The following is a 54,450-nucleotide window of genomic DNA, read 5'->3' on the forward strand; positions in this document are numbered from 1 at the left end:
GGATGAAGGAAGCTTCCGGCGCCACCTGGTAGGTGATCGGCAAAAGCAGCGCGATGGTCAGCGCCGGCCCGAGGCCGGGCAGCACGCCGATCGCGGTTCCGAGCGTCGTGCCGAGCAGGCACCACAAGAGATTGGTCGGCGTGAAGGCGACCGCAAATCCGTGCGCGAGATAACCGAGCGTGTCCATCGTCCTCAGCCCCTTCCCATGCCGACGAGGGCGCTGATCAACGCGTTGAGCTGGTTCTCGATCAGGCCGGCCCCGATATTGACGCCGAGCGCTCTGGCGAATCCGAAATAGGCAGCCAGCGCCAACATCAGGCCGAGCAGCGCATCGCGCAGCGAATGCCGGCTGCCGAAGCCGAAGCAGACCAGCACGAACATGATCACCGAGGCGGCTGTGAAGCCGAGCGGCTGGATCAGCACGAGATTGGCAACGAGCCCCGCGACCACGAAACCCATCGCCTTCCAATCGGTCGGCGTCTCCTTTTCCTCGTCCGGCTGCCAGCCGCCACGCAGGGCGGCAACGATGAGCAGCAGCGACAGGATCACCATGCCGGCCATGGTCATGTAGGGGAAGACCTTCGGGCCGACCTTGGAATAGAGCGGCGAAACCGGGATCGCCAGGGTCTGCCAGGCAACGGCCCCGGCGCAGGCAAGAAGCCCGACGCCGATCAGCAATTCGGGTATGGCAAGGCGCGGCGGTGACGCCTGCTGGTCGCTGGTGCTCATGATCTCCTCCCCGGAAGCCGGCCTTACACTGCCGGCTTCGCCGCAGTTTCATTGAACCGTCGCATGTCCGCTGTCTCGAAGAAGGCGATGCAGCCTCCTTCGAGATCAGGCAGGAGGCGATCAGGCGAGGCCGAGATCCTTGAGGATCGCGCCGATGCGTGTCGTGTCCTCGGCGACGAACTTGGCATAATCGTCGCCGGTCAGCAGAATCGGCGTCCAGTTGCGGTTCTTGCACTCGGTCGCCCAGGCCTCGCTCTTGGCCATGGTCTCGACCATCTTGATCATCGCCGCCTTGTCTTCGTCGGAAACGCCGGGGGGTGCAAAGACGCCGCGCCAGTTGAACAATTCGACGTCGATGCCGGCCTCTTTCAATGTCGGCGCGTCGATGCCTTCCTGGCGCTTGTCCGACGAGATCGCCAGCAGCCGGAGCGCGCCCGCCTTGACCTGCTCGGAGAATTCGCCATAGCCGGAAATGCCGGCCGCGACCTGGTTGCCGAGCAGCGCCGACAGCGCCTCGCCGCCGCCGGCGAACGGCACATAGGACAGGTTGGCGGCAGGCACGCCGGCCGTCTTGGCGATCAGGCCGAAAAGGATGTGGTCGGAACCGCCGGCCGAACCGCCGGCCACCGGAACCTTCGTCGGATCCGCCTTCAGCGCCGCGACGAAATCATTGGCCGTCTTGAACGGCGAGGCTGCCGGCACCACCAGCGCCTCGAACTCGCCGGTGAGGCGCGCGATCGGCGTCACTTCGGTGAGATTGTTGGCGGCCTTGTTGGCGATGATGGCGCCAACCATGACCATGCCGGCAACCATCAGCGCGTTGCCCTTGCCCTTCCACTGGTTGACGAATTGCGGCAGGCCGACCGTGCCGCCGGCGCCGCCGACATTGGTGATCTGCGAGCCGGAGATCAGCTTTTCGGAGCGCAGCACCTGATCGATCGTGCGCGCGGTCTGGTCCCAGCCGCCGCCGGGGGCCGCCGGCACGAAAATTTGGATTTGCGGGGCGTCCTGCGCAAAGGCGGGTCCGAAATGCAAAGCCGCGAAGCCGGCGGCGGTGGTCGACAAGAATCTGCGTCTGTTCAGCATGGGATTCCTCCAAATCACGACACCTCCTCCGGTGCCTGCCAAGACGTGGCCTGAATTAAGACCCGCATTCGAGTTCAAGCATTTGTTACCGCGTTCTGTCAACGGGAATGCCATTCTGCTGGACAGAACGCATAGGATCGGACTAAATCCGCATGTCCAGGGTCATTCCCGGATGGGCGACCACGATGAAATCGTCACCGCAATGACAGACCTCCCTCCAAGCCAGGCTCCGGCCGACGGCGTTGCCGCGCTCGACCGGGCAATCGCCATCCTCGACGCGTTCACCATTGCCGACCGGTCGCTCGGCCTCGCCGAAATCGCGGCCCGAACCGGTCTCTACAAGAGCACGATCCTCAGATTGGCCAACTCGCTGATGCGCGGGCAATTGCTGGAGCGCCTGGAGGACGGACGCTATCGCATCGGACCGGCGACCTTCAGGCTTGGCGCGCTTTACCAGCGCTCGCTCGTGGCGATGGATATCCTGTTGCCGATCATGCGCGATCTCTCCGAGCGGAGCTGGGAAAGCGTCGCCTTCTATGTCCGCTCGGGCGACGTGCGCACCTGTCTCTACCGAGTCGAGTCCAAGCACCCGATCCGTTACACGATACGGGAAGGTGACGTGCTGCCCTTGCTGGTTGGTTCCGGCGGCCGGGTGCTGGCCGCTTTCTCGGGAGAGCAGGGCGAGCCTTACGAGACGATCCGGAAAACCTATAGTTACATTTCAATCGGTGACCGCGATCCGCAGACTGCCGGCATCTCCGCCCCTGTCTTCGGGCCGGGACGGACACTGCTCGGCGTGCTCACGCTCGCCGGTCCGAACACGCGGGTCGACGCGGCCTTCCTCACCCGCATGAAGCGGCCGCTGCTCGAAGCTGCCGCCCGCGCCACCCGCGCTTTTGGCGAAGATGCATCCATGCTGGATGCGGCAAGCCTCGACACGCCGCCGGAGCCCACAACGGATCCGGGTTTTGGCGAGCATCAAATTCGAGTTTCCGGCACGCAGCAGGCCAATGTCGCCGAGCTTCGGGCAGGTGGACGCTCAAGCGACGGTTAGCTCTTGCCAATCGCGTCCCTTGGCACCAATCTCGGCTCGAAGGGCCGCTCATCGGGTGGATGGCGGCGCGATAGGTTTTGCCATGACCCGCGATCAGATGCTCGCCCATCTCCGATCCGCCGACGCCGCGGCGCGCGAGGCGGCGGCGCACGGTCATCATCCATTCGGTGCGGTGCTGGTCGGCCCCGACGACGCCATCCTCATGCGCCAAGGCAATATCGACACCGTCCATCACGCCGAAACCGAACTTGCGCGACGCGCGGCGACTGCCTATTCGCCGGAGTTTCTCTGGACCTGCACGCTCGTCTCAACCGGCGAGCCCTGCGCGATGTGCACCGGAACGCTCTACTGGGCCAATATCGGCCGGCTGGTTTACGGCTTCGAGGAGACCCAGCTTCTGGCGCTCACCGGCGATCACGCGGAGAATCCGACGATGAGCCTTTCTTCGCGCGCCGTGCTCGACTCCGGGCAGAAAAAGATCGAGGTGTTTGGCCCCTTCCCCGAAGTCGCGGACGAGCTGCTCGCACCACACCGCGAGTTCTGGAAGCGCTGACGCGGAAGCGGATGTTGGGGACGGGTCCGCAAGGATAGGGTGACCCAGTCCGCCCTAAGCTTCCGCCCTCTAGGCTCTGCTTGACTCACACATATCTCACTGGTTATACGTCAATCAATAGCCATTGAGTTATCGATCCAGATGACGAACGCACACGATATGCTGTTCCGGACGCTTGCCGATCCGACAAGGCGCGCCATCTTCGAGCGTCTGTGCCGGCAAGGCGAGCAGACGGTCGGCGCGCTGACGGCTGAGGCCGGTGTCTCGCAGCCGGCGGTGTCGAAACATCTCGGCCTGCTCAAGCAAGCCGGACTGGTGCGCGACCGCCACGAGGGTCGCCAGACCCATTACAGCGCACAGCTTGGCGCGCTGGCGCCGCTAATGGATTGGACTCGCGATATGGCCGGGTTCTGGGAGAGCCGGTTCGACGATCTCGAGGATCTGCTGCAGAGGATGGATCAATGAACGATATGCCGGCCGGAACGCGCTCCGTTGTCGTCGAGCGCGAGATTCCCTATCCGCCGGAAAAGATCTGGCGGGCACTGACCCAGCCGCATCTCATCGAGGAGTGGCTGATGAAGAACAACTTCAAGCCGGTCGTAGACCACCGTTTCGAACTGAGCGCGGACTGGGGCGGTGTCGAGTGCCAGGTCCAGACAGTCGAGCCAAACAAGACGCTTTGCTACACATGGGACACCAAGGATCTAGAGAGCGTCGTCACATGGACGCTGACCCGGACCGGCGCCGGCACTCGCCTGCGCATGGAGCAGACGGGCTTCCGAACTGACCAGGAGCCGTATTTCCGGGGCGCCACCGTTGGCTGGCCGAGGTTCTTTGCGGCCTTGGAGCAGGTGCTTTCGCGGATCGAGTGAGGACCTGCGGCAACCTCATCCAGATGGCGCAGCTGGCACGCTGGTAGGCCCAGCGTTCATTGGTTCTTTCAGAGGAGGAAGCATTGGACTGGAGCAAGTGGATCAGGCAGTTGCATCGCTGGCTGTCGATCATCTTTACCGTGACCGTCATCGCCAACTTCGTCGCCATGGCATTGGGCGAGGCGCCGGCCTGGGTGGTCTATTCGCCGCTCCTGCCGCTTTTCCTGCTGTTGTTCAGCGGCCTCTACATGTTCGTGCTGCCCTATGCCGCAAGGTGGCGCGGTGGGCCGGCGCGCGAGCGCGCCGGACCGGCCTGATGGCAAAAGCGAAATCGGCAAAGGTTGCAGCCAGGCCGTCGGGGGAAAAACCCGTCCTGCTTTCGGGCGGCAACCCGCAGATCGCCAAGGGGTATGGTGACGCTCCCGTGCAGGCCTATATCGCGGCGATGCCGGGCTGGAAGAGCGAGGTAGGCCGCCGGCTCGACCAACTTATCATGCAGGCCGTCCCCGACGTGCAGAAGGCCGTCAAATGGAACTCGCCGTTTTACGGCATGGACGGCGAAGGCTGGTTTCTCGGCATTCACTGTTTCACCAGATACGTCAAAGTGGCCTTCTTTCGCGGCATGTCGCTGAAGCCGGTGCCGCCCGGCGAATCCAAGAGCAAGGACACGCGCTATTTTCACATCCATGAGGACGACCAGCTCGACGAAGCGCAATTCGTCTCCTGGGTGAAACAGGCAAGTCAATTGCCTGGCGAACGAATGTAAGCGCATTATCGGTCACTCACGGTCCGCCCGACGAGGCATCATGGCGATCCGTCTAGCGGGTGTTGAAGGAGGACACATATGGAGAAAATCGGCGTGCAGGAAAGCAAGTCTCCTTCCGAGCTGATCGATGGCCGTATCGCGGAATTGGGCGATTGGCGGGGCGAGATGCTCGGCCGGCTGCGCGCCCTGATTAGGGATGCCGATCCGGACGTCACCGAGGAATGGAAGTGGCGCGGCGTGCCGGTCTGGGAGGACGCCGGAATGATCTGCACCGGCGAGACCTACAAGGCCGTCGTCAAGCTGACCTTCGCCAAGGGCGCGGCGCTGCCGGATCCCTCACGTCTCTTCAACTCCAGCCTCGAAGGCAACACAAGGCGCGCCATCGATTTTCGCGAAGGCGAGGAGATCGACCAGGAAGCGTTCAAGGCTCTCGTGCGAGCAGCGGTGGCCCTGAACAGGTCCAAGGCCAACGCTGATCCCAGAAGCGCGTCAGCACCGGAGGCGGACGAACCCGGCATTGCCCTCTAGGCTGTTGCCTCTCCGGCCCACCGCTCCAGCAGGATCGTCGGCTTGTCGTGATAGGTGGTCCGCAGGATTTCGCGATAGCCGTTCTTATCTGCGACCTTGAGCGAGGCGCCATTTTCGGGATCGATGATGCAGACGGTTCTGGCTCGCCCGAACGCCTCGTCACCCCAGGCGACGATGCGCCCGACGACTTCGCTTGCAAGCCCCTGGCCATGCGCACCCGAAGCTAAAGCCCAGCCGGCTTCCGGCACGCCTTCGATCGAGGGCTCGATCTCGCGCTTCAGATCATGGAAGCCGGCCTCGCCGAGGAAGCGGCCAGTCGCCTTGTCCTCGATCGCCCAGAACCCATAGCCAAGCAGCGACCACAGCCCGGCATGGCGCAGGAAACGCATCCAGCTTTCCTCGCGGGTGCGCGGCTTGCCGCCGATGAAGCGGGTGACCCCCGGGTCCGCCCACATCGCGACATAGGTCTCGAAATCGTCGAGCCGGTGCGGCCGCAGGATGGTCCGCGCCGTCTCGAGGATCGGCACCCCGGCTTCCCTTGCAACGCTCATCGCAGTCCTCTCCTTTGAGCGGCAGCGCTTAGCAAACCTGCACGTTCGAACAAGGGCCAGGATCGCCCGGGGCATCCTCCAGCGACGCAAGTAGATGAGCGCGGTCATTGACCGGCTGACCTTTCGGCGTGTGGGATTCTCGACAGGCGATGCTAGTCTTGGGACGAAGCTGATTCAGCGATATCGCGGCGCCGTCTGAAAACGAGGAAAGATAATGGACACCACCGACCTTCTGCTGGCGATCGCCCATCATCTTCTGGTGTTCTCGCTGGCCGGCATCATTGGCGCCGAGTTCGTGCTGGTGCGCGGCGAGTTGGGGGTGACGACCCTCAAGCGCCTTGTCGGCATCGACCGCCACTACGGCATCATCGCCGCGCTGATCGTCATCATCGGCGTCTGCCGGGTGTTCTTCGGCCTGAAAGGCTGGGAGTTCTACGTCTTCAACTGGGTGTTCTGGGCAAAGATGATGGCCTTCATCATCGTCGGCCTGCTGTCGATCATCCCGACCGTGCGCTTCATCTCCTGGAGCAGGCAGGCGAGCGGCAATCCTTCTTTCTCGGTTCCGGCGGCGGAGCTCGCCTCGGTGAAGAACTATGTCCGCACCGAGGGCTTCATGTTCCTGCTCATCCCGGTCTTTGCGGCGGCGATGGCGCGCGGCTACGGTTATTAGAATAGAACCGAGGAAGAGCAGGGATCGGGCAGCAACCGGCATCCGCCAAACGTACCGTCGTCAGATGTCGACATCCTGCGATCCATCATCCGACCCAGATCTTTTCCATCCATCTTGCGGGTGATTTGTAGATAATTGCGGTTTGCCGTTTGAGTCCGATTGCAATCTGCTAGCCTGCACTAGTTGCTATTGCATCCACAGCCGTCGCCGAGAGGAATTTCGCGCGGTGGCTGAAGATTCATACTCTGGGAGGAAGTCACAATGAGAAAATTTGTTGCCGCTCTGGCTGCCGCAGCGGCCATCACGCTTTATCCGTTCGCCGCGGGCGCGCAGACCTATCCGGAACGCACCATCACCGTGGTGGTGCCGTTTGCGGCCGGCGGCCCGACCGACACGGTCACACGCCTCATCGCCGAAGCCATGTCGAAGGATCTCGGCCAGCAGGTCATCGTCGAGAATGTCGGCGGGGCCGGCGGCACGCTGGGCGCGGGCCGCGTCGCGAAGGCTGACCCGGACGGTTATACGCTGCTCCTCCACCACATCGGCATGGCGACCAGCGCGACGCTGTACAGAAAGCTCGCATACGACACGCTCAACGCCTTCGAATATGTCGGCCTCGTCACCGAGGTCCCAATGACCGTCGTCGGCCGCAAGGACCTTGAGCCGACCGATCTGAAGGGACTGGTCGAGTACGCCAAGGCCAACAAGGACACTGTCACCGTCGCCAATGCCGGGATCGGTGCGGCCTCGCATTTGTGCGGCATGCTGTTCATGAGCGCCATCGGTACGCCGCTGGTCACCGTGCCCTACAAGGGCACCGGCCCGGCCATGACCGATCTTCTTGGCGGCCAGGTCGACATGATGTGCGACCAGACGACCAACACCACCAAGCAGATCCAGGGCGGCACGATCAAGGCCTATGCCGTCACCTCGCCGGAACGCCTCGATGTGCTGCCGGACGTCCCGACGACGACGGAAGGCGGCCTTCCCGAGGTGCAGGTCAGCATCTGGCACGGCCTCTACGCACCAAAGGGTACGCCGGCCGAGATCACCGGACGCCTGTCGAAATCGCTGCAGGTCGCGCTGAAGGATCAGAACGTCGCCGCCCGCTTCGCCGAACTCGGCACCAAGCCGTCGCCCGAAGCCGACGCGACACCGGCGGCGCTGAAGGCCAAGCTTGAAAGCGAGATCGGGCGCTGGAAGCCGATCATCGAAGCCGCCGGCCAGTACGCCGACTGAGGTTTTGGACGGGGCGCGATCGGCGCCCCGTTTTTGCTTCGGCCCCGTTTTGCGTTGCAACGGCGCGCCCGGGGTGCGCACCTGAGAGGAACGTGATGAAGCCCTTCGCAATCGACACGACCAACGGCATATGCGCCGCGCTGTTCATCGCCTTCGGCGCATTTTTCGCGCTGCAGTCGCTCGGCCTCGAAATCGGCAGCGCCTTCCGCATGGGACCGGGCTATTTCCCGCTGGTCCTGGCGATTGTGCTGCTCCTGCTCGGCGTTATCATCCTCGTCCAGGCAGTGCGCTTCGAGAGCGAGGCGATCGGCCACATTGCGTGGCGCGGCATGCTGCTCATCCTCCCCGCTCCGATCTTCTTCGGCCTGACGGTGCGCGGCCTCGGCTTCATCCCGTCGATCTTCCTGACGGCGCTGATCGCATCCTTTGCCAGCGCCCGCATGAAACCGCTGACCGCGCTCGTGTTGTCGGCCGGCCTGACGCTGTTTGCATCACTCGTCTTCAGCTACGCACTCGGCCTGCCGTTCCGACGCTTTGGCCCGTGGCTGCCATTGTGAGGAGACGACCATGGAGCTCCTCGCCAACTTGGTGCTCGGCTTTTCGACGGCGACATCGCTGACAAATCTCGGTTTCTGTCTGATCGGCGTCCTTCTCGGCACGCTGATCGGCGTCCTGCCCGGCATCGGCGCCACCGCAACCATCGCCATGCTCTTGCCGATTACGTTCCAGATAGGCGACCCGGTTTCCTCTCTCATCATGCTCGCCGGCATCTATTACGGCGCGCAATATGGCGGCTCCACCACCGCCATTCTCATCAATATGCCCGGCGAATCCTCGTCAGCCGTCACCGCAATCGACGGCTACCAGATGGCCAAGAACGGCCGCGCCGGGGCGGCACTCGCGATCGCTGCGATAGGCTCGTTCTTTGCCGGCACGGTGTCGACCTTCCTGGTCGCCATCTTTGCTCCGCCGCTGACGGCGATGGCGCTGGAATTCGGCGCGGCCGAGTATTTTTCGCTGATGGTCGTCGGCCTCGTCTCGTCCGTCGCGCTCGCCCACGGCTCGATAGTCAAGGCGCTAGCCATGGTTGTGCTCGGCCTGCTGCTCGGCATCGTCGGAACCGACATCTATACCGGCACGCCGCGCTTCACGCTCGGCATCACGCAATATGCCGACGGGCTGAATTTCGTCGCGGTAGCGGTCGGCGTCTTCGGCGTCGCCGAGATCCTGCGCAACCTCGAGAACGAGCATGAGCGCTCCGTGCTGATCCGAAGAGTCTCCGGCCTCATGCCCACTGGCGAGGATTTTCGGCGCATGGCCGCGCCCATCATGCGCGGGACGATCATTGGTTCGGCGCTCGGCATCCTGCCGGGAGGCGGCGCGATCCTTGCAGCCTTCGCCTCCTACACGGTCGAAAAGCGCGTATCGAAGAACCCGGGGGAATTCGGCAAGGGCGCCATCGAAGGCGTCGCTGGGCCGGAATCGGCCAACAATGCCGGCGCGCAGACCTCCTTTATCCCCATGCTGACGCTTGGCATTCCGGCCAATCCGGTAATGGCGCTGATGATCGGCGCGATGATCATCCAGGGCATCGTGCCCGGCCCCAATGTCGCGACCGAACAGCCGGAGCTGTTTTGGGGCATCATCGCCTCAATGTGGATCGGCAACCTGATGCTGATCATCCTGAACCTGCCGCTGATAGGGCTTTGGGTGAAGCTCCTTACGATCCCCTATTACGTGCTGTTTCCGATCATCATGGCGTTCTGCTCGATCGGCGTCTACAGCGTCAACACCAATGTTTACGACCTCTACGCCGTCGCCTTCTTTGGCTTGCTCGGCTACCTCCTGACCAAGCTGCGCTGCGAACCCGCGCCACTGCTGCTCGGCTTCGTGCTCGGCCCGTTGCTTGAGGAAAACTTGCGTCGCGCCATGATTCTGTCGCGCGGCGACCCGAGCACCTTCGTGACGAGACCGATCAGCGCCAGCCTGCTCTTCATCGCGCTCGCCGTGCTCGTCATCGTCTTCCTGCCCGCGGTCAAGAAGAAGCGTGAAGAGGTGTTTGTGGAGGAAAATTAAGTCATTGAATTTTCGTTGCGATTTTTGAATTCGGCGTTTTGGCCGCAGGCGCCGTCGGCTGGCGCTATCCGCTACACTCTGCCTAGCTGACACCAATCGCTCGGTCCTCAGTTTCGTCGAGCGGCGCGAGCTCGATCAGCGGCGCCGGCAGGTCGGTGGTCTTTTCCTTGGACTTGCAGATATCGGCGATGACACAAACCGGGCAGTCGGGCTTGCGCGCCTTGCAGACATAGCGGCCATGCAGGATCAGCCAGTGATGGGCGTGCCGCATGTATTCGGCGGGGATGACTTTTATCAGCCCCTGCTCAACCTGTTCCGGCGTTTTGCCGGGCGCCAATCCAATACGATTGCCGATGCGAAAGATATGCGTGTCCACCGCCATCGTGTGCTGGCCGAAGGCTACGTTGAGCACGACATTGGCGGTCTTGCGTCCCACGCCCGGCAGCTTGACCAGCTCGTCCCGATCTTCGGGCACGTTGCCGGCATAGTCGTCGATCAGTGCCTTCGAGAGCGCGACCACGTTCTTGGCCTTGTTGCGCCACAGGCCTATGGTGCGGATGTAGTCGCCGACCTTGGCCTCACCGAGCGCCAGCATCTTCTGCGGTGTATCGGCGACCGAAAACAGCGGCTTCGTTGCCTTGTTGACGCCGGCATCGGTCGCCTGCGCCGACAGCACCACCGCGATCAGCAGCGTGAAGGGATTGACATAGTCGAGCTCGCCCTTCGGCTCGGGCCGCTGCACCGAAAAACGCCGGAAGATCTCATGCACCTCGGCGGGCGTGTAGAGCGAGCGCAGCCCGCCCTTCCGGGACGGCGTCTTTGCTTTCGCACTGCCGCCTGAGGCGGAGGCTGACGGCTTTTTGACGAGGAAGGAGTTTTTGGACTTGGGCGGCGCCATTCCCTTCCTATAATATTTCCCTATGAGCGACACAAACGCCTCGTTCGAAGCCGACAAGCCATTCTTCCAGGCCCTGCTGACGCCGCATCGCTCCCTCGGTCGGACCGGCTTTCTGATATTGATGGGCGCGCTGATGTTCGGCTGGGCGGTCACCGGCGTGATCTTCCTGGCTCATGGCGCATGGCCGGTCTTCGGCTTCCTGGGGCTGGACGTGGTCGCCGTCTACTTCGCCTTCCGCGCCAACTACCGGGCGGCCCGCGCCCGTGAGGAAATCTCGGTCTCGCGCACCAGGCTTGATATCCGCAAAACGGCGCCGTCGGGCCGCTTCGAGGATCATCGCTTCAACCCGTTCTGGACCCGCTTTTCGATCGCCCGCCATGCCGAGTTCGGCATCACCAAAATGGCCGTCGAGGCGCAAGGCGAAAGCGTTTCGATCGGGTCTTTCCTGGATACCGGTTCCCGCGAAAGCTTTGCTGCTGCCTTTTCGCGCGCACTGGCGACCGCCAAGGCGCGTTGACCTGGCACTGCGCTCCGGCGGCTTGCCGTAGAGCGTCATCAGCAAGGCCTTTCTACCCCGGTCAAATCTATCTTTTCGCCGGCCGTCATCGCCCTTCGGCTCGAAGCCTGCTCGATCTGGGTAGGGGCCGGAGGAAGGCAAGTTTCGGGTGGTAGCCATGCGCGGGAAGACCGATATTCGCGGCCGAGCAGATAGCCATGGGAGATATTGCCATGAACGTCCAGATGACCATGAATACCCGGATGGAACCGTCAGCGATCCTGCAGAACGACATCACGCCCGTGGGCAGCGACTACGAAATCGTGCGCCGCGCCATCGAGAAGATCAGCCTCGACTATCGCGACCAGCCCTCGCTGGAGGTCCTGGCCGAGGCGGTCGGCGAGACGCCGACGGGCCTGCAGAAACTGTTCACGCGCTGGGCCGGCCTGTCGCCCAAGGCCTTTCTGCAGGCGGTGACGCTCGACCATGCGCGCAGGCTGCTTGATTCCGGCATGCCGCTGCTCGAAACCTCGTTCGAGCTCGGCATGTCGGGCCCTGGCCGGCTGCACGACCTCTTCGTCACGCACGAAGCGATGTCGCCCGGCGACTACAAGACCCGCGGCGCCGGCCTGACCATCCGCTACGGCTATCATATCTCGCCCTTCGGCATCGCGTTGATCATGGTCACCGATCGCGGGCTGGCCGGCCTGGCCTTCTGCGACGCCGGCGGCGAGCGGGCTGCCTTCGCCGACATGTCCGGCCGCTGGCCGAACGCAGCTTACGTCGAGGACATGTCGGCCACCCAGCCCTATGCCGCGCGCGTCTTCGATCCGACCAAATGGCGTGCGGACCAGCCTCTGCGCGTGGTGATGATCGGTACCGACTTCCAGCTGCGCGTCTGGGAGGCGCTGCTGCGCATTCCGATGGGCAGGGCCTGCACCTATTCCTCGATCGCGGCAAGCATCGGCGCGCCGAGCGCCAGCAGGGCCGTGGGTGCCGCGGTGGGCGCCAACCCCATGTCCTTCGTGGTGCCCTGCCATCGCGCGCTGGGCAAGTCCGGCGCGCTCACCGGCTATCACTGGGGCCTCACACGCAAGCGCGCCATCCTCGGCTGGGAGGCGGGACAAATGGCGTCTTGAAACTTCGTTTTTTCCGCACGCCATTGCGAAAAACCGTGGATCTGAATATAGGTAAGTATAACGAAACAATACATCCGAAATATCGGGAAATGCAACCGGAGGCAACCTCAGGTTTCGCCGGTTGTATTTTGAATTGTTTGCGGTCGTTATCTTGTTTAACGCTAAATTAACCACGATAAGCGGATGATACCTCTGTATTGAGCCGCATTTGCTAAGGGCACAGATATGCGGAAAGTTCTTCGGGCATCGCAGGTTCTGACGCTTGCCCTGCTGCCCGCCTTGGCGGTCGCAAGTCAGGCGGAGGATATACTGAACCTGAACCAGAACCAGACTGGCTTCACCTTGCCCGGTGTCACCCTGCCCCAGGGCCAGGACGAGGTTCATGCTTCCGACGGCACGACCTGCCGCTCGGCCGTTTCCGGCAGCGGCGCCTATCTGGACGTCGGCGTCATCCGCGGCAACAGCAACAGCCAGTCGAACAGCGACCTCGCCACTTACGGCCGCGTGGTGGTCCCGATCGGGCGGACGCCGAAGCGCGTGGATTGCAGCCGCCTCTACGAACTCGAGGTCGAGCGCCTGCAGCTCGAATTGAAGCTGCTCAAGATGGGTCTCGGCGCCGACGGCCAGACGGGAAGCGTGGCTGCTCCCAATCCCGCGACCGCCTCCGCTGCCGCATCGACTGGATGGGCTAACGAGGGCTGGAGCATCAGAGGCACAACCGGCAATGACAAGAAAAAGAAAAAGAAATAGCCGCGCGCTGATCGCCGCGGTGGCTGCGCTTGCAAGCTTCTCGCTCCCGGCTTCGGCGGCGATCATCGGCACTTGCACCATCATGATCGGCGCCTCGGGAACGATGAAATCGAACCCCGCCATCAATATCTTCGGCTCCAGGCAGGCGGGCGGGTCGAGCGCCGGCGCCACCATCACCGCGAATGCGACGCTATGCACGATCCTCAACCTGCTCGACTGCTATTCCGTCTCGGCACCGGCGCCGATTGCCTTCACGTCCGCGCCGAGCGGCGGCGACACCGACGTCACCTTCGCCACCGTCTTCCGCCTCGATGGCTCAGGCTCGGACATCCCGGGCAGTTCGCCGCAGCGGGTGACCAACGGCACTCACACCATCCAGGTCGATCTCACGGCCACGAAATCGCCGGGCATCTTCCCGGCCGGGAACTACCAGGGCACGGTGACGGTGCGCTGCGAATGATGCTGTGGGCCGGTGCGGCGCACAACCGGCTTGATCTGGCAATAGACGGTCTTTGCGGCTAGCCTCTCGCGCAAGCAACTGCGTAAATGCAAGGACTTGCGGCATCGGCCTTCGATCGAAGGCTCGCCCGCTCGTGCAGGAGGCCTTTCTTGATCATCATCGTCGGCTCGATCAACCTCGACCTGATCGCCAATGTCGACCGTTTGCCTGAACCCGGCGAGACGGTCCGCGGCTCCGGCTTTGCCACCGCTCCCGGCGGCAAAGGCGCCAACCAGGCGCTGGCCGCGGCCCGCGCAGGCGCTGAAGTGCGCATGGTCGGCGCCGTCGGCAAGGACAGCTTTGCCGCCGAAGCGCTGGCGCTGCTGAAGGCCGGCGGTGTCGATCTTTCCGGCGTCGGCGAGAGCTTCGCCTCCACCGGCACAGCGCTCATCCTGGTCGGTGCCGACGGCGAGAATGTGATCGCCGTCGTGCCGGGCGCTAACGATTCTGTACTGCCCGGCGACATCGCCAAGGCGTATCTGAAGAAGGGCGATGTCGTGCTTTTGCAGCACGAGATCCCGCTGCCCACGGTCGAAGCGGCGCTTGATGCAACCCGCGCGGCGGGTGCCGTCAGCGTGCTCAACACCGCGCCTTTCCGCCCCGAGGCGGCCGGCTTTCTCGGCAAGGCCGACTACGCCGTCGCCAACGAGACCGAGTTCGACCTCTATGGCGAGGCGCTGGTGCTCACCGGCCGCGACCGGGAGGCGCGGATGCGCGACTATGCCGAAAAGACAGGCCGCGCCATCGTCGTGACGCTCGGCGGCGACGGCGTGCTGGCTGCCACTCCCGACCATTTCATCACCGTCCCGGCACTGAAGATAACTCCGGTCGACACGGTCGGCGCGGGCGACACCTTTTGCGGCTATTTGGGCGCCGGCCTGTCGTCCGGCCTCTCGCTCGAACAGGCGCTCACGCGCGCCGCGGCGGCAGGCTCGCTCGCATGCTTGAAGCCGGGTGCGCAGCCGGCGATTCCGCTGGCGAAGGATGTCGACGCGGCCTTGGCCGCGCGGTGACGGCGATGCGCCCGTCGACGAAACACGCCGTGCCGCCGGCAAGCGACATCTGTCGCTTGTCCGCCGTAGAACTTACCGACACGATCAGGCAGCGCCGTCTGTCGGCGCGCGAGGTCGTCAGCGCCTTTCTCGACCGCATCGATGCTGTGAACCCGCTGGTCAACGCCATCGTGTCGCTGCGCGAGCGCGCCGATATCCTGGCGGAAGCCGACAGGGCGGACGCCCATTTGGCACGGGGCGGCGCGGCCGGATCGCTGTTCGGCCTGCCGATCGCCATCAAGGACCTCGCCCTGACCAAGGGCTTAAGAACAACCTTCGGCTCGCCGATCTTCGCCGATTTCATCCCGCAAGAGGACGATTTCTTCGTCGAGCGCCTGCGCAAGGCCGGCGCCATCATCATCGGCAAGACCAATGTTCCGGAATTCGGGCTGGGCTCCAACACCTACAATCCGGTCTTCGGTCCGACGCTCAATGCCTTCGATCCGACGCTCACCGCCGGCGGCTCGAGCGGCGGCGCTGCGGTGGCGCTGGCGCTCGACATGGTGCCGGTCGCCGACGGCAGCGATTTCGGCGGCTCGCTGCGCAATCCGGCGGCCTACAACAACGTCTATGGCTTCCGCCCCTCGCAAGGGCTGGTGCCGGCCGGCCCCGACATCGATGTCTTCCACGCCCAGATGGGCGTCGAAGGGCCGATGGGCCGGAATGTGCGCGACATCGCGCTGCTGCTCGATGAGCAGGCCGGCTATCATCCGCGGGCGCCATTGTCGCATGACAAGCAGGGGTCGTTTCTCGAAGGCCTGCGGGAGAAAGCCACCGGCGGCCGCATCGCCTGGCTCGGCGATTTCGGCGGCCATCTGCCGATGGGGCCAGGCATTCTCGACCTGTGCGAGGCCGCCCTTGCCCGCTTCGCGGACGCCGCGTTCCACAGCGAAACGCTGGTGCCGGATGTCGATTTCGAGGCGCTCTGGCTGGCTTTTGTCACCTTGCGCCAGGCGAGCAGCGGCTGCGGACTGAAGGCGCATTATGACGATCCGGAAAAGCTCAGGCTGCTGAAGCCGGAGGCCATTTGGGAAGTTGAGCAGGCGATGCGCCTTACCGCGCCCCAAGTCCATGCCGCCTCGGTCCGGCGCACCTCATGGCACCGCACGCTGCTGTCGCTGTTCGAGCGCTTCGACCTCATCGTGCTACCGACCGCCCAGGTCTTCCCCTTCGAGGTCTCGACGCATTGGCCGCGCGAGATCGTCGGACGGCCGATGGACAGCTATCACCGCTGGATGCAGGTCTCCGCCTTTGCCACGCTCGGCGGTTGTCCGGCGCTCAACGTGCCGGTCGGCTTCGACGGCAAGGGCCGGCCGATGGGAATGCAGTTGATCGGCCAGCCGCGCGGCGACCTGGCGGTCCTCCAGGCCGGCGCCGCCTATGAGGCGACGCTGCCCTGGCCGGCGGGGGCTGCCTGACGGGCTCAACCGGCTGGCGCTTGCGCCCGCGTCAACTCCGTGCATTGATCGCGCTCCGCGCCTGTCGGCGCGATCCTGTTCGAGGGAAAACATGTCGCTGGAACTCTACGCCGCCTATGTCGTCGCCTGCATCGTCATCGTCCTGGTACCCGGGCCGACGGTCACGCTGATCATCGCCAACAGCATCCGCCATGGCTCGCGCGCCGGGCTTGCCAATGTCGCCGGCACCCAGGCGGGGCTCGCCATCATGATCGCCATCGTCGGCATCGGCCTCAACACGCTGATCGCCGGCATGGGTCACTGGTTCGAATGGGTGCGGCTGATCGGTGCGGCTTACCTCATCTGGATGGGTGTGCAGATGCTCCGCGCCAAGGGAGCCCTGAACCCCGATGGATCGGCCAAGAAACCGCGCGGCGGCTTCTTCCTGCAGGGTTTCCTGGTGGCGATTTCCAATCCGAAGACGCTTGTCTTCTTCGGCGCCTTCTTCCCGCAGTTCATCGCGCCACAGGGCAATTACACGCTGCAGATCGTGGTCACGGGCCTGACCGCGATGGTCTTCGCCGCCATGTCGGATTCGACCTACGCGCTTGCCGCCGGCCGCGCCGGGCGCATGCTCTCGGCCAGCCGCGTTAAGCTGATGTCGCGGATCAGCGGCAGCTTCCTGGTCGGCGGCGGGCTCTGGCTGGCGTTCTCCAAGGCGAAATGAGAGCGAATACTCTGGTCGCAGTTATTTTTGACGCCTATTGAATAGTTGTGCTTGGCAGCACACTTCTTCAGGATGAACAAGTCAAACGTTTCCTTCCGGAATCGCTTGCTTATTTGGCAATATGAGTACAGCGACGCCGTGATCGGCGTCGCTTTCTTCTGCGCATTTGCGGCTACGAATCCATCGCCATCGTTGAGCTTCAGGCCAATCCGGTCATCGCCACTCAACGCGTGATGGGCGTGGTCGAATACGTCAGGGTGAAGCCCATCAATCCGTACGGCACGATCGGCCACAATCTATACTACACCTACGATCTGCGCCTTGATGACGACAACACACGGATATCTGTCGACGACGATGTGAGGCGACCCCCATCTTGTCGGCTCCGTCCTTCCCATCGAGCGACAGCACCACAAGCACGGTGTCGACACCTATCGGTTGCTCAACGCGTGACGACGTGTGCTCGCTTGGCCGCTTTGACAGTCAGGTGAGCCGCCCCAGCCGCTCCACCAGCAGCGCGAAGAACGCATCGTGGTCGATATCGCGCATGACCATGGCGTTCTTCTCGCGCTTGGTGACGCCCCACCAGTCGATCACCGTCATGCCCATGGTCAGCTCGGAGCTGGTCTCCACGCTGACATTGCAGCGGCGACCCTTGAACAGCTCCGGCTTGATGAGATAGGCGATCACGCACGGATCGTGCAGCGGCCCGCCGTCGGTGCCGTATTTCTCCTCATCGAAGCGCTCGAAGAACTCCAGCATCTCGGCGGTTGCGGTGCCGACCTTGGTGCCGAGCTGGCGGAAGGCCTGGATGCGCTTGGCCGAGGTCAGTGCCTTGTGGGTGACGTCGAGCGGCATCATCACGATCGGAACGCCCGACTTGAACACCAAATCCGCCGCCTGCGGGTCGACGTAGATGTTGAATTCGGCGGCAGGCGTGACGTTGCCGCCCTCGAAAAAGCCGCCGCCCATCAGCACGATCTCCTTGAGACGCGGCGCGATCCGCGGCTCGCGGATCAGCGCCAGCGCGATGTTGGTAAGCGGCCCGAGTGGGCACAACGTGATCGTGCCCGCTTCCTCGCGCATCAGCGTCTCGACAATGAAATCGACCGCGTATTGCTCCTGCAGCGGCATGGTCGGTTCGGGCAGCTGGGGTCCATTGAGGCCGGTCTTGCCATGCACGTCCTCGGCGGTGACGAGCTCGCGCGCCAGCGGGCGGATGGCGCCGGCATAGACCTTGACGTCGGGCCGGCCGCCGAGCTCGCAGATCTTGCGCGCATTCTTCTCCGTGAGCTTAAGCGGCACGTTGCCGGCAACGGCGGTGATGCCGACGACCTCCAGCTCGGCGCTGCCGAGCGCCAGCAATATCGCGACGGCATCGTCCTGGCCGGGATCCGTGTCGATGATGATCTTTCGTGACTGGGGCATTTCAATTCCTTTGGGGAGTCTTTTTGGGCGGGGTTTTGACGGCTTGAACTTGATCGCGCGGCGGACCATATCAAGACCATCGGGAAAAATGCCATCCGGGTTTTTCCGGTTTGTGTCGCTCTTAAGAGGACAGTGTAACAATGAGTCGAATGACGCCCTTCTCCAGCCCGCTTCTTCTGGGCTTCGACGCGATGGAAAAGACGCTCGAACGTCTGGCGAAGTCGGGCGACAGCTACCCTCCGTATAACATCGAGCGTCTGGGCGCCTCGGACGGCAAGGCCGAAAGGCTGCGCATCACACTTGCCGTGGCGGGTTTCGCAGAGAACGACCTCGATGTCACCACCGAGGAAAACCAGTTGATCGTGCGCGGCCGTCAGACCGACGACACCGAGCGCGAGTTCCTCCACCGCGGCATCGCCGCTCGCCAGTTCCAGCGCTGCTTCGTGCTGGCCGACGGCATGCGGGTAGTCGGCGCGGAATTGAAGAACGGCCTTTTGTCGATCGATCTCGACCGTCCGGAGGCCGAGCGGCTGGTACGGAAAATAAACATATCGGTGAAAGACTGATCTTTGCCGATGGCTCTAATGCGGGACGGCCGGAAGTGGCGTCCTTGCGCCAAGGAGGCTTGTAATGACCAGAATTGACGAAACCCTGACCATGACCAGCGGCGAATTCGCCCATCTCGGCGAAGGTTCGGTCGCATATCTGAGGAAAGTATCGAGCGACGATTTGCGCGGCCGCTTCCCCGGCCTCGGCGAAATCGCGCCCGGGCTGGAACTGTGGGCGCTGTTTGCCGCCAACGGTCAGCCGATCCTGCTTTCCGATGCCCGTGACCGGGCCCTGGCGGGTGCGCTGGAGAACGACCTGACCACGGTCGCCATCCATTGACCCCAATCACTATTTGAATTTGGGGTCGTTGCCTGAATTGGAAAGGGCCGCTCCCGGCGGCCCCTCAAGGTTATATCCCAAAAACCGGGTTTATCCAAAGACCAGCTTCACCCAAACTTCAGGCCGCGTGCGAGGCTTGAGTGTCCGACAGCAGCGCGTGGATCGCCACTGCGTCGCGCGTCCCCCTGATCTTGGCCACCGTATCGCCATCGCGCAGCACGCGCGCGATACGCGACAGCGCCTTAAGATGGTCGGCGCCGGCGCCTTCGGGCGCAAGCAGCAGAAACACCAGGTCGACCGGCTGGTCGTCGAGCGCCTCGAAATCGACCGGCGCCTCCAGCCGGGCAAACACGCCTGCGATCCGCTTGACCCCTGCGAGCTTGCCATGCGGAATGGCGATGCCGTTGCCGACGCCGGTGGAGCCCAGCCGCTCACGCTGCAGGATGGTGTCGAACACTTCCCGCTCCGGAATGCCTGAAATCGCCGCCGCCCTCTCCGACAGCAATTGCAGAAGCTGTTTTTTGGAATTCGCCTTCAACGCCGGCATGATAGCCGGGACGCTGATGAGATCGCTGAGATCCATGCCTGAAAAATCCCTTGCTCGCCTACCGCGCCGGTCGTCCCCCTCGCGCGGCCGGCTTTCTTATCCCTGCGCGACTTTGGTGGTCGACGGATCGATCCAGCCGATGTTTCCATCCGGCCGGCGGTAGACAATATTGACGTGGTCGTTTCCGGCGTTGCGGAAGACGAAAACCGGGCTGTCCTTGGTATCGAGTTCGATGACGGCAGACGCCACCGACATGGTGCGAAGCGTCACGGTCGATTCGGCGACGATGGCCGGAGCGAAGTTCTCCGGGATTTCCTCTTCGTCGTCGGCGAGCGGCTCCATCACGGCGTAGGCGATGTCGGTGGATTCGCCGTTGCCGTTGCTGGAATTGTGCGACTTCAGCCGGCGCTTGTAGCGCCTGAGCCGCGTTTCGAGGCGATCGGCGGCCGCCTCGAAGGCAAGCGTGGGATCCTGGGCGTCCCCGGTCGCCTGCAGCGAGGCGCCGGAATCGAGGCGGATCATGCAATCGGCCGAGAAGCGCGATCCCGCTTTGATGACCGTTACATGTCCTGAAAAACCCCGATCGAAATATTTTTCAATCGCTTCGTTGACACGATCGTTGATGCGCGTACGGAACGCATCGCCGATGTCCATGTGTTTTCCCGAAATGCGCAGATTCATCTGAAAACTGACCTTCCCTGCTCAGGCTTCAAACTGTTCCAAGTTTATACCCGTGGTGCGCGCGCACAAGCTTTGCGGCGGCACGCGCGCCGATTTTAGACCCGAACTTTCCGGTTGATCACAAGTCGCCTTCTGGCCGTCCGAGGCCTTCGCTTTGACGGAGCCATTCGCGAGGCGGGCATCACGGCCCGGCTCATGCGGGCGGGCTTCTAGACACTTCATTGCAGCTTGTCAATGAAACACGAAAACTGTGAAAAATCGCCATTCCTCAGCTCGGACCAAACTAGGTCAGGCCCGATGAATATCAACTGCCCTATCGCCCGGCGTTGGCCAGCGCCCGCTTCTCCCGGCGCCGCCGCACCGATGAAGGAATGTTCATGCCTTCCCGGTATTTGGCGACCGTGCGGCGGGCGATGTCGACGCCGCTTTCCCGCAGCATGTCGACGATAGCGTCGTCGGAAAGCACATCGGCGGGCTTTTCCTCGTCGATCAGCTGCTTGATGCGGTCACGCACGGCTTCCGACGAATGCGCTTCGCCGCCTTCCGCCGAGGCGATCGAAGCGGTGAAGAAATAGCGCAGCTCGAACACGCCGCGAGGCGTCAGCATGTATTTGTTGGCAGTGACGCGGCTCACCGTCGATTCATGCATGCCGATCGCGTCGGCCACCGTGCGCAGGTTGAGCGGCTTGAGATGCCGCACGCCATGGACGAGGAACGCGTCCTGCTGGCGCACGATTTCCGAAGCCACTTTCAGGATCGTCTTCGCCCGCTGGTCGAGGCTGCGCGTCAGCCAGTTGGCGTTCTGCAGGCATTCGGCCAGAAACTCCTTTTCCGCCTGGTCCTTGGCATGGCCGGAAACCCGGGCGAAATAGACATGATCGACCAAAACTCGCGGCAGCGTGTCGGCGTTGAGCTCCACCGCCCAGCTGCCGTCGGCAGCGGCCCGCACCTCGACGTCGGCAACGATGGCGTCGCTCGCGCCGCCCGAAAACGCGGTGCCGGGACGCGGATCGAGCGCCCGGATCTCGGCCAGCATGTCGAGAAGGTCTTCCTCGTCGACGCCGCAGATGCGTTTCAGCGTCTGGAAATCCCGCCGCGCCAGGAGTTCGAGATTAGCCACCAGGGCCTTCATCGCCGGATCGAGCCGGTCGCGTGCGGCAAGCTGCAGCGACAGGCATTCGGCGAGGTCGCGGGCAAACAGGCCGGCCGGCTCGAAGGTCTGGCAGACCGCGAGGGCTCGCGCGACCGCTCCCATGTCCGCCCCCAGCCGCGCGGCAATCTCTTCCAGATCGGCGCGCAGATAGCCCGCTTCGTCGAGGCTGTCGGCAAGCTCGCCGGCAATCAGGCGCTCGGCGGGTTTGGAGAAGGCAAGCGCGATCTGTTCGCCGACATGCTCGCGCAGCGTCACGATGGTCGCGGCCATCTCGCCGACGTCGAAGCCTTCCGACGAAGCGCTGCCGCCGCTGCCCGCGGATGCCGACTTCCACTGCGCGGTGAGATCCGGTCCGAGCTTTTCGCTGGTGCCGGGGTCGTCGGGAAACAGGTTCTCCAGCGAAGAGTCGAGCTTTTCCGAGATCGCCTCGGCGCTCCATTCCGTCTCGCTTTCGAACCAGTCGTCCCCGGCGGCGGATTCTGGAGCGGTCTCGCTCTTCTGCGGCTGGTCGCCGCCCGCATCGTCCTGCGGCTCGGCTCGCTCCAAGAGCGGATTGCGCTCGATTTCCTCGTCGATGAAGCGGTCGAGCTCGACATGGGTGAGCTGCAGCAGCCGGATCGACTGCATCAGCTGGGGCGTCATCACCAGCGACTGGGACTGTCTGAGCTGCAGTTTGGCCGCCAGCGCCATGGTTGGATTCAAACGCCTCGTCTACGCATCGAGCTGCCGTTTTTCGGTCGGGCATAGAAACTGGCCCGGCTTTTGCTTGTCAAGGAAAACGCTAGCAGAGACGGCTTACCGGAGCGTTATTCGCGGACAGAGCAGGCATAAAGCCGGAAAATTCAGCGAGAAATTGCCGCGGAACCGGAATTTTCGCGTCTAGAGCGTAAAACCCTCGCCGAGATAGAGCCGCCGCACATCGGCGTTGGCAACGATCTCGTCGGCGCGGCCATGCGTGAGCACCTGGCCGGCATGGATGATATAGGCGCGGTCGATCAGGCCGAGCGTCTCACGCACATTGTGGTCGGTGATCAGCACGCCGATGCCGCGCGCGGTCAGATGGCGGACGAGCTGCTGGATGTCGGCGACCGCGATCGGATCGATACCGGCGAAGGGCTCGTCGAGCAGCATATAGGCCGGCCGCGTCGCCAGCGCCCGCGCGATCTCGAGGCGGCGTCTTTCGCCGCCGGACAGCGACATCGACGGCGCCTTGCGCAGATGGCTGATGTGGAATTCCTCGAGCAGCTCGTCGAGCGTGCGCTCACGTTCCTTGCGGCTCTTTTCCACCACTTCCAGAACGGCGCGAATGTTCTGCTCGACGTTGAGGCCCCGGAAGATCGACGCTTCCTGCGGCAGATAGCCGATGCCGAGGCGGGCGCGCCGGTACATCGGCATCGAGGTGACGTCGAAGCCGTCGATCTCGATCGTGCCTTCGTCCACCGGCACGAGACCGGTGACCATGTAGAAACAGGTGGTCTTGCCGGCGCCGTTGGGCCCAAGCAGTCCGACGGCCTCGCCGGCCCGCACGCCGAGCGTCACGCCGCTCACCACCTTGCGGCCCTTATAGCTCTTGGTCAGGCCCTTGGCGATCAGGGTGCCCTTGAACTTTGCCTTGTCGGCGCCGATCGTCGCCGGCGCAGACGCTTTTGCGGCCGTCCGCCCCGGGAGGCGGGCCAGCAGCGACGATACGCCGACCATTAGTTGCTCGACGCTCCCTGCTGGGCCGTGCCCTTTTGGGGCGCGCCCTGCTTCTGCGGCGTAATCGACATGATGACCCGACCGCCGGTGCCGCAACCGTCGACATTGGCAAGGCCGCTTTTCATCTGAACAGTGAGCTTGCAACCCTTGAGCACGTTGTCGCCCTGCGAGAGCACGACTTCGCTGCCGGAAAGAACGAGCACCTGGGTCTTCATGTCGAACGTGCCCTTGTCGCCGGTGGCGATCTGGTCGTTCGATTTGATATAGACTTTGTTCTCAACCACGAGGTGGTCGATATTGGCTGCCCCGGTCATCGCCGATGCGCCCGCCGCCGCGCCCTTGGGAGCGTTTGGATCCTTGACGTAATAGACCGTCATCTTGCCGGCCTTGAGCAGCGTCGGCCCCTGATTCACGGTGACGTTGCCGCTGAAGATAGCCGCGCTGTCGGCCTGGCGGACCTCGAGCTTGTCGCTTTCGATCTGGATCGGCTGGTCGCCTGACAATTTCAGGCCGGACATCTGGCTGGTGCCGCCGGATTGGGCAAGCGCCGGCGCCGCCCCGAGCAACATGAAGAGAGAGGCCGCCGCTGCAAGCCTTGCCGAACTACTGCGACGCATTCTGCTCTCCGCCCTTTGCCTCTGCCGCCTTCAGACTTGCCGCGTCGATGTTGACGCGCACCCGGTTCTCGAAGACCACGACCTTGCCGTTTTCTTCCACCGACATCGAGTCGGCGGTGATGCGCGATCCGCCGCGGCTGACATCGACCGGATTGTCGGTCTTCATAGAGCCTTTGCCCATGTCTAGGAAGACCGATTTGAACTTGGCTTCCATGCCGTCGCTCGTCGTCACCAGGACATCGCTTGTGAGGTCCATCGTGTTGGCGTCGCGGTCGTAGATGCCATGCGCGGCGTTGACCGCCACCACATTGTCGCTCGCGACGGGCAGCTTGGCATTGATGCCTTCGAGGTCGATGATACCCTGCTTGCCGACATCCTGTGTCGCCCTGGTCGCCGTCAGCGAATAAGGCAGTTTCTGCTTGGTGAAGCCGTTGAGCTTGGGGTTGGCCATCACCAGCTTGCCGTCCGAAAACGCCGTGCCGTCGGCCTGCACCGAGATCGACACCGGCGCGGCGAGATAAGAATAGACCGGAAAGGCGATCGCAATTGCCGCCGCCAGCAGCGGCACGGCGAATTTCAACACGCGCACGCGGCGCGAATGCCGCTGCGCACGATCGAACGCATCGCCGCGCGTGCCGCTTTCGCCAGCGGCAGCCGATACCGTTTCGGCATCGCTCGTTTCGTCAGATCGCGCCAACATGACTATTTTCTAATGAGCCCTTGCCCCGCCAAACACCGCCTATAGGTGGTATGCCGGTCCCCGCAAGCAAGCACAAGCGGAGGAAAACTGCAAAAATGTGACGGCTACTACCGTACGACTAGGACGAATCCGGCTGCACTGCCAGCTCTTCATAGCAGATAGGAACGGGCTGCGTTAATTTTTCGTGAGGTCGTCGTGACCGCCGCGTTGCGCCAAGGGCCAGGGCGTCAGGAAACGGTAGCCCCGCGCGGATGGTTGCTTTAAAAGCGTCCTTTCCCACCGAATGTGAGGCTGACCATGGCAATGAGAGCCGACGACCTGATCGACCGCCGCCGCTTGCGCCGCAAGCTGACGTTCTGGCGCGTGACCGCGTTTGTAATTCTGGCGGCAGCGCTGATCGCGTTTTCGGCATGGATCTATGGTGACGATTTCACCGGTCAGGCGATCGACCACATCGCGAAGGTCAAGATTGAAGGCACCATCACCGAGGACGAGGAGCTGATCAAAAGACTGGAGACGATCCGCAAGTCCGCAACGGTGAAGGGCGTCATCCTGTCGATCGATTCGCCCGGAGGCACCACGGTCGGCGGCGAGTCGATCTATGAGGAAGTACGCAAACTCGCCGCCGACAAGCCGGTGGTGGCCGAGGTCGGCACGCTGGCCGCGTCCGCCGGCTATATGATCGCAAGCGCGGCCGACCACATCGTCGCCCGCAAGACCTCGATCGTCGGATCGATCGGCGTGCTGATCCAGTATCCCGACGTGAGCGGCCTGATGGACAAGCTCGGCATCAAGCTCGAGGAAGTGAAGTCCTCGCCGCTCAAGGCTGCGCCCTCGCCGTTCAAGCCGACCAATGACGACGAGCGCGCCATGGTGCGCAAGCTCATCCTCGACAGCTATGACTGGTTCGTCGGCATTGTCGCCGAACGGCGCAAGATGACCCGCGAGCAGGCGCAGGCGCTGGCCGACGGTTCGATCTTCACCGGCCGCCAGGCGCTCGCCAATCACTTGGTTGATGCCGTTGGCGGCGAACCCGAGGCGATCAACTGGCTGGCGACCAAAGGCGTCGACAGCAAGCTCAAGGTCGTCGAATGGAAGGATACGGAGGGGCACGGCCTCCTGTTTTCGAGAAGCATGACCAAAGCCGTCGCCAACGCGCTCGGCCTGCCGGATGCCGGCGGCGACATCATTTACGAGCTTGGCGCCGACCGCTTGTTCCTTGACGGTCTCGTTTCGGTCTGGCACCCTTGACAACCATTGGGACGAACCAAATAAAGCAATAAAATCATCCTGATATTTGACCGCAGTGGTTTACGGGGAACGTTCATGATCAAGTCCGAGCTTGTGCAGATCATTGCCGCGCGCAACCCCCATCTTTTCCTCCGCGACGTTGAAAACATCGTCGGCGCGATCTTTGACGAGATCACCGACGCGCTCGCCGAAGGCAACAGGGTCGAGTTGCGCGGTTTCGGTGCCTTTTCGGTGAAAAACCGTCCTGCCCGCACCGGCCGCAACCCCCGCACCGGCGAATCCGTCGAGGTCGAGGAGAAGTGGGTGCCGTTCTTCAAGACCGGCAAGGAGTTGCGCGAAAGGCTGAACGGCGGCAAATAGGCGCCGCGCCGGCAGGTCGGAAACGACGTTTCGGCGTTTAAGCCACCTCCAGGAGATTTGATGTTCAATCGCGTCATGCTCGTCGTGGTCTTCGTGCCGCTGGCCGTCATCCTGATCGCGCTTGCCGTCGCCAATCGCGGCCTCGTCGCCTTCACGCTCGACCCGTTCCACCCTGGCAATCCGGCGCTGACGCTGAATTTGCCGCTCTTCATCTTGCTGTTCCTGGCTTTGGCCATCGGCATGATCGTCGGTAGCATGGCGACCTGGGTGAAGCAGGGCCGCTACCGCAAGCTCGCGCGCCAGCGCGGGCTGGAGGCCGAGAACTTGCGCCAGGCAGTGAGCCGCGCACCCGCTGCGCCGAAAGGACCGGCGCTGCCCAAGCCGACGAACTAAACAGCGCCTTACGGAGCTTTCCATGCTGACTATTTCGGCCGCCGAGGTCGACCGCGCGCTGACCTTTTCAGGTCTGGTCGAGACACTGCGCACCGCCTTCCGCGAAGGCGCCGTGCAGCCGGTGCGCCACCATCACGCGATCGAGCGGCCGGACGGCGCCGCCTCGACGCTTTTGTTGATGCCGGCCTGGACCGACTTCGACGCCGCCGGCACCTCGGCCGGCGGCCATATCGGCGTCAAGATCGTCACCGTCTCGCCGGACAACAACGCGATCGGCAAGCCGGCGGTGATGGGCCTCTATCTGCTGCTCGACGGCGTGACCGGCGAACCCCAGGCTCTGATCGACGGCCAGCGGCTGACGCAATGGCGGACCGCCTGCGCCTCGGCGCTCGCCGCATCCTATCTCGCCCGCGAGGACGCCTCGCGGCTCTTGGTGATCGGCGCCGGCGCGCTGTCACCCTTCCTCGCCAAGGCGCATTCGGCGGTGAGGCCCGTTAAGTCGATCCGCATCTGGAACCGCACGCCGGCCAATGCCGAAAAGGTCGCGGCGGCGCTGCATGCCGAAGGCTTTCCAGCAAGCGTGGCAGGCGACCTCGAAACCGAGCTTGGCGAGGCCGACATCGTCTCGTCGGCGACGATCACGACCGCGCCGCTGATCAAGGGCGCGCTGTTGAAGCCGGGCGCCCATGTCGACCTGGTCGGCGGCTTCACGCCGCAGATGCGCGAGAGCGACGACGATGCCATTTCCCGCGCCCGCGTCTATGTCGATACCCGCGCCGGCGCCACCAAGGAGGCCGGCGACATCGTGCAGCCATTGGCTTCCGGTGTCCTGAAGCCGGAAGCGGTCATCGCCGACCTGCACGAACTGGCGCGTGGCGAGAAACAGGGCCGGCAAAGCGAGAGCGAGATCACGCTGTTCAAGTCCGTCGGCGCAGCGCTTGAAGATCTCGCCGCCGGCATCGCCGTCTACAAGGCGCTCAGCACAAGCAAGTAAGAGGATAGGGTAGTGAGAAGCTCACACCCCTACCGCCAGACCGCCCTACTGCCCTGCTGCCTCGTTCGGCCAATAGACACGCAGCCGATGACCGTCGGGATCGAGCGCGACGAACGTGCGTCCGAAATCCATGTCGGTCGGTGCCTGTAGCATTCTCAGCCCCCGTTCCGCCCAGTCCGCATGCGTGGCGTCGACCGCGGCCGCATTCTCCATCGCAAGCACGAGCTCGCCCCCCGCCCGCGGCGGCGGCCGCCGGTTCAACCGTGTGACGCGACCACAAGCCGAGCTTGAAGCCGTTGTCGAGGACGAACATGGCGAAGGTGGGCGAGGCCTCTACCGGCTGGCGCCCGAGCAGCGAGGCGTAGAACGCGCCGCTCTTCTCGGGGCTGTCGACATAGAGGATGACGAAATTGGGCGTGGTCATGTCGGTCTCCAAGGTGTTTGAACCTTGGCCAAGCTAGATCATCCCACTGTCAGATTCTGGCAGCAGCGATCAGCCAGTAGGCTCCTGCGCCGTTTTCAGGGCCGATTCATCGAGCGTCGCTCGCCATTCCTTGAGCATCGCCTGGCGGCGGCGCGGATAGCGGATCTCGGTGGCTGTGAGATCGGCCATGCGGTCGGCGCGGAAATGCCGGAAATCCTGGCGCAGCTCGCACCACGCCACCATCACCCGCACCTTGTCGAAGAAGCCGAGCGCGAACGGCCAGACCATGCGCTCAGAGGCCGCGCCGCCGGCGTCGCGGTAGAGGAGCCGAGCTTGCGCTCGCTGCGGATCGCCTGCCTGACGATGCCGAGATCGATCGCCTCGCCGCTCGCTGAATTCGGCCCGACCAGCAGCGTCGTGGCGTCGAGATCGTCACGCAGATCGTCCGGCAAGACCGCCGCGATCTTGGACAACGCATCCGCCGCCGCCGCGGCCAGCCGCTTGTCCGGCTGTTTCGCCACCCAGCGCGAGCCGAGCACGATCGCCTCGACCTCCTCGTCGGTGAACATCAGCGGCGGCAGCATGAAGCCGGGCTTCAGCACATAGCCCAGCCCCGCCTCGCCTTCGATCGGCGCGCCCTGCCCCTGCAGCGTCGCGATGTCGCGATAGAGCGTGCGGATCGACACGCCCATTTCCTCCGCAAGCGTGCGGCCGCTGACCGGCCGGCGGTGGCGGCGCAGAATCTGGATCAGGTCGAGCAGGCGTTCGGAACGGGACATGACCGGAGACTTGCCCGTTTCTTCGGGCGAGGTCCATCGCATCGCGACAGAACAGCGCCGGACCATGCGGTTGCGAAGGTCAAGGGCCTATGCCAAAAGCGGCGTGCCGTTCCGGAGATTGTTCTTGAAGTCCTTTCGCGACCGAAACCGCGACAACCGTCCGCGCCAGCCGGCGAATCCCCCCAGCCAGTCGCGGCTGCGGGAGGCGGCTTCGGCGGAGAGGTCGGAGCCGCATCATCGTCAGGAAGCAAAACCAGCGCAGCGCCCTCTTGCACGCCGCGAAGGCCCGTTGCCCGCCGAGCGCCTGCCGCTGATCCTCGAGGTTGCGCCCAACGCCGACTATGCTCTGCTGGACAGCGGCGCCGGCGAAAAACTGGAGCAGTATGGGCCCTACCGCATCGTGCGCCCCGAAGGCCAGGCTATCTGGCAGCGGGCGCTTCCCGCCAAGGAATGGCGGCGCGCCGACGCCATCTTCACCGGCGACACCGACGAGGAAGGCATCGGCCGCTGGCGTTTTCCAAAAACGCCGCTCGGCGAGACCTGGCCGATGAAGCATGACGGCATCGACTATCTCGGCCGCTTCACCTCATTCCGCCATGTCGGCGTCTTTCCCGAACAAGCCTCGCATTGGGACCACATGGCCGGCCTGATCGCCGCTGCAGGGCGACCGGTCAAGGTGCTGAACCTCTTCGGTTACACAGGCCTTGCCTCGCTGGTGGCGGCGCGCGCCGGCGCAGAGGTTACTCATGTCGACGCCTCGAAGAAGGCGATCGGATGGGCGCGCGAGAACCAGGAGAGAGCCGGCCTCTCCGACAAGCCGATCCGCTGGATCGTCGAGGACGCGGTTAAGTTCGCCGAGCGTGAGGAGCGCCGTGGCAGCCACTATGACATCGTGCTCTTCGACCCGCCCGCGTATGGCCGCGGTCCCAAGGGCGAGGTCTGGCAATTGTTCGAGGATCTGCCGGGCCTCACCGATCTCTGCCGCTCGATCCTGACGCCGAAGCCGATCGCCGTGGTGCTGACCGCCTATTCGATCCGCGCCTCCTTCTTCGCCATCCATGCCTTGATGCGGGAAGCCTTCGCCGGCATGGGCGGCACGGTCGAATCCGGCGAGCTGATCATCCGCGAGAAATCCGCCGGCCGCGCGCTGTCGACCTCGCTGTTCTCGCGCTGGGTGGCTTGAATGGTCCCGCATGATGGAGCCCGGCCCGTCGGGCAGGTCAAGGAAGTCACCAGCCTCGCCAATCCGCTGGTCAAGGACATCAAGGCGCTGGCGCTGAAGAAGTTTCGCGACCAGCAGAACGCCTTCATGGCGGAAGGCCTGAAGCTGGTCATCGACGCACTCGACCTCGGCTGGTCGATCAGGACGCTCGTCTTCGCCAAGGCCGGGCGCGGCAACGCGGCGATAGAAAAGGTCGCGGCGCGCACTGTCGCCGCCGGCGGCACTGTGCTCGAAGTCTCGGAAAAGGTGCTGGCGGCAATCACCCGCCGGGAAAATCCGCAAATGGTCGTCGGCGTCTTCGTCCAGCAGACGCTGCCGCTGAAGGATATCCGTGCCACGGACGGCGACGTCTGGGTCGCGCTCGACCGCGTTCGCGATCCCGGCAATCTCGGCACCGTCATCCGCACCGTCGACGCCGTCGGCGCCAGGGGCGTCATCCTGGTCGGCGACACCACCGATCCGTTTTCGCTTGAAACCGTGCGCGCCACCATGGGCTCGATCTTTGCCGTGCCGGTCGCGAAGGCGACGGAGCAGGCTTTTCTGGCCTGGCGACGCGACTTTCCGGGCCTCGTCGCCGGAACGCATCTGAAGGGCGCGGTCGACTACCGTTCGGTCGACTTTTCGAGAGGCCCGGTGCTGCTGTTGATGGGCAACGAGCAGCAGGGCCTGCCCGACAGCCTTGCGGATAGTTGCGACCGGCTGCTCAGGATCCCGCAGGCCGGACGCGCCGATTCTCTCAATCTGGCGGTTGCCACCGGCGTCATGCTGTTCGAAATCCGGCGTGGCGCGTTGAAGCTCGACCCCACTGCCGACTCGCGATGAGGGCTGCGAAAACGTGAAATCCTGGTTCCCTTACGCCCTGCTGGTCGTGCTCGCTATCGCACTCGACCAGTGGATAAAACAGCTGGTGGAAAACGGCCTCGCCTTCCAGGAAAAGGTCGATCTTCTGCCTTTCCTGGCGCTGTTTCGCACCTACAACACCGGCATCGCCTTCTCGATGTTCTCGTCCTTCGGCGACACCGGCCTGGTGGCCATCGCCGCGCTTGTCGTCGCCTTCGTGCTGTATCTGGCGGTGCGCACGCCCGCCGGCCACGTCCTTGCCCGGATCGGCTTCGCCCTGATCGTCGGCGGCGCGCTCGGCAATCTGATCGACCGCGCGGTCTACGGCCACGTGATCGACTATATTCTTTTCCACACGCCGGTCTGGTCCTTCGCGGTGTTCAACTTTGCCGACGCCTTCATTTCGGTCGGCGCCGCGCTGGTCGTGTTCGACGAGCTGATCGGCTGGCGGCGGGAAACCAGGTCCCAGGATCCAGGCAATTGACCAAGCGCGGCCACCGCCGCAAATTTGTTTCAAACAAAACGAGGAGACCAAAGTGTCCGATACCTTCAAAGCCATCCTCGTTTCGCGCGACGCCGAGAAGAAGCAGTCGGTCGAGATCGTCGACCTCACCGAAGCTGACCTGATGGAAGGCGATGTCACCGTCGCCGTCGAGGCGACGACGGTGAATTACAAGGATGGGCTGGCCATCACCGGCAAGGCCCCGGTGGTGCGCCGCTGGCCGCTGGTGCCCGGCATCGATTTCGCCGGCACTGTCATCGAATCTTCGCACCCCGACTGGCGCAAGGGCGACAAGGTCATCCTCAATGGCTGGGGCGTCGGCGAGACGCATTACGGCGCCTTTGCCGCCCGCGCCCGCGTCAAGGGCGACTGGCTGGTGCCGCTGCCCGACGGGATGAGCCCGCATGATGCGATGGCAGTCGGCACCGCCGGCTATACGGCAATGCTCGCCGTCATGGCGCTGGAGCGGCATGGCATCGTGCCGGATCGCGGACCGGTGGTGGTGACGGGGGCCGCCGGCGGCGTCGGCTCGGTCGCCATCTCGATCCTTTCCACCCTCGGCTACCATGTGATCGCCTCGACCGGGCGCAATGCTGAAAGCCCCTATCTGATCGACCTCGGCGCGGCTGAGGTGATCTCACGGGACGACCTCAGCCAGCCGGCCAAGCCGCTGGCCAAGGAACGCTGGGCCGGCGGCGTCGACTCGGTCGGCACCCATACACTGGCCAACGTGCTGTCGATGACGTCCTATGGCGGCGCGATCGCCGCGTGCGGCCTGGCCGGCGGCATGGACCTTCCGACGAGCGTCGCCCCCTTCATCCTGCGCGGCGTATCGCTGCTCGGCATCGATTCCGTCATGGCGCCGAAAGCGGTCCGCCTCGAGGCGTGGCGCCGCATCGGCGCCGACCTCGACCTCCAGAAACTGTCGACCCTGTCGCGCTCGATCGGCTTCGACGGCATCATCGGCGCTGCGCGCGATATCGTGGAGGGCAGGATCAGAGGCCGCGTGGTCGTCGATCTGTAGGGCGATCCCAGGAATAGCGTTCGGCGATTTCCCGTCCGAACTGCCCAAAATCAGGCAAAAACTGCCGGTTATCGGCACGGACGACTAAAATTCGAACGATCCGCCGCAATCTTCCATAATCTCTGTCTGGCAAGGTTTTCCGCATGCTCGCGGACTCCGACTTCAGACAGGACAGCAAAGCCGCAGGCGACGACGGACTGGGTCCTGACGCGCCGAAGCGGCAGGTGCTTGTCGCGCCGCCGCTGGTCCCCGCATTGCAAGCGGACAGTCATGAAGGCCTGCCGTTCCTGACGATCGTCGCCATAGTCGTCCTGGCCGGGCTGGCGCATCTCACCGGAGCGCCGATCTTCATCACCATAGGCCTCCTGGCGACGGGTCTGGGCGGCCTGATGATGCATCTGCGCAACCAGCGCGCCGAGCGGCGCACCGCCGCACTTCTCGACGAGACGGCCGCCCGTAGCCGCGCCGAGATCGAGACCCTCGCCGATCGCATGTGGGAGATGCAGGAGAGCGAAGAGCGTTTTCGCGGTCTGATCGATGCGCTCGGCGACCTCGTTGTCCATCGCGACCGCGACGGCCACATCGTCTACGCCAACAAGGTGTTCGCCTCGCTCGTCGAGATCGATCAGCGCGACCTCGCAGGCAAGACGCTTTCCGAGCTCGGCATCGACGTCGGCGTCGTGCCCGAGGCCGCCTTTTCGGATCATGAATGCCTGAGCTCCACCGATGTCGCCATCCGCACGCCGAACGGGCCGCGCTGGTTCTCCTGGATCGAGCTCTCGGTGCGGGACAGGGACACCGGTGCTGTTTCGCACCGGGCGATCGCCCGTGACATCACCGCCCGCAAGCGCGCCGAATCGTCGCTGATCACCGCCCGCGAGCGGGCCGAATACGCCAGCCAGGCCAAGTCGCGCTTCCTTGCCACCGTCAGCCACGAGATCCGCACGCCGATGAATGGCATCATGGGCATGGCGAAGCTGCTTGCCGACACCGACCTGTCGCCCGAGCAGCGTACCTATGTCGGCGCCGTCTCGACTTCCGCAAGCTCGCTGCTGGCGCTGATCGAGGATCTGCTCGACTACTCCAAGATCGAGGCCGGCCGCTTCGATCCCGAGCCGCAGCCGACATCACTGCGTGAGATCGCCGACAACATCATCGAGCTGCTGGCCGCGAAGGCCTTCTCCAAGACCATCGGCCTCGGCTGTCACGTCGAACCCGACGTGCCGCAGATGATCACCGCCGACCCCGGTCGCGTGCGCCAGGTGCTGCTCAACCTCATCGGCAATGCCGTCAAGTTCACCGACACAGGCGGCGTGCTGCTTACCGTCGCGCGCGCCAGCACCGAGAGCACCGACCGCATCCGCTTCACCATCGCCGACACCGGTCCGGGGCTGCGCGAAGAGGATATGGAGCGCATCTTCGAGGAATTCGAGCAATCCGACGGTACTTCGACCAGGGTGCACGGCGGCGCCGGTCTCGGCCTCGCCATCTCCAAGCGCCTGGTGATCGCCATGGGCGGCACGATCTCGGTTTCGAGCCGGCTAGGCGAGGGATCCGAATTCGTCTTCGACATTCCGGCGACCGCGGCAACCCAACCGCCACAGTATCGCCGGGACATCCTCTCGGGCCGACGCGCGGTGATCGTGTCCAAGAATGCCGTCGAGGCCGATGCCATCGCTCGCACCATCCGCGCGCATGGCGGTGCCGTCGAGATCGCGGCCACGCCGGACCAGGCCATTGCCTTCGCCGCCGGCTGCAACGTGCTTCTGGTCGACGCCGCGCTCGAGAACAGCGACGGCCGCCTGCTCAAGCGGCTGCGTCAGAGCGGTTTTGTCGACTGCCAGGCCATCACCCTGATCGCACCCGCCGATCGCGGCATGCTTGGCGAATTCCGCGCCAACGGCTACGCGACGTTCCTCGCCCGGCCGGTGCGCGGCGAAACGCTGCTGCGCGTGCTGTTGACCAGCCATGTGCCGGCACCCGCCGAGCCGCGGTCGGAACCGCGCGGCACCGCGTCCGTCCGCCGCCGCGACAAGGGCCTGTCCGTGCTGATCGCGGAGGACAATGACATCAACGCGATGCTTGCCCGCGCCACGCTGCTCAAGGCTGGACATCGCGTCAAGATCGTCAGCAACGGCAAGGCCGCGGTCGAAGCCGTCACCGACGCCGGCCTCAAGCATCGTTTCGATGTCGTGCTGATGGATCTCCACATGCCGGTGATGGACGGGCTGGACGCGATCGCCGCCATCCGCCGCCATGAGGAAGCGCTTGCCGTGCCGCCGATCCCGATCATGGTGCTTTCCGCCGACAGCCAGGAAAAGACGCGCCACACGGTTTTGGCCCACGGCGCCAGCGGCTTCGTCACCAAGCCTCTCGACCCCGATGCGCTCGTCCAGGCCGTCGAGAGCCAGGCAGCGGCGTAACGAATTTTTTAGACTTTCCGGAACGCCTTGGATTGCTTGGCTTTCGCAGCCATAAGATAGCCGGTTGAGGGTATTGCCCAGCCGACGAAGTATTGCCGGGATCGCCGTATCACGGTACTGTCACAATCCTGTTGCACCTACACCGTATCCCCGTGCCAAGAGGGATGGCTCGAAGGAGAATCACTCGTGCATACAGTCATGCCTGAATGCGATACTCGGCCGAACGCCAGCGCCCTTCTCGGCGCGCGTGCCGCCGACGCTTTCGCAAGCGGCGCACCGCTGGGCCGCATCGGCAACCTGGAAGTGCGGCTCGCCCGCAACGGGGCCGAGATCGCCGCCGCCCAGGAAGTGCGTTATCGGGTATTCTATGACGAACTCGGCGCGAGGAAGGATTTGTTCCAGGCGCAGGATCGGCGCGATGCCGACCGCTTCGACCCGCTCTGCGATCATCTCCTGGTTTTCGACACCTCGCTTCCCGGCCCAGAGCACCGCCGTATCGTCGGCACCTATCGCCTGCTGCGGCAGGAGATCGCCACCGCGGCGGGCGGCTTCTACTCCGAGGGCGAGTTCGAACTGACCAAGCTGGTGGCGCGCCATCCGGGCCAACGCTTCCTCGAACTCGGGCGCTCCTGCGTGCTGCCGGAATACCGCTCCAAGCGCACCATCGAGGCGCTCTGGCAAGGCATCTGGGCCTATATCAACCACTATGGCATCGGCGTGATGACCGGCTGCGCCTCCTTCCACGGCACCGTGCCGGCGGCGCATGCGGAGGCGCTTACCTATCTCGCCCATCACTGCCGCACCGACCAGGCCTGGGATGTCCGGGCGGTGGCCGGCCGCTACTGCTCGATGGACTTGATGCCGATCGAGGCGGTCAATGCCAAGGCCGCGATCGCCGCCATGCCGCCGCTCGTCAAAGGCTATCTGCGTGTCGGCGCCCGCATCGGCGACGGCTGCGTCATCGACCACGAATTCTCGACCGTCGACATTTTCGTCGTCATGCCGGTCAAGGAGATCGGCGCCCGCTACGTCAACTACTATGGCGGCGAAGGCCAGCGTTTCGCGGCGTGAGTCTGGCGAATAGCGAATAGCGAATAGCGAATAGCGAATAGCGAATAGCGAATAGCGAAGGAACTAACGATAGTAGGCTGACTACAACAGCCCTATTCGCTACTCTCTATTCGCTGTTCGCTGTTTGCTATCACGGAATATCCTCCGGCCTTCGCCCGGGCCGGCTCTTATAGGCCGGGAACGACCAGCCGAATTTGAGCGCCCCGCCCCGCACCAGGAAGGCCGCCGCAAAGCCGAGCAGGCTGGATGGCAGGGCCGACATGCCAACGAGATCGCCAACCGTGAAGAGCGCTGCACCCGCAAGCGCCGCGGTGACATAGATTTCGGGCCTGAGCAGCACGGAAGGCTCGCCTGCGATCAGGTCGCGCAATATGCCGCCGAAGGTCGCGGTGAGCACCCCGGTGATGACCGAAACGACCGGGGAGCCGGTGATCGCCAGGCCCTTTGCAGCCCCCATCACCGCAAAGGCGGCAAGTCCGATCGCATCGAGCCAGAGCAGCAGCTTGTAGCGGGATTCCACACGATGGGCGCTGAAGAAGACAAGCACTGCCATCACGGCGCAGATCAGCACATAGCCGCTGTTGGCGACCCAGAACACCGGCAGGTTGAGAATGACGTCGCGTAGCGTTCCGCCACCGATGCCGGTGATGCTGGCCAGAAACAGGAAGCCGATGATATCGAGCTCTTTGCGTGACGCGGCAAGTGCGCCGGTCGCCGCGAAGACGGCGACGCCGGCATAGTCGAGCAGCTCGATGGGATTCATGGGCGAGCGAATAGTGATTGGCGAATAGTCAGTGCACAGTGAATATCACGAAGCGGTGCGGTTGGAACCGCCTTCCCTGTTCGCTATTCCCTATTCGCTATTGGCTCCCTTCACGCATCCTTCTCGGCCTGCTCGTTCACCGGGCCCGGCTCGACTGGCGCTTCGGCGGCGGCGGCCTTTGGGCCGCCCTTGGAGACGCCGACCATCGCCGGCCTCAACACGCGCTCGCCGATCGAATAGCCGGGTTGCACGACCTGGACCACGGTCCCGGCCGGAACGTCGGGGTTGGGCACTTCGAACATCGCCTGATGGAAGTTCGGGTCGAACTTCTCGCCTTCGGGCGCAAGCTTCTTCACCCCGTGCCGCTCCAGCGCCGCCAGCATGGCGCGCTCGGTGAGGTCGACGCCCTCGATCAGCGCCTTGAAGCCGGCATCGCCGGAGGCCTTGGCCTCGGTCGGAATGGCGTCCAGCGCGCGGCGCAAATTGTCCGACACCGACAGCATGTCGCGCGCGAAATTGGCCACAGCGTAGGTGCGTGCGTCATGTACATCACGCGCGGTACGGCGCCGCAGATTCTCCATTTCGGCAGCTACGCGAAGCGCCCGATCCTTCAGTTCCTCGTTTTCCTTCAGCAACCGCACAAGCGCCTCATAGTCGCCGTCGACGCCGCCTTCCGTACGTTCGCCGGAAGCCCGGGCCTCGGAAGCCGGGCTGGCTTCGATTTCCTCGGGCGCGCGTTCGTCTTTTGCCTGGTCGCTCATCGCCGTTTCCCGTCATTCGGATTGGTTTGGATTTGCGCCCGATATCGAGGTTTAGGGGCCAAAAATCAAGGGGCAAGCACCGATGACGGCCCTTCCGCGATCGTTCCAAATTAATTCAAATTTTACCGTACCGGACGGCTTTGCTTGCCGCTAAGGGCCTATGCGGGAACCATTGCCGGGCTGCGAGAGTTTCGAAGCCGACACAGGATTTTGGGACCATGAAGGGCAACATCGGCGAAAGGCGCGCCAAGCTCGCCGACGATATCAGGCGACAGGTTGGCACCGAAGCGACCAAGCGCCTTCTGCGCACGCTTCCGGCATTTCGCCTGGAAAAAGAAGTGCCCAAGCAGTTCACGGATCTGCTCGACCGCCTGGACGGCGCCGAGACGGACAAGGCGGACGGCCAGCGGCAGCACTAGACCGCCCTTCCCCAGTTCCACAGCGTAAGGCGCTGAGGAGCTATGCGGCTCTGCGCTCGTCGCGCATCAGAGCCTCGCCATGACGGATCTCGGTGCCAAGCACCTTGAGGCACTCCCGCATGAACGACGCAAGGCCGGGCCATCCCTTTGCCGAAACCAGATTGCCGTCGACATGCGCGCCGGTCGGCGACACGTCGATATAGGTGCCCCCGGCAAGCGTCACTTCGGGCTCGCAATACTGCAGCGCCGCCACCTCCCTGCCGCGCACCACGCCGTCGACCGCGATCAGGATTTGCACACCGTGGCAGATGGTGAAGATCGGCTTGCCGGTCTCGTGGAAATGCCTGACCAGCGCCTGCACGCGCTTGTCGATGCGAATATATTCCGGCCCGCGTCCGCCCGCAGCGTAGACCGCGTCGTAATCGGCGGGATTCACCTCGGCGAATGTCTTGTTGAGGATATAGTCGTGGCCGAGCTTTTCCGTATAGGTCTGATGGCCCTCGAAGTCGTGCAGCGAGGTCTTGAGCACGTCGCCGGCCTTCTTGTCCGGGCAGACGACATGGACTGTGTGGCCGACCGCATGCATCGCCTGCTCAAAAACGAAAATCTCGTATTCTTCGCTGAACTCGCCAACGAGCATCAGTATCTTCTTGCCTACCATGCCGTTTCCTCCTTTGCCGGCTGTTTATTTCGGAGCGCGAAATAATCACCGTATCCTAAGGGCAAGACGGCAAAAGAGAAAGTGAAATTCGCAGAAATGGTCTGACCAGATTGTTGCAAAGAGGCGCGTAGAACTGAATCGACTGCGCCAAGACGTCAAAAGCAAGGTGCTTGGTCAGACCAAAGCTGCAGGCTCGCTTGGTTTACCGGATGGCTGCCTTCGGCGGTCAGCGCGGGGACGGCTCAGCCCGGGCGTTTGCGCCGCCAGGAATATTTCGGGCCCTTGGCTTCCGGCTCTACCGCCGGCTGGTAATAGACTGGCAAGCCTCCTGTGCGCCCTTCCTCCAGCCGCTTCAACAGCACCGGATTGGAGACCTCGAACTCGTCGAAGCCGAGCCGCAGCATATGCGGCAATTGATCGACCAGGACCTGGCCCGTGGCGCGCACCGCGCCTTTGAAGTTATGCCGGGTGCGCAGCAATTCGCCCTTGGAGAAGGAGCGGCCGTCGTTGAAGGCCGGGAAGGCAAGCGCCACCAGCGACAGCTGGTCGAGCAGGCCGACGATCTTGTCGAGCTCGTCGCCGGGGAGCAGGAGCACGCCGAGGCGCTCCTTGGCCGACCTGCGGATATCGTCATCGAGCCCGAGAAAGGCCTGCAACGGGAGGATGAAGCGGCCATTGCCGGCAAGCGCTTCGGCGCTCTCGGCATGGGTCCATTCGTCCTCGCGGAAACCGTTCGGGGTCCAGAGGCGGGTTTCCGATTTGGTCGGCTCAGTCATCAAAATTCCTAATGCCCTAAGATCCTAATGCCCTAAGAATGAAAGGATATGTCGCTGTTCAGGTCGGCCCGGAGTCGAAAATGGTGGCTTTCGAGAACGGGAGCGGAACGTACTTCAACTACGCGAGCTCCGAAAGCGCAGGAACCCGCCATTTGCAGGCCGGCCTCACCTGAGTAGCGGCTGTCCTTAAAGTGATGCGTCGGTCAGCGACTTCTCCAGCCCCGACAGATGGATGCCGCACTCGGTCTTGGCGTGCCCCGCCCAGCGGCCGCTGCGCGCATCCTCGCCTGGCTGTACCGGCTGCGTGCAGGGGAAGCAGCCGATCGACAGATAGCCATAGGCGACCAGCGGGTTTTCGCGCAGCGCATGCGCGCGCATGTAGTCGGCCTGGTCGGATGTCGTCCAATGCGCGAGCGGATTGATGCGGATGCGCGAGCCGACGGCCTCGAAGACCGGGAGTGCCGCGCGCGTCGAAGCCTGGAAGCGCTTGCGCCCGGTGAACCAGGCGCGGAACGGCTCGACGCCACGCGCCAGCGGCTCGACCTTGCGCAGGTTGCAACAGGCGTCGGTATCGGTCTCATACAGCCTGCCGGTCGGATCGACGCGTTCGAGCGCCGCTTCGTCCGGCTTGATCACTCTCACATCGGTCAGGCCGAAATCGGCGACCAGCGCGTCGCGGTAGCCCAGCGTCTCCTCGAAATGCTTGCCGGTGTCGAGAAAGATCACTGGCAGCGAGCGGTCGATCTCGGCAATCATGTGCAGGAGGACTGCCGAATCGGCTCCGAAGGACGATACGGCGGCAACGTCGCCGCGGAAAAATTCACGCGCCGAGCGCTCGATGATCTCGATCGGCTTCAGATGGCCGAGCAGCGCGTCGAGCCCCGCCGCTTCCGCGGCAACGCCGGCCTCGACGCCGCCGATCCGGTCAAGCGGCCTTGGTTTCGCCAGCATAGAGCGCCTCCTTGAACGGCGCGGGACCGACACGGCGGTAGGCGTCGATAAAACGTTCACTGGGATTGAGCCGAAGGCCGAGATAGGTGTCGACGATCTGCTCGATGGCATCGGTGATTTCTTCCGAAGAGAAACCGCGGCCGATGATCTCGCCGACCGACGTGTTCTCGTCGGCCGAGCCGCCAAGCGTGACCTGGTAGAGCTCGGAGCCCTTCTTCTCCACGCCGAGAATGCCGATATGGCCGACATGGTGGTGGCCGCAGGCGTTGATGCAGCCGGAGATCTTCAGCTTCAGCTCACCGATCTCGCGCTGCCGCTCCAGCGAGGCAAAGCGGCGCGAGATTTCCTGGGCAACCGGGATCGAACGCGCGGTAGCAAGCGCGCAATAATCGAGGCCGGGGCAAGAGATGATATCGCTGATCAGGTTGGAATTGGCGGTCGCCAAGCCGATCTCGACCAGGGCGTCATAGACGGCCTTGAGGTCGGCGCGCGCCACATGCGGCAGGATCAGGTTCTGCTCGTGGCTGACGCGCAGCTCGTCGAAGGCGTATTTCTCGGCGATGTCGGCGACCGCCTCCATCTGGCTGTCGGAGGCGTCGCCGGGCACCTCGCCGATGCCCTTGAGCGAGATCGTCACCGCCGCATAGTCGGGGTGGCGATGCGTTACGACATTCTGGTCGAGCCACTCCGAAAAACTCTTGGAATCGAGCCGCGTCTGCTTCACCTGCGCGTCGCCTTCCGGCCGGTCAGGCAATGCCGGCGGCGCGAAATAGGCATTGATCGCCTGGATGTCGGCGTCCGGCAGCTTCAGCTCCGCGTCCTTCAACTCCTGCCATTCGGCCTCGATCTGGCGGGTGATCTCCTCGACCCCGGTCTCGTGGACGAGGATCTTGATACGCGCCTTGTACTTGTTATCGCGGCGGCCATAGAGGTTGTAAACGCGCAGGATCGCCGTGCAGTAGGACAACAGCTCGGCTTCCGGCAGGAAGTCGCGGATCTTCTTGGCGACCATCGGCGTGCGGCCCTGGCCGCCACCGACATAGACGGCAAAGCCCAGCTCGCCGGCCGCGTTCTTCTTCAGATGCAGCCCGATGTCGTGCGTCTGGATGGCGGCGCGATCACGCTCGGCGCCGGTCACCGCGATCTTGAACTTGCGCGGCAGGTACGAGAACTCCGGATGCACCGACGACCACTGGCGCAGGATCTCCGCATAGGGACGCGGATCGGCAACCTCGTCGGCGGCCGCGCCGGCGAAATGATCCGCGGTGACGTTGCGGATGCAGTTGCCGCTGGTCTGGATGGCATGCATTTCGACACTCGCCAGATCAGCAAGGATCGCCGGGATGTCGGACAGCGCCGGCCAGTTGAACTGGATGTTCTGGCGCGTGGTGAAGTGGCCGTAGCCCTTGTCGTATTTGCGGGCGATGTGGCCGAGCATGCGCAATTGCCTGCTGTTCAGCGTGCCATAGGGCACGGCGATACGCAGCATATAGGCGTGCAGCTGCAAATAGACGCCGTTCATCAGCCGGAGCGGCCGGAACTGGTCCTCGGTGATATCGCCGGCAAGCCGGCGCTGCACCTGGTCGCTGAACTCGGCGACGCGGGCCTTTACGAAATCGTGGTCGAACTCGTCGTAACGGTACATGCTTCGTCTTTCAGGGCCCGTCCGCCCGCTTTCTTGTGTTCTATGCCGCCCGTGCCGGAGCCGGGCTCGCCTGCTTGCCGAGGTCGGTGCGGATGGTGGGGCCCGCGGCGCGGATCTTCTCGCGCAGCCGCACCGGCTCGACCGCGCCGTTGATCACGGTCACATCGATCAGGTTGACGTCGACGACTTCGTTGCTGGCAGCGGCCGCGGCGCCGATGGCCTCGAGCCGATCCTCCGCCGCCTTGTCATGGGCGATGTCGGCACGAGTGACGGTCTCCGCCCAGCCGCCATCGGCGTACCAGACGGCGATACCGTCCGAGAGCCTGTTCGCGGTCAGAACCTTCATTGCTCAACTCCTTCGGCCGCTACGCCGGCCGTATCTTCACGCGTGTGCGCCGCAAGCGGCTCGGATTGTTCGAAATTGGCGCCGGCGACCGCGTCGCCGATGATGGTCATGACCGGACCGGTAAGATCGGCGCGCGCTTCCAGCGACGGCAGGTCGGCGAGCGTGCCGTGGAAGCGGCGGCGATTGCCAAGGCTGGCATTCTCCACCACGGCGACGGCGGTATCGGGCGACAGCCCGGCTTCGATCAGCCGGCTGGCGACTTCGGCTGCAACCGAGCGGCCCATATAGACGGCGACGGTGGCGCCGGAAATGGCAAGCTTTGCCCAATCGGGCAGTGAGTTGCCCTTGAGGTCATGCCCGGTGGTGAACACCATCGAGGACGTCACGCCGCGCAGCGTCAGCGGCAATTCGAAATCGGCGGCCGCGGCGAAGGCGGCGGTCACGCCCGGAACCACCTCATAGGCGATGCCGGCCTCGCGAAGTGCTGCCATTTCCTCGCCCGCCCGCCCGAACACAAGCGGATCGCCTGATTTCAGCCGCACCACGCGCTTGCCGGCGCGGCCAAGCTCGATGAGCAGAGCGTTGATTTCTTCCTGGCTCTTGGAATGGCAGCCCTTGCGCTTGCCGACAGGCAAGCGCTCGGCATCGCGGCGCCCCATGGCGACGATCGCTTCCGGCACCAGCGCGTCATAGACGATCGCGTCGGCCTCCATCAGCAGGCGGTGGGCGCGCAGCGTCAAAAGATCCTCCGCGCCCGGGCCGGCGCCGACCAGAGCGATGTGACCTGCGGTCGGCGCGTCCGAAGTCAAAAGTTCAAGCGCAGCGCTATGCGCCCTGGCGAACTCTCCGGCTTCAACCGCCTTGGCCGGGAGGCCGGCGAAGAAATCGCTCCAGAACCGGCGGCGGCGATTGCCCTTCGGCAGCCGCTCGGCAGCAGTGCGAAACGACGACGCCAAGGCTGCCAGCCGGCCAAGCGACGGCGACAGCATGCGATCGATGCGCACCCGCAGCAGCTGCGCCAGCACAGGGCCGGCGCCCTCGGTGCCGATGGCGATGGCGACCGGCGCGCGGTTGACCAGCGCCGGGGTGAAGAAATCGCAGAGCTCAGGCCGGTCGACGGCGTTGACCGGAATGCCCAGCCGGCGGGCGTCTTCGACGACGCGACGGTCGAGCGCCTCGTCGCCGCTGGCGGCAAACACCATGGCCGCGTCCTCGAGGTGCGCGGCATCGTAGGCGACGTCGACGTGGACAGCGCCGGCGGTTGCAATGAAATTCAGAAGCTCGGGATCGGCATTGTCCGCAATGATGCGCAGCGTCGCGTTTGACTGAGCAAGCAGCCTGGCCTTGGCCAGTGCCTCCTCGCCGTTGCCGACGATGGCCACGGCTTCGCCGTCGACCCGCAGGAAGACGGGGAAGGCGTTGAGCTTGGCATTGGCTGGCGACATGGCGATAAACAGTACGAGAACAGTCTGGCAGTTTTATGCGGGCCTGGGAAAAACCAGAAGGCAAGCACTCGCGCATCCCTTGATGGCAGGCAATCGCTTTTTCGCAGCCGCGAAAGGCAGGAGAAAAAAATTCTACGTCGGAGCTTGAGGTGGTCGGGCACCTCTCCGAGAGCTACTGATCCGGCAGAGTTTTTAGCGCCGTGCAGCCGACACGGCAAACGGTTTTTTCTAAATTCTACCAATTAAGTAGATTAAGACGCGTCTTGCTGGTGGGTGAGATCGCTGCCGCTTGCAGCACATCCTGCAGTCGTTAGTTGATCCGGAACTATCATGCTCGGCGGCACGTTTCGCTAACGATCCATCCCGTCGGTCGAGCCGCTCTCGCGGGGCTCGATTTGTGCTCAAGGCAAGGAGGAAAATCATGAACATCAAGCTTAAACGCGGTCTCTGGGTGGTCGTGGCCGACGGCGAGAAGGCGCTTTTCCTCCGCAATGAAGGCGATAGCAAGTTTCCGAACCTCGAGGTGGTTCAGGAGATGGAGCAGGAAAATCCCGCCACCAGGGAGCAAGGCACCGATAAACCGGGCCGGTATGCCGAAGGGCCACGCAGCGCGATCGAAGAAACCGACTGGCATCGCCTCGGCAAGGAACGTTTCGCAAGCGATATTGCCGATCGGCTCTACAAGCTTGCACATCGGGGTGAGTTCGACCAGCTCGTGCTGATCGCGCCGCCGCAGGTGCTCGGCGAGATGCGTCAGAAGCTGCACAAGGAAGTCAGTGAAAAAGTGCAGGCCGAAATCCCCAAGACGCTGACCAATCATACCGTCTTCGACATCGAGAATCTGCTCAAAGCGGCCTGAGCGGCACGCAGGAACGCACAGTGCAGGGGATTGATGCCGTGCCCCTGATGGCGACTCGCTCTGATTTTCTCATCCGGCGCCCGATCGCGGCGCCGATTTCCGTGTAGCGGTGGTTGCGTCACCGCCCCTCCCCCGACCATATTGGGAAGGGGCGGCGGCCCTCGGGGCGGCGCTTATCGACATCGTGAATTCTCGGAAGGCGCTCCATAGACAATGCCGCATGACACGCCCCTGATCGCCACCATCGTCGCCGGTTTGGGGCTTGCCTTCGTTTTCGGAGCATTGGCCAACCGATTCCGCATCCCGCCGCTGGTCGGCTATCTCGTGGCCGGTGTGCTGGTCGGGCCGAACACGCCGGGCTTCGTCGCCGACGCCAGCCTTGCCAACGAGCTCGCCGAGATCGGCGTCATCCTGCTGATGTTCGGCGTCGGCCTGCATTTCTCGCTGAAGGATCTTTTGTCGGTCCGCGCAATCGCCGTGCCCGGCGCCGTCGTGCAGATCGGCTTTGCCACGCTGCTCGGCGTCGGCCTCGCCTGGCTGCTTGGCTGGTCGCTCGGCGCCGGCCTTGTCTTCGGCCTCGCGCTCTCCGTCGCCTCGACCGTCGTGCTGCTGCGCGCCATGCAGGAGCGGCGGCTGATCGAGACCGAGCGCGGCCGCATCGCCGTCGGCTGGCTGATCGTCGAGGATTTGGCCATGGTGCTGGCGCTGGTGCTTTTGCCGGCGCTCGCCGGCGTGCTTGGCGGCCAGCCGCAGGCCGACGACCATGCGAGCCTGCTTTCGCTGCCCGCCAGCCACGGCATATGGGGCGTGGTCGGCATAACGCTGGCCAAGGTCGTCGCCTTCGTCGTCGTCATGCTGGTCGTAGGCCGCAGGGTCATCCCCTGGATCCTGCACTATGTCGCCCATACCGGCTCACGCGAGCTGTTCCGGCTCTCGGTGCTTGCCATCGCGCTCGGCGTCGCCTTCGGCGCGGCGAAGCTGTTCGGCGTCTCGCTGGCGCTCGGCGCCTTCTTCGCCGGCATGGTCATGAGCGAGTCCGAGCTCAGCCACCGGGCGGCGGAAGAATCGCTGCCGCTGCGCGACGCTTTTTCCGTGCTGTTCTTCGTTTCCGTCGGCATGCTGTTCGATCCGTTCAGCCTGGTCAGCAACGGCCTGCCGATCCTGGCGACCTTAGCCATCATCCTCATCGGCAAATCGCTCGCCGCTTTCGTCATCGTGATCGCCTTCCGCTATCCGGTCGCGACCGCGCTGATGATCTCGGCCAGCCTTGCCCAGATCGGCGAATTCTCCTTTATCCTGGCCGAGCTCGGCGTCGGGTTGAAGCTTCTGCCCGAACAGGGCCGCGACCTCATTCTGGCCGGCGCCATCCTGTCGATCCTGCTCAACCCGCTGATGTTCCTGATCGTCGACAGGATGAAGCCGTGGCTGGAAAAGCGCGCCGGCAAAACGGCAGAGCCCGAGGAATCAAGGCCGATCGGCCCGGCGACCGAGCCCGGCCAGGTGGCCTCGGCGGCGGCAGTGTCTGAAAGCGAGAATGGTCTGCCGCCGCGAACGGGACTCACCGACCATTCCATCCTGATCGGCTATGGACGTGTCGGCAGCCTCGTGGGTGCCGCGCTGAAACAAGCCGCCCTGCCCTTCCTGGTCGTCGAGGATGCCGACAAGACGCTGGCGAAGCTGAGGGCCGAGGGCGTCGAAACGGTGGCCGGCAATGCCGCCAATGCGGACGTCTTCGCGGCCACCAATCCGGAAGGCGCCAAACGGCTGATCCTCGCCATCCCCAACGCCTTCGAGGCGGGACAGGTGGTGTTGCGGGCGCGCGCGGCCAATCCCGGCATCAGCGTCATTGCGCGCGCCCATTCCGATGCCGAGGTCGAGCATCTCAAGGCTCTCGGCGCCGACACCGTGATCATGGGCGAGCGCGAAATAGCACGCGGCATCGTCGAGGCGGTTACCGGCATGTCACCCGCTCGGTTGGACGACGCCGCTGCCGAGATCAGGCCGCAGCCTGCCTGACGCTCGCCTGCACAAACCAAGCGGATCAGGAAACGAATAACGGAAGCGATGTCGCTGAGATGGAAGTCACACGTGCTGGCCGCCATTGATGTGGATTTCCGAGCCGGTCACGTAGGACGCCTGGCCCGAACACAGGAAAAAGATGATGTCGGCCACTTCCGACGTGGCGCCCAGCCTTCTCAGCGGGATCGTCTCGACGATCTTGTCGGTGCCGGGCGACAGGATCGCCGTGTCGATCTCGCCCGGCGCGATCGCATTGACGCGGATGCCGTGCGGCCCGAAGTCATGCGCCATCTCGCGCGTCAGAGAACCCAGCGCCGCCTTCGACGTCGCATAGGCCGTGCCGGCAAATGGATGCACGCGCGTGCCGGCGATCGAGGTGACGTTGACGATTGAGCCCTTGGCGGCGGCGAGTTCCTTGAACAGCCCTCTCGCCAGCATGATCGGCGCGAAGAAATTGACCTGGAACACGTCGCGCCAGACATGCATCGGCGTCTCGATCGAGTTCATCCGGCCGCCGTCCTTGAGCTTCGGCGAGATGCCGGCATTGTTGACCAGCGCGTGCAACTGCCCGCCATGCGCCTCCAGCCGGTGGCGGATTTCCGAGACGGCAATGCCGACATCCTCCTGGTCGGCAAGGTCGACCTTGATGTGGTCCTCGGGACCGGCCGGCCATGGACAGTCCTCGGCAAAGGCCTGGCGCGAGCAGGTGATGACGCGCCAGCCCTCGCGTGAAAAGCGTTTCACCGTCGCATGGCCGATGCCGCGGCTGGCGCCGGTGAGAACGATGGTTTTTCTGCTGTCGATTTCGGCCATGGCTTGATCTCCGGCCGGACATGTAGCCGAAGGCGCCAGCCATTGCGAGAGGCGAGTTGCCGCTCAACCGCCGCTGAGGATGTCGAGGATCGACGTCTGGCGCCTTTTCTTCGGGCCGCCGACATCGCCGGGCGGCACCGGATGCCCGACCGAGGCGGTAGTCCCGCCGTCGCTCGGCATATCGAAGCCGCCGGCATCGACCGTCTGGGCTGGACGCGCCTGCCGTGCGGGCGCCTGGGCGACAGGGCTCGACTGGCTGACGGGCGCGGGCGGCGCCGGCTGCGAGTTGTCCGCCGAGGGTATCTCGTCCGGCACGACCGTATCGGGCGGCGTCGATTTCCACGTGCCGGGCAACGGCCTGACCGGCAAGCCTTCATGCGCGGCGACCATGAATTCGTGCCAGGCCTGCGCCGGCAAGGCGCCGCCGGTCACCTTCTTCATCGGGCTGCCGTCGTCATTGCCGAACCACACACCCGTCGTGAGGTTGGCGGTATAGCCGACGAACCAGGCGTCGCGTGAATTCTGGCTGGTGCCGGTCTTGCCGGCCGAGGGCCAGTTGAAGGCCGCCTTCTTGGCGGTGCCGACTTCGACCGTGCCCGTCATCATAGAGTTCATCATGCCGACGATGTCGGCCTTGAGGACGCGCGGCGCGCTGCCGCCATTGTTTTCGTAGAGCACCTTGCCGCTAGCCGTGGTGACGCGCTGGATGAAATGGATATCCGGCTTGTAGCCGCCATTGGCGAAAGGCACATAGGCGGCGGTCAGTTCCAGCGGCGTGACTTCCGAGGTGCCGAGCGCTATCGAGGTGTTCGACTGCAGGTCGGATTGGATGCCCATGCGGTGCGCGGCCTCAACCACGGCGTCGGGGCCGACCTCCATGGTGAGTTGCGCCGCCACCGAGTTCAGCGACTTCGCCAGTGCGGTGGCCAGCGTCACCTTGCCATAATATTTGCCGCCATAATTCTCCGGCGTCCATTTGCCTATTCTGATCGGGGCGTCGTTGCGCACGCTGTCCGGTGTGCGGCCTGCTTCCAGCGCCGCCATGTAGACGAAAGGCTTGAAGGCCGATCCCGGCTGGCGCCGCGCTTCCGAGGCGCGGTCGAACTGGCTGGTCGAATAGTCGTAACCGCCGACCATGGCGCGAACGGCGCCGGAATCATCGATCGACACCAACGCGCCCTGGGTGACGTTGAGCTTCTTGCCGCTCTCGTCGATCAGCCGGCGGATCGACTGCTCGGCGAGCTTCTGCAGCGTCAGATCCACGGTGGTGTCGATGATGATGTCGCCGCGCACGTCGCCGATCAGGTCGGGAAGTTCCTCCATGACCGTGTCGGCGACGTAATTCTCCGAACCGGTCCAGTAGGAGGGCGAGCGCGTCGCCGGCGCGCTCAGCGCCATTTTGTATTCCTTGTCGCCGATCTTGCCTTCCTCGCGCATGGCGGCGAGCACGAGCTGTGCGCGTTCTTCCGCCGCCTTGGGATCGCGCGCCGGCGAAAGCCGCGACGGCGCCTTGAGCAAACCGGCCAGAAGCGCTGCCTCGGAAAGCGTGACATCGCGCGCGCTCTTGCCGAAGTACCGCCGCGAGGCGGCCTCCACGCCATAGGCGCCGGACCCGAAATAGACCCGGTTGAGATACATTTCGAGGATCTGGTCCTTGCTGTGCTTGTGCTCCAGCCACAGCGCCAGCAGCACTTCCTGCACCTTGCGCTCCAGCGTGCGATCCGGCGTCAGGAACAGGTTCTTGGCCAGCTGCTGCGTCAGCGTCGAGCCGCCTTGCGAGAAATGACCGCCAAGGACGTTGGTGACCATGGCGCGCGTCAGCCCGATCGGGTCGATGCCGAAATGCGAATAGAACCGCCGGTCCTCGATGGCGACGACGGCCTCGGGAATATAGGGCGACATTTCATTGAGGCCGACGGCCTCGCCGCCGCTCATGCCGCGATTTGCGATGAGTTGCCCGTCGACCGAGACGATCTTGATGTTGGGCGCGCGGTCGGGGATCGACCATGTGGTCGCCGCCGGCATCTTGGCGCCGTAATAGACGACGACGCCGGCCACCGCGATGCCGCCCCAGATGCAGAAAACGAAGCACCAGTAGAGCAGGCGGCCGAAGATGGAAAACAGACCGCGCTGGCTGCGATCGCGCCCCCGGCCGCGCGATTTCGCCTTGGCGGATTTGCGTTTCGCTGCGGATTTACGATTTGCCGGCACGACGCGATCCTCCTCGCTGACCGAAAAGCCGTCGGAGGGTTTCGCCCGCGGCGAGCCCTCGAAGCTCGGTTCGATGCGACTGTCTCTGCGGTTCGCCATTGCGCTGTGCTTGCTGTCCCCGATGCCGATGGCGCTCGGGTTGCAGAGTAGATGCGGCGGTTTAAAGGCGCGTTAAGTGGGGAAAAATCGAAGTGATTGAAAAGCAAATGTTTGGTAAGCGGCCACCTGACGGAGCGCGATCGGCGTGGGATTCCGGCCGCGCTCCAGCGTTTGCATAGGCGGGCGAGTGTCGGCTCGGACTAGTCGAGCACGGCACGGACCGAGAGCGCAGCTCTCGATGCCCGCATGACATCGCCGACATGGCAGTAGCAGACGATCTCGTGCAGCTGATAGTCGGTCAGCTCGAAGAAGCGTTTTGCTTCGCCGTAGGTGTCGTTCTTCAAACCCTCGTCGTGCAGAACGGGGTCTTCCAGGGCGACGGATATGGGCGAGCCGGCGCCCCGCATGACATTGCGTTCCCGCGGGGCACGATATTCAGTGCCGATCAGCGCGGTCAGGAGCCGGTTTGGCTCACGTTCGAGAAGCTCCGCCCAACGTGCGAGGCGCTGGGTTCGGCTCATGACGGGTTTGGCGGTGCGGACCTCGGCAACGGCGTGCAGCTGGTCCAGTGTTTGGTGCTTCATGGCAACCTCCTAGAGGCTAGGTTGGTCGGCCCCAAAACTCCCTATACGCAGCATGATATCGCCGAACCGCGCGGACGTCATCCGTTTGCCGCCCACGCCGCCAAGATTTGATGGAGCTGCGCGCGGCCCCTGTCATTCTTCATGCCGTCGCCAGAATATGGAGCCGAAATCACAGGCTTATCCTGGACGTCAAAGAACGCGGAACTCGGGCTCCGCCGCCTTTCGACCGACGATCGACGACAGGCCGTAGAAAGCCAGCGGCTGTTCCTGACAAGTCACCGCCACGACGCTGTTCGACTTGTCTATGTCCAGGCCCTTCGGCCCACCCTCCTCGACGCTGGCCCTGCCGCGCAGAAAGCTTTCGTCGTCGAGCACGGCGACCGAACGCGACGGCGTGCGGCGCCCCTTCCAGCCTTCGTCGCTTGCATAGACGTGAACCATCGGGCTGCCGGCGTCGGCAACAAGAATGTGGCTGCCGTCCTGCGTGAAGCGCAGGCCATGCGGGTAGTTGGCATTTTCCAGGACACCGGCGGGTCGGGTTTCAGGGCCAAGCGGCGCCGACATGTCGTAGATCTTCACGTCGTTGGTGCCGTGGCTGCTGACGGCGACCCACCGCCCGTCATGGCTGAGCGCGATGCCGTCCGGGATGTCGAGGCCCTGCTCCAGGAGAACCTGATTCCACAGGGCGCGGTATCCCCATCGCCGGTGAACCACATGGCGGGTCACCCGATGCGTGTAGTTGTTACAGACCAGCAGGCTGAGCCGGCCATGCGACTCACGCCTGACGGCGACTGAGCCGGGCGTTCTCAATCTGCAAAATCGGCTGCCTTTGATCACGCGAAGTGGCGAGATTTCGTGCCCTTGTCCGGCCGGATCGCCTTGCGGCAGGGCGAAGACCGCAACCAGCCCATCGCGATTGGCGACCACAAAAGTCCTGTTGTCGATGAAATCGAGGCCATGCACCTCGCCCATGCTTTCCGATCTGAGCTCCACGAAATCGCGGATAACGATCCTCGCTGCACCGGCCGTCGGCTCTATGTCGATGCGCAGCATCAGACATCGCCTGCGTCCATATCCGGCGACGGCAAGCAAGTGATTGTCGGGCGAAAAGCGCAGGTCCTCGGTCCGCCCGATCGCGGCGAGCGCATCGTTCACGGCACCGGTGGCCACGAAATCGATCCGGGGAATCATATCAAAAAACACCACCGCCCCAGCGAGCGGACCCGAATGCAATAGGTGCTATCAGGAGCCGACCGGTCAAGTTCGCGAGATGCGGACGTGGTGAGATCAATTCTGCTGGATCGAAATGCCCTTGTCGTCGATCTTGAGCTCCACGCCCTTCGGCCTGGTCTGCTCGCGGTAGATGTAGATGCCAAGCGCGATGACCACGACGACCAACGCGCCGATGATGAGGTAGAGCATGTTCTGTCTCATCTCGCCCCCTTCTTGCTGCCGAGTCTCGCGCCTGCTTCGAGGCCCTGCGGCGGTCGCTCACTGGTCGCTGTCATCATTGGCCGATGCAGGCCGCCAACTGGTCGGCTCGACTTTTTTCTGGGTGTTGCTGTCGGTGTAGACCCACCAGCCGCCGTCGCGGTATTGCCCGACGGATTCGTTGACCACGCCGTGCTCGTCGTTCCACAGGATCGTGACCTGCGAGCCGTCCTTCGGCGCGCTCGCTATCGGTTTGCGCTCTGCCATTCAATCCCTCCCCATCTCACGCCGACAATGGACCGGCAGGAACGTCGCTCGACGCGTCGTCAGCTATGCGCGAAGATATCCTCTTCCGCCCAGCCCATCAGATCGAGCTTGGCGCGCGTCGGCAGGAAGCGGAAGCAGGCTTCGGCCTCCTTAGTGCGACCCTCGCGCGCAAGCCGTGCGGCCAGCACCTCGCGCAGCCGGTGCAGGTAAAGCACGTCGGAGGCGGCATATTCGAGCTGCTCGGGCGACAGTGTTTCCGCCGCCCAGTCCGACGATTGCTGCGCCTTGGAGAGGCCGATACCGAGCAGTTCGTTGCATATATCCTTCAGCCCGTGGCGGTCGGTGTAGGTACGGGTCAGCCGCGAGGCGATCTTTGTGCAGAAAACCGGTTCGGCCATGACGCCGAAAGCGTGATAAAGGACGGCAATGTCGAAACGGCCGTAGTGAAACAGCTTCACCACGGCGTCGTTCCTGAGAAGGCTGACAAGGTTGGGCGCCTCCTTCTGGCCCGGCGCGATCTGGATGACGTCGGCGCTGCCGTCGCCGGGCGAGATCTGAACCACGCAGAGCCGGTCACGATGCGGGTTCAAGCCCAGCGTTTCCGTGTCGATGGCGACCGCACCGACATTGTAGCGGGAAAGGTCCGGCAGATCGTTCTTGTGGAAACGGATGTCGGTCATTCTCTTCTCCGGATCGCGGCCAGCGGCGCACCCGTTTTTGGACGCGAAGGCGCCGCGCATTGCGCTATCACGCCCGTCCTTGCCGCGATCCGGAAAAAAATCAACAGAAAGTTGATTTTCGCGGTCGCCGCGGGTTCACCTCAGCGTGTCAGAGCATCGAGAATGCGCGCCCAGGAACGCTGCCCCTTGTGGAAGGAGGTGAGCTCGTACTTCTCGTTGGGCGAATGGATGCGGTCGTCATCGAGGCCGAAGCCGACCAGCAGCGATTCCATGCCGAGATAGGTCTGGAAATCGCCGACTACGGGGATGGAGCCGCCGCCGCCGGTGGTGACGGCCTGCTTTTCCCATTCGTCGGAGAGCGCATCCTTGGCCTTGGCCAGGAACGGCGAGTCGTAGGAAAGCTGGATCGCCGGCGAGCCGCCATGCGGATGGAATTCGACGGAGCAGTCGCCGGGAATCCGATCGCGCACGAAAGCCTGGAAGGCGGCGCGGATTTTTTTCGGATCCTGCTTGTGGACGAGCCGGAACGACACTTTCGCCGATGCTTCCGCCGCGATCACCGTCTTGAAGCCCTTGCCGGTATAGCCGCCGATGATGCCGTTGAACTCGGCCGTTGGCCGCGCCCAGGTGAGTTCGAGCACGGAGCGGCCCTTTTCGCCGGCGGGAATGGAAAGCCCGACCGGTCCGAGGAAGGTCTCGGCGGTCTCGCCGAGCCCCTCCCAGGATTTCAGCACCTGCGAGGGCGTCTCCTCGACGCCGTCATAGAAGCCCGGGATGATGACACGGCCGTCTTGATCATGGATGTCGGCGAGAATTTTGGTCAGGATCCGGATCGGATTGGCGGCCGGGCCGCCATAGAGGCCTGAATGCAGGTCGCGGCTGGCTGCCTTGACGGTGACTTCCTCGCCGACCATGCCGCGTAGCGACACGCAGATCGACGGCGTCTCACGGTTCCACATGCTGGTGTCGCAGACCAGCGCGAAATCCGCTTTCAGCTCGGCGGCGTTGGCCTCGAGGAAAGGCTTGAGCGACGGCGAGCCGGACTCTTCCTCGCCCTCGAACAGGATCGTGACGCGGCAGGGCAGATTGCCGTGCACCTGCCTCCAGGCGCGGCAGGCCTCGACGAAGGTCATCAGCTGACCCTTGTCGTCCGCCGAGCCGCGCCCGGCGATCACCTTGCGTCCGGGCTGGACCTCCTTGATCGACGGCGCGAATGGATCCGTTTCCCACAACTCGATCGGATCGACCGGCTGCACGTCGTAGTGGCCGTAGAACAGCACATGCGGCGCGCCGGCCGGTCCTTCGTGATGCGCCACCACCATCGGGTGGCCGGGCGTGTCGCGCACGCTGGCGTCGAAGCCGATCAGCTTGAGCTCGGCCGCCAGCCATTCGGCGCCCTTGCGGCAATCGGCGGCAAAGGCCGGGTCGGTGGAGATCGACTTGATACCAAGCAAGCCGAAAAGCCGCTCCAGGCTCTGATCGAGGTTCTGGTCGAGACGGTCAAGGACGGGGGAGAGTCTGGACATTTCTTCAGCCTTTCGATTCTGGCCCGACCCTAAAGGGGCGAGCAGAAAACGCAAAGCCGCGATCGTTGGACCACGCGTTCCGGCGTCGGTAACACGCGGGCTAGGAGACAAAAAAGA

At 63.9% G+C, this 54,450-nt stretch carries 61 protein-coding genes and 2 pseudogenes (1 of these 63 cut by a window edge); 33 read left to right on the forward strand and 30 right to left on the reverse strand.

Annotated features, from left to right (window positions below):
- The 3 genes from EOD29_RS14165 to EOD29_RS14175 form a co-directional block, all read right to left on the reverse strand.
- Nucleotides 1-187, reverse strand: partial view of a tripartite tricarboxylate transporter permease gene (locus EOD29_RS14165; protein WP_095778753.1) — the 5' portion only. It extends 1,337 nt beyond the left edge of the window; the window shows 187 of its 1,524 coding nt (coding positions 1-187); its start codon is at nt 185-187; its stop codon lies off the left edge, out of view.
- 5 nt (nt 188-192) lie between these two features.
- Nucleotides 193-729 carry a tripartite tricarboxylate transporter TctB family protein gene (locus EOD29_RS14170; RefSeq protein WP_127247035.1) on the reverse strand — a complete coding sequence of 179 codons (537 nt, stop codon included), beginning with the start codon at nt 727-729 and terminating at the stop codon, nt 193-195.
- 120 nt (nt 730-849) lie between these two features.
- Complete coding sequence (locus EOD29_RS14175; RefSeq protein WP_067318842.1) at nt 850-1,815, reverse strand: tripartite tricarboxylate transporter substrate-binding protein; 966 nt, start codon at nt 1,813-1,815, stop codon at nt 850-852.
- 202 nt (nt 1,816-2,017) lie between these two features.
- Here EOD29_RS14175 and EOD29_RS14180 point away from each other — a divergent pair, with 202 nt between their 5' ends.
- The 7 genes from EOD29_RS14180 (at nt 2,018) to EOD29_RS14210 (ending at nt 5,588) form a co-directional block, all read left to right on the forward strand.
- Complete coding sequence (locus EOD29_RS14180) at nt 2,018-2,869, forward strand: IclR family transcriptional regulator (RefSeq protein ID WP_082980771.1); 852 nt, start codon at nt 2,018-2,020, stop codon at nt 2,867-2,869.
- An 82-nt stretch (nt 2,870-2,951) separates the two neighbouring features.
- Entirely contained in the window at nt 2,952-3,422 is a 471-nt protein-coding gene (locus tag EOD29_RS14185; RefSeq protein WP_067318844.1) for a nucleoside deaminase, read from the forward strand.
- A gap of 141 nt (nt 3,423-3,563) precedes the next feature.
- Complete coding sequence (locus EOD29_RS14190; protein WP_067003998.1) at nt 3,564-3,887, forward strand: metalloregulator ArsR/SmtB family transcription factor; 324 nt, start codon at nt 3,564-3,566, stop codon at nt 3,885-3,887.
- Entirely contained in the window at nt 3,884-4,294 is a 411-nt protein-coding gene (locus EOD29_RS14195) for an SRPBCC domain-containing protein (protein WP_127247036.1), read from the forward strand. The genes EOD29_RS14190 and EOD29_RS14195 overlap by 4 nt, the downstream gene beginning before the upstream one ends.
- A gap of 83 nt (nt 4,295-4,377) precedes the next feature.
- A complete protein-coding gene (locus EOD29_RS14200) occupies nt 4,378-4,611 on the forward strand; it encodes a hypothetical protein (RefSeq protein ID WP_095800556.1) in 234 nt (77 codons plus the stop codon).
- Complete coding sequence (locus tag EOD29_RS14205; RefSeq protein WP_127247037.1) at nt 4,611-5,060, forward strand: DUF1801 domain-containing protein; 450 nt, start codon at nt 4,611-4,613, stop codon at nt 5,058-5,060. Before EOD29_RS14200 ends, EOD29_RS14205 begins: the two co-directional genes overlap by 1 nt.
- A 78-nt stretch (nt 5,061-5,138) precedes the next feature.
- The gene (locus EOD29_RS14210) at nt 5,139-5,588 is read left to right on the forward strand and encodes a DUF1801 domain-containing protein (RefSeq protein WP_127247038.1); all 450 of its coding nucleotides are present in this window, start codon (nt 5,139-5,141) and stop codon (nt 5,586-5,588) included.
- Here EOD29_RS14210 and EOD29_RS14215 read toward each other — a convergent pair.
- Entirely contained in the window at nt 5,585-6,139 is a 555-nt protein-coding gene (locus EOD29_RS14215) for a GNAT family N-acetyltransferase (protein WP_127239706.1), read from the reverse strand. The two genes, EOD29_RS14210 and EOD29_RS14215, sit on opposite strands and share 4 nt — an antisense overlap.
- A 214-nt stretch (nt 6,140-6,353) precedes the next feature.
- Between EOD29_RS14215 and EOD29_RS14220 the strand changes: the two genes are divergently transcribed.
- The 4 genes from EOD29_RS14220 (at nt 6,354) to EOD29_RS14235 (ending at nt 10,124) form a co-directional block, all read left to right on the forward strand.
- Nucleotides 6,354-6,809 carry a DUF2214 family protein gene (locus EOD29_RS14220; RefSeq protein ID WP_127247039.1) on the forward strand — a complete coding sequence of 152 codons (456 nt, stop codon included), beginning with the start codon at nt 6,354-6,356 and terminating at the stop codon, nt 6,807-6,809.
- Between the two features lie 261 nt (nt 6,810-7,070).
- Nucleotides 7,071-8,048 carry a tripartite tricarboxylate transporter substrate-binding protein gene (locus tag EOD29_RS14225; RefSeq protein WP_127247040.1) on the forward strand — a complete coding sequence of 326 codons (978 nt, stop codon included), beginning with the start codon at nt 7,071-7,073 and terminating at the stop codon, nt 8,046-8,048.
- A 95-nt stretch (nt 8,049-8,143) separates the two neighbouring features.
- A complete protein-coding gene (locus tag EOD29_RS14230; RefSeq protein WP_067318859.1) occupies nt 8,144-8,605 on the forward strand; it encodes a tripartite tricarboxylate transporter TctB family protein in 462 nt (153 codons plus the stop codon).
- 10 nt (nt 8,606-8,615) lie between these two features.
- Entirely contained in the window at nt 8,616-10,124 is a 1,509-nt protein-coding gene (locus EOD29_RS14235) for a tripartite tricarboxylate transporter permease (protein ID WP_127239704.1), read from the forward strand.
- Nucleotides 10,125-10,206: 82 nt separating this feature from the next.
- Here EOD29_RS14235 and nth read toward each other — a convergent pair whose 3' ends face one another.
- Complete coding sequence (gene nth, locus EOD29_RS14240; protein WP_127214054.1) at nt 10,207-11,022, reverse strand: endonuclease III; 816 nt, start codon at nt 11,020-11,022, stop codon at nt 10,207-10,209.
- A 22-nt stretch (nt 11,023-11,044) separates the two neighbouring features.
- Here nth and EOD29_RS14245 point away from each other — a divergent pair, with 22 nt between their 5' ends.
- The 7 genes from EOD29_RS14245 to EOD29_RS14275 all read left to right on the forward strand — a co-directional run bounded on the left by EOD29_RS14245 (nt 11,045) and on the right by EOD29_RS14275 (nt 17,082).
- Entirely contained in the window at nt 11,045-11,539 is a 495-nt protein-coding gene (locus tag EOD29_RS14245; RefSeq protein ID WP_127247041.1) for a DUF2244 domain-containing protein, read from the forward strand.
- Between the two features lie 212 nt (nt 11,540-11,751).
- Complete coding sequence (locus EOD29_RS14250; RefSeq protein ID WP_164747393.1) at nt 11,752-12,657, forward strand: methylated-DNA--[protein]-cysteine S-methyltransferase; 906 nt, start codon at nt 11,752-11,754, stop codon at nt 12,655-12,657.
- Between the two features lie 225 nt (nt 12,658-12,882).
- Nucleotides 12,883-13,407: a hypothetical protein gene (locus EOD29_RS14255; RefSeq protein ID WP_095800562.1), complete on the forward strand. Its 525-nt coding sequence runs from the start codon at nt 12,883-12,885 to the stop codon at nt 13,405-13,407.
- A complete protein-coding gene (locus EOD29_RS14260) occupies nt 13,382-13,867 on the forward strand; it encodes a hypothetical protein (protein WP_127247042.1) in 486 nt (161 codons plus the stop codon). The genes EOD29_RS14255 and EOD29_RS14260 overlap by 26 nt, the downstream gene beginning before the upstream one ends.
- 149 nt (nt 13,868-14,016) lie before the next feature.
- On the forward strand, nt 14,017-14,919 hold the full coding sequence (locus tag EOD29_RS14265; RefSeq protein WP_127247043.1) for a ribokinase: 903 nt from the start codon (nt 14,017-14,019) through the stop codon (nt 14,917-14,919).
- 5 nt (nt 14,920-14,924) lie between these two features.
- Nucleotides 14,925-16,376, forward strand: coding sequence for an amidase (locus EOD29_RS14270; protein ID WP_127247044.1), 1,452 nt, complete (start codon nt 14,925-14,927; stop codon nt 16,374-16,376).
- A 91-nt stretch (nt 16,377-16,467) separates the two neighbouring features.
- On the forward strand, nt 16,468-17,082 hold the full coding sequence (locus EOD29_RS14275; protein WP_067318869.1) for a LysE family translocator: 615 nt from the start codon (nt 16,468-16,470) through the stop codon (nt 17,080-17,082).
- Between the two features lie 483 nt (nt 17,083-17,565).
- On the opposite strand, the gene EOD29_RS14285 is transcribed toward EOD29_RS14275, so the two are convergent.
- A complete protein-coding gene (locus tag EOD29_RS14285) occupies nt 17,566-18,510 on the reverse strand; it encodes a nucleoside hydrolase (protein ID WP_127247045.1) in 945 nt (314 codons plus the stop codon).
- Nucleotides 18,511-18,650: 140 nt separating this feature from the next.
- On the opposite strand from EOD29_RS14285, the gene EOD29_RS14290 reads away from it, so the two are divergent.
- Nucleotides 18,651-19,076: an Hsp20 family protein gene (locus EOD29_RS14290; protein ID WP_067004038.1), complete on the forward strand. Its 426-nt coding sequence runs from the start codon at nt 18,651-18,653 to the stop codon at nt 19,074-19,076.
- Between the two features lie 64 nt (nt 19,077-19,140).
- Nucleotides 19,141-19,398, forward strand: a complete 258-nt coding sequence (locus tag EOD29_RS14295) for a DUF1150 family protein (protein WP_127247046.1) — start codon at nt 19,141-19,143, stop codon at nt 19,396-19,398.
- A gap of 118 nt (nt 19,399-19,516) precedes the next feature.
- Here the strand turns inward: EOD29_RS14295 and ptsN are convergent, their stop codons facing one another.
- The 6 genes from ptsN to lptC all read right to left on the reverse strand — a co-directional run bounded on the left by ptsN (nt 19,517) and on the right by lptC (nt 24,794).
- Nucleotides 19,517-19,981, reverse strand: a complete 465-nt coding sequence (ptsN, locus tag EOD29_RS14300) for a PTS IIA-like nitrogen regulatory protein PtsN (protein WP_067004043.1) — start codon at nt 19,979-19,981, stop codon at nt 19,517-19,519.
- Between the two features lie 60 nt (nt 19,982-20,041).
- Nucleotides 20,042-20,626: a ribosome-associated translation inhibitor RaiA gene (gene raiA / locus EOD29_RS14305; RefSeq protein ID WP_067004045.1), complete on the reverse strand. Its 585-nt coding sequence runs from the start codon at nt 20,624-20,626 to the stop codon at nt 20,042-20,044.
- 313 nt (nt 20,627-20,939) lie between these two features.
- Nucleotides 20,940-22,469 (reverse strand): RNA polymerase factor sigma-54, encoded by a 1,530-nt coding sequence (rpoN, locus tag EOD29_RS14310; protein ID WP_127247047.1) that lies wholly within the window; start codon nt 22,467-22,469, stop codon nt 20,940-20,942.
- Nucleotides 22,470-22,658: 189 nt separating this feature from the next.
- Nucleotides 22,659-23,477, reverse strand: a complete 819-nt coding sequence (lptB, locus tag EOD29_RS14315) for an LPS export ABC transporter ATP-binding protein (protein WP_067318880.1) — start codon at nt 23,475-23,477, stop codon at nt 22,659-22,661.
- Nucleotides 23,477-24,094, reverse strand: a complete 618-nt coding sequence (locus EOD29_RS14320; RefSeq protein WP_067004051.1) for an LptA/OstA family protein — start codon at nt 24,092-24,094, stop codon at nt 23,477-23,479. The genes lptB and EOD29_RS14320 overlap by 1 nt, the downstream gene beginning before the upstream one ends.
- Nucleotides 24,081-24,794 (reverse strand): LPS export ABC transporter periplasmic protein LptC, encoded by a 714-nt coding sequence (gene lptC, locus EOD29_RS14325; RefSeq protein ID WP_067004053.1) that lies wholly within the window; start codon nt 24,792-24,794, stop codon nt 24,081-24,083. The genes EOD29_RS14320 and lptC overlap by 14 nt, the downstream gene beginning before the upstream one ends.
- Before the next feature lie 297 nt (nt 24,795-25,091).
- Between lptC and sppA the strand changes: the two genes are divergently transcribed.
- The 4 genes from sppA (at nt 25,092) to EOD29_RS14345 (ending at nt 27,792) form a co-directional block, all read left to right on the forward strand.
- Entirely contained in the window at nt 25,092-26,045 is a 954-nt protein-coding gene (sppA, locus tag EOD29_RS14330) for a signal peptide peptidase SppA (protein WP_127247048.1), read from the forward strand.
- A gap of 75 nt (nt 26,046-26,120) precedes the next feature.
- Nucleotides 26,121-26,405 carry an integration host factor subunit beta gene (locus EOD29_RS14335; protein ID WP_027165368.1) on the forward strand — a complete coding sequence of 95 codons (285 nt, stop codon included), beginning with the start codon at nt 26,121-26,123 and terminating at the stop codon, nt 26,403-26,405.
- 60 nt (nt 26,406-26,465) lie between these two features.
- Nucleotides 26,466-26,798, forward strand: a complete 333-nt coding sequence (locus tag EOD29_RS14340) for a DUF1049 domain-containing protein (protein ID WP_067004057.1) — start codon at nt 26,466-26,468, stop codon at nt 26,796-26,798.
- Between the two features lie 22 nt (nt 26,799-26,820).
- Nucleotides 26,821-27,792, forward strand: coding sequence for an ornithine cyclodeaminase family protein (locus EOD29_RS14345; RefSeq protein ID WP_067318887.1), 972 nt, complete (start codon nt 26,821-26,823; stop codon nt 27,790-27,792).
- Between the two features lie 45 nt (nt 27,793-27,837).
- On the opposite strand, the pseudogene EOD29_RS14350 reads toward EOD29_RS14345, so the two are convergent.
- Together EOD29_RS14350 and EOD29_RS14355 are read right to left on the reverse strand one after the other, a co-directional pair.
- A pseudogene (locus EOD29_RS14350) lies at nt 27,838-28,216 on the reverse strand (VOC family protein).
- 69 nt (nt 28,217-28,285) lie between these two features.
- Nucleotides 28,286-28,995 (reverse strand): annotated as a pseudogene (locus tag EOD29_RS14355) (YafY family protein).
- 124 nt (nt 28,996-29,119) lie between these two features.
- Here EOD29_RS14355 and EOD29_RS14360 point away from each other — a divergent pair.
- The 6 genes from EOD29_RS14360 to EOD29_RS14385 all read left to right on the forward strand — a co-directional run bounded on the left by EOD29_RS14360 (nt 29,120) and on the right by EOD29_RS14385 (nt 36,077).
- Nucleotides 29,120-30,178 carry a class I SAM-dependent rRNA methyltransferase gene (locus EOD29_RS14360; protein ID WP_067318889.1) on the forward strand — a complete coding sequence of 353 codons (1,059 nt, stop codon included), beginning with the start codon at nt 29,120-29,122 and terminating at the stop codon, nt 30,176-30,178.
- Nucleotides 30,179-31,039, forward strand: coding sequence for an RNA methyltransferase (locus tag EOD29_RS14365; protein WP_127247049.1), 861 nt, complete (start codon nt 30,179-30,181; stop codon nt 31,037-31,039).
- A gap of 13 nt (nt 31,040-31,052) precedes the next feature.
- Complete coding sequence (gene lspA, locus EOD29_RS14370; protein WP_127247050.1) at nt 31,053-31,541, forward strand: signal peptidase II; 489 nt, start codon at nt 31,053-31,055, stop codon at nt 31,539-31,541.
- A gap of 52 nt (nt 31,542-31,593) precedes the next feature.
- On the forward strand, nt 31,594-32,583 hold the full coding sequence (locus EOD29_RS14375) for an MDR family oxidoreductase (protein WP_095823598.1): 990 nt from the start codon (nt 31,594-31,596) through the stop codon (nt 32,581-32,583).
- A 143-nt stretch (nt 32,584-32,726) separates the two neighbouring features.
- Nucleotides 32,727-35,006 carry a PAS domain-containing hybrid sensor histidine kinase/response regulator gene (locus tag EOD29_RS14380; protein WP_095800575.1) on the forward strand — a complete coding sequence of 760 codons (2,280 nt, stop codon included), beginning with the start codon at nt 32,727-32,729 and terminating at the stop codon, nt 35,004-35,006.
- Nucleotides 35,007-35,192: 186 nt separating this feature from the next.
- On the forward strand, nt 35,193-36,077 hold the full coding sequence (locus EOD29_RS14385) for a GNAT family N-acetyltransferase (RefSeq protein ID WP_082953625.1): 885 nt from the start codon (nt 35,193-35,195) through the stop codon (nt 36,075-36,077).
- Between the two features lie 130 nt (nt 36,078-36,207).
- On the opposite strand, the gene EOD29_RS14390 is transcribed toward EOD29_RS14385, so the two are convergent.
- Together EOD29_RS14390 and grpE are read right to left on the reverse strand one after the other, a co-directional pair.
- Nucleotides 36,208-36,840 carry a trimeric intracellular cation channel family protein gene (locus tag EOD29_RS14390; RefSeq protein WP_067318898.1) on the reverse strand — a complete coding sequence of 211 codons (633 nt, stop codon included), beginning with the start codon at nt 36,838-36,840 and terminating at the stop codon, nt 36,208-36,210.
- 110 nt (nt 36,841-36,950) lie between these two features.
- Entirely contained in the window at nt 36,951-37,601 is a 651-nt protein-coding gene (grpE, locus tag EOD29_RS14395) for a nucleotide exchange factor GrpE (RefSeq protein WP_127247051.1), read from the reverse strand.
- A 218-nt stretch (nt 37,602-37,819) separates the two neighbouring features.
- Between grpE and EOD29_RS14400 the strand changes: the two genes are divergently transcribed.
- Nucleotides 37,820-38,020, forward strand: a complete 201-nt coding sequence (locus EOD29_RS14400) for a hypothetical protein (RefSeq protein WP_067318902.1) — start codon at nt 37,820-37,822, stop codon at nt 38,018-38,020.
- Nucleotides 38,021-38,060: 40 nt separating this feature from the next.
- Here the strand turns inward: EOD29_RS14400 and EOD29_RS14405 are convergent, their stop codons facing one another.
- The 6 genes from EOD29_RS14405 to cysG all read right to left on the reverse strand — a co-directional run bounded on the left by EOD29_RS14405 (nt 38,061) and on the right by cysG (nt 43,844).
- Nucleotides 38,061-38,681 carry a DJ-1/PfpI family protein gene (locus EOD29_RS14405; RefSeq protein ID WP_067318906.1) on the reverse strand — a complete coding sequence of 207 codons (621 nt, stop codon included), beginning with the start codon at nt 38,679-38,681 and terminating at the stop codon, nt 38,061-38,063.
- Nucleotides 38,682-38,923: 242 nt separating this feature from the next.
- Nucleotides 38,924-39,457 (reverse strand): DUF934 domain-containing protein, encoded by a 534-nt coding sequence (locus EOD29_RS14410; RefSeq protein WP_067318908.1) that lies wholly within the window; start codon nt 39,455-39,457, stop codon nt 38,924-38,926.
- A 186-nt stretch (nt 39,458-39,643) separates the two neighbouring features.
- Nucleotides 39,644-40,408 (reverse strand): phosphoadenylyl-sulfate reductase, encoded by a 765-nt coding sequence (locus tag EOD29_RS14415; RefSeq protein WP_067318910.1) that lies wholly within the window; start codon nt 40,406-40,408, stop codon nt 39,644-39,646.
- Complete coding sequence (locus tag EOD29_RS14420; protein ID WP_127247052.1) at nt 40,383-42,053, reverse strand: nitrite/sulfite reductase; 1,671 nt, start codon at nt 42,051-42,053, stop codon at nt 40,383-40,385. The genes EOD29_RS14415 and EOD29_RS14420 overlap by 26 nt, the downstream gene beginning before the upstream one ends.
- A 40-nt stretch (nt 42,054-42,093) precedes the next feature.
- Nucleotides 42,094-42,399: a DUF2849 domain-containing protein gene (locus EOD29_RS14425; RefSeq protein ID WP_127242316.1), complete on the reverse strand. Its 306-nt coding sequence runs from the start codon at nt 42,397-42,399 to the stop codon at nt 42,094-42,096.
- Entirely contained in the window at nt 42,396-43,844 is a 1,449-nt protein-coding gene (cysG, locus tag EOD29_RS14430) for a siroheme synthase CysG (RefSeq protein ID WP_127247053.1), read from the reverse strand. The genes EOD29_RS14425 and cysG overlap by 4 nt, the downstream gene beginning before the upstream one ends.
- Before the next feature lie 418 nt (nt 43,845-44,262).
- On the opposite strand from cysG, the gene EOD29_RS14435 reads away from it, so the two are divergent.
- Together EOD29_RS14435 and ybaL are read left to right on the forward strand one after the other, a co-directional pair.
- Complete coding sequence (locus tag EOD29_RS14435) at nt 44,263-44,703, forward strand: host attachment family protein (protein ID WP_164747059.1); 441 nt, start codon at nt 44,263-44,265, stop codon at nt 44,701-44,703.
- A 213-nt stretch (nt 44,704-44,916) separates the two neighbouring features.
- Nucleotides 44,917-46,719 (forward strand): YbaL family putative K(+) efflux transporter, encoded by a 1,803-nt coding sequence (gene ybaL, locus EOD29_RS14440; protein WP_245475345.1) that lies wholly within the window; start codon nt 44,917-44,919, stop codon nt 46,717-46,719.
- A 66-nt stretch (nt 46,720-46,785) separates the two neighbouring features.
- Here the strand turns inward: ybaL and EOD29_RS14445 are convergent, their stop codons facing one another.
- The 8 genes from EOD29_RS14445 to EOD29_RS14480 form a co-directional block, all read right to left on the reverse strand.
- The gene (locus EOD29_RS14445) at nt 46,786-47,535 is read right to left on the reverse strand and encodes an SDR family oxidoreductase (RefSeq protein ID WP_067004093.1); all 750 of its coding nucleotides are present in this window, start codon (nt 47,533-47,535) and stop codon (nt 46,786-46,788) included.
- A gap of 63 nt (nt 47,536-47,598) precedes the next feature.
- The gene (locus EOD29_RS14450) at nt 47,599-49,845 is read right to left on the reverse strand and encodes a transglycosylase domain-containing protein (RefSeq protein WP_127247054.1); all 2,247 of its coding nucleotides are present in this window, start codon (nt 49,843-49,845) and stop codon (nt 47,599-47,601) included.
- 200 nt (nt 49,846-50,045) lie between these two features.
- Entirely contained in the window at nt 50,046-50,429 is a 384-nt protein-coding gene (locus EOD29_RS14455; RefSeq protein WP_067004095.1) for a hypothetical protein, read from the reverse strand.
- Between the two features lie 189 nt (nt 50,430-50,618).
- Nucleotides 50,619-51,599, reverse strand: a complete 981-nt coding sequence (locus tag EOD29_RS14460; protein ID WP_245475346.1) for a beta-propeller fold lactonase family protein — start codon at nt 51,597-51,599, stop codon at nt 50,619-50,621.
- A 117-nt stretch (nt 51,600-51,716) separates the two neighbouring features.
- Complete coding sequence (locus tag EOD29_RS14465; RefSeq protein WP_082980768.1) at nt 51,717-51,863, reverse strand: hypothetical protein; 147 nt, start codon at nt 51,861-51,863, stop codon at nt 51,717-51,719.
- A gap of 57 nt (nt 51,864-51,920) precedes the next feature.
- Nucleotides 51,921-52,127, reverse strand: a complete 207-nt coding sequence (locus EOD29_RS14470; protein WP_095778715.1) for a hypothetical protein — start codon at nt 52,125-52,127, stop codon at nt 51,921-51,923.
- A 59-nt stretch (nt 52,128-52,186) separates the two neighbouring features.
- Nucleotides 52,187-52,807: a ribonuclease D gene (locus tag EOD29_RS14475; protein WP_095783543.1), complete on the reverse strand. Its 621-nt coding sequence runs from the start codon at nt 52,805-52,807 to the stop codon at nt 52,187-52,189.
- Nucleotides 52,808-52,947: 140 nt separating this feature from the next.
- Entirely contained in the window at nt 52,948-54,333 is a 1,386-nt protein-coding gene (locus EOD29_RS14480) for a M20/M25/M40 family metallo-hydrolase (protein ID WP_127240071.1), read from the reverse strand.
- Nucleotides 54,334-54,450: the final 117 nt, after the last annotated feature.

The sequence above is a fragment of the Mesorhizobium sp. M1A.T.Ca.IN.004.03.1.1 genome (assembly GCF_003997555.1).
In the GTDB taxonomy this organism is placed as follows: Bacteria; Pseudomonadota; Alphaproteobacteria; order Rhizobiales; family Rhizobiaceae; genus Mesorhizobium.

Coding starts and splice junctions, on each gene's coding strand:
- EOD29_RS14170 (WP_127247035.1), bottom strand. CDS start 729: ATGAGCACCAGCGACCAGCAGGCGTCACCGCCGCGCCTTGCCATACCC.
- EOD29_RS14175 (WP_067318842.1), bottom strand. CDS start 1,815: ATGCTGAACAGACGCAGATTCTTGTCGACCACCGCCGCCGGCTTCGCG.
- EOD29_RS14180 (WP_082980771.1), top strand. CDS start 2,018: ATGACAGACCTCCCTCCAAGCCAGGCTCCGGCCGACGGCGTTGCCGCG.
- EOD29_RS14185 (WP_067318844.1), top strand. CDS start 2,952: ATGACCCGCGATCAGATGCTCGCCCATCTCCGATCCGCCGACGCCGCG.
- EOD29_RS14190 (WP_067003998.1), top strand. CDS start 3,564: ATGACGAACGCACACGATATGCTGTTCCGGACGCTTGCCGATCCGACA.
- EOD29_RS14195 (WP_127247036.1), top strand. CDS start 3,884: ATGAACGATATGCCGGCCGGAACGCGCTCCGTTGTCGTCGAGCGCGAG.
- EOD29_RS14205 (WP_127247037.1), top strand. CDS start 4,611: ATGGCAAAAGCGAAATCGGCAAAGGTTGCAGCCAGGCCGTCGGGGGAA.
- EOD29_RS14210 (WP_127247038.1), top strand. CDS start 5,139: ATGGAGAAAATCGGCGTGCAGGAAAGCAAGTCTCCTTCCGAGCTGATC.
- EOD29_RS14215 (WP_127239706.1), bottom strand. CDS start 6,139: ATGAGCGTTGCAAGGGAAGCCGGGGTGCCGATCCTCGAGACGGCGCGG.
- EOD29_RS14220 (WP_127247039.1), top strand. CDS start 6,354: ATGGACACCACCGACCTTCTGCTGGCGATCGCCCATCATCTTCTGGTG.
- EOD29_RS14225 (WP_127247040.1), top strand. CDS start 7,071: ATGAGAAAATTTGTTGCCGCTCTGGCTGCCGCAGCGGCCATCACGCTT.
- EOD29_RS14230 (WP_067318859.1), top strand. CDS start 8,144: ATGAAGCCCTTCGCAATCGACACGACCAACGGCATATGCGCCGCGCTG.
- EOD29_RS14235 (WP_127239704.1), top strand. CDS start 8,616: ATGGAGCTCCTCGCCAACTTGGTGCTCGGCTTTTCGACGGCGACATCG.
- nth (WP_127214054.1), bottom strand. CDS start 11,022: ATGGCGCCGCCCAAGTCCAAAAACTCCTTCCTCGTCAAAAAGCCGTCA.
- EOD29_RS14245 (WP_127247041.1), top strand. CDS start 11,045: ATGAGCGACACAAACGCCTCGTTCGAAGCCGACAAGCCATTCTTCCAG.
- EOD29_RS14250 (WP_164747393.1), top strand. CDS start 11,752: ATGAACGTCCAGATGACCATGAATACCCGGATGGAACCGTCAGCGATC.
- EOD29_RS14255 (WP_095800562.1), top strand. CDS start 12,883: ATGCGGAAAGTTCTTCGGGCATCGCAGGTTCTGACGCTTGCCCTGCTG.
- EOD29_RS14260 (WP_127247042.1), top strand. CDS start 13,382: ATGACAAGAAAAAGAAAAAGAAATAGCCGCGCGCTGATCGCCGCGGTG.
- EOD29_RS14270 (WP_127247044.1), top strand. CDS start 14,925: ATGCGCCCGTCGACGAAACACGCCGTGCCGCCGGCAAGCGACATCTGT.
- EOD29_RS14275 (WP_067318869.1), top strand. CDS start 16,468: ATGTCGCTGGAACTCTACGCCGCCTATGTCGTCGCCTGCATCGTCATC.
- EOD29_RS14285 (WP_127247045.1), bottom strand. CDS start 18,510: ATGCCCCAGTCACGAAAGATCATCATCGACACGGATCCCGGCCAGGAC.
- EOD29_RS14290 (WP_067004038.1), top strand. CDS start 18,651: ATGAGTCGAATGACGCCCTTCTCCAGCCCGCTTCTTCTGGGCTTCGAC.
- EOD29_RS14295 (WP_127247046.1), top strand. CDS start 19,141: ATGACCAGAATTGACGAAACCCTGACCATGACCAGCGGCGAATTCGCC.
- ptsN (WP_067004043.1), bottom strand. CDS start 19,981: ATGGATCTCAGCGATCTCATCAGCGTCCCGGCTATCATGCCGGCGTTG.
- raiA (WP_067004045.1), bottom strand. CDS start 20,626: ATGAATCTGCGCATTTCGGGAAAACACATGGACATCGGCGATGCGTTC.
- rpoN (WP_127247047.1), bottom strand. CDS start 22,469: ATGGCGCTGGCGGCCAAACTGCAGCTCAGACAGTCCCAGTCGCTGGTG.
- lptB (WP_067318880.1), bottom strand. CDS start 23,477: ATGGTCGGCGTATCGTCGCTGCTGGCCCGCCTCCCGGGGCGGACGGCC.
- EOD29_RS14320 (WP_067004051.1), bottom strand. CDS start 24,094: ATGCGTCGCAGTAGTTCGGCAAGGCTTGCAGCGGCGGCCTCTCTCTTC.
- lptC (WP_067004053.1), bottom strand. CDS start 24,794: ATGTTGGCGCGATCTGACGAAACGAGCGATGCCGAAACGGTATCGGCT.
- sppA (WP_127247048.1), top strand. CDS start 25,092: ATGGCAATGAGAGCCGACGACCTGATCGACCGCCGCCGCTTGCGCCGC.
- EOD29_RS14335 (WP_027165368.1), top strand. CDS start 26,121: ATGATCAAGTCCGAGCTTGTGCAGATCATTGCCGCGCGCAACCCCCAT.
- EOD29_RS14340 (WP_067004057.1), top strand. CDS start 26,466: ATGTTCAATCGCGTCATGCTCGTCGTGGTCTTCGTGCCGCTGGCCGTC.
- EOD29_RS14345 (WP_067318887.1), top strand. CDS start 26,821: ATGCTGACTATTTCGGCCGCCGAGGTCGACCGCGCGCTGACCTTTTCA.
- EOD29_RS14365 (WP_127247049.1), top strand. CDS start 30,179: ATGGTCCCGCATGATGGAGCCCGGCCCGTCGGGCAGGTCAAGGAAGTC.
- EOD29_RS14380 (WP_095800575.1), top strand. CDS start 32,727: ATGCTCGCGGACTCCGACTTCAGACAGGACAGCAAAGCCGCAGGCGAC.
- EOD29_RS14390 (WP_067318898.1), bottom strand. CDS start 36,840: ATGAATCCCATCGAGCTGCTCGACTATGCCGGCGTCGCCGTCTTCGCG.
- grpE (WP_127247051.1), bottom strand. CDS start 37,601: ATGAGCGACCAGGCAAAAGACGAACGCGCGCCCGAGGAAATCGAAGCC.
- EOD29_RS14400 (WP_067318902.1), top strand. CDS start 37,820: ATGAAGGGCAACATCGGCGAAAGGCGCGCCAAGCTCGCCGACGATATC.
- EOD29_RS14405 (WP_067318906.1), bottom strand. CDS start 38,681: ATGGTAGGCAAGAAGATACTGATGCTCGTTGGCGAGTTCAGCGAAGAA.
- EOD29_RS14410 (WP_067318908.1), bottom strand. CDS start 39,457: ATGACTGAGCCGACCAAATCGGAAACCCGCCTCTGGACCCCGAACGGT.
- EOD29_RS14415 (WP_067318910.1), bottom strand. CDS start 40,408: ATGCTGGCGAAACCAAGGCCGCTTGACCGGATCGGCGGCGTCGAGGCC.
- EOD29_RS14420 (WP_127247052.1), bottom strand. CDS start 42,053: ATGTACCGTTACGACGAGTTCGACCACGATTTCGTAAAGGCCCGCGTC.
- EOD29_RS14425 (WP_127242316.1), bottom strand. CDS start 42,399: ATGAAGGTTCTGACCGCGAACAGGCTCTCGGACGGTATCGCCGTCTGG.
- cysG (WP_127247053.1), bottom strand. CDS start 43,844: ATGTCGCCAGCCAATGCCAAGCTCAACGCCTTCCCCGTCTTCCTGCGG.
- ybaL (WP_245475345.1), top strand. CDS start 44,917: ATGCCGCATGACACGCCCCTGATCGCCACCATCGTCGCCGGTTTGGGG.
- EOD29_RS14445 (WP_067004093.1), bottom strand. CDS start 47,535: ATGGCCGAAATCGACAGCAGAAAAACCATCGTTCTCACCGGCGCCAGC.
- EOD29_RS14450 (WP_127247054.1), bottom strand. CDS start 49,845: ATGGCGAACCGCAGAGACAGTCGCATCGAACCGAGCTTCGAGGGCTCG.
- EOD29_RS14455 (WP_067004095.1), bottom strand. CDS start 50,429: ATGAAGCACCAAACACTGGACCAGCTGCACGCCGTTGCCGAGGTCCGC.
- EOD29_RS14465 (WP_082980768.1), bottom strand. CDS start 51,863: ATGAGACAGAACATGCTCTACCTCATCATCGGCGCGTTGGTCGTCGTG.
- EOD29_RS14470 (WP_095778715.1), bottom strand. CDS start 52,127: ATGGCAGAGCGCAAACCGATAGCGAGCGCGCCGAAGGACGGCTCGCAG.
- EOD29_RS14475 (WP_095783543.1), bottom strand. CDS start 52,807: ATGACCGACATCCGTTTCCACAAGAACGATCTGCCGGACCTTTCCCGC.
- EOD29_RS14480 (WP_127240071.1), bottom strand. CDS start 54,333: ATGTCCAGACTCTCCCCCGTCCTTGACCGTCTCGACCAGAACCTCGAT.